46 protein-coding genes (1 of these 46 running past the window's edge) are annotated in these 57,671 nt (G+C 40.5%); 38 read left to right on the top strand and 8 right to left on the bottom strand.

Annotation, left to right across the window (positions count from 1 at the left end):
* Positions 1-665 carry the end of a hypothetical protein gene (locus G585_RS18980; protein ID WP_051142986.1) on the top strand. The gene continues 1,645 nt to the left of window position 1, outside the view, so only the last 665 of its 2,310 coding nucleotides appear in the window; its start codon lies off the left edge, out of view; the stop codon is at positions 663-665.
* A 66-nt stretch (positions 666-731) separates the two neighbouring features.
* Here the strand turns inward: G585_RS18980 and trxA are convergent, their stop codons facing one another.
* Complete coding sequence (trxA, locus tag G585_RS0110665) at positions 732-1,049, bottom strand: thioredoxin (protein ID WP_022774915.1); 318 nt, start codon at positions 1,047-1,049, stop codon at positions 732-734.
* Positions 1,050-1,271: 222 nt separating this feature from the next.
* On the opposite strand from trxA, the gene G585_RS0110660 reads away from it, so the two are divergent.
* From G585_RS0110660 to G585_RS17845, 9 genes are all read left to right on the top strand, one after another.
* Complete coding sequence (locus G585_RS0110660; RefSeq protein ID WP_022774913.1) at positions 1,272-1,520, top strand: GlsB/YeaQ/YmgE family stress response membrane protein; 249 nt, start codon at positions 1,272-1,274, stop codon at positions 1,518-1,520.
* A gap of 63 nt (positions 1,521-1,583) precedes the next feature.
* Positions 1,584-2,141 carry a chromate transporter gene (locus G585_RS0110655; protein WP_022774912.1) on the top strand — a complete coding sequence of 186 codons (558 nt, stop codon included), beginning with the start codon at positions 1,584-1,586 and terminating at the stop codon, positions 2,139-2,141.
* On the top strand, positions 2,138-2,704 hold the full coding sequence (locus G585_RS0110650; RefSeq protein ID WP_022774911.1) for a chromate transporter: 567 nt from the start codon (positions 2,138-2,140) through the stop codon (positions 2,702-2,704). Before G585_RS0110655 ends, G585_RS0110650 begins: the two co-directional genes overlap by 4 nt.
* A 124-nt stretch (positions 2,705-2,828) precedes the next feature.
* The gene (locus G585_RS0110645; protein WP_026663931.1) at positions 2,829-4,544 is read left to right on the top strand and encodes an MATE family efflux transporter; all 1,716 of its coding nucleotides are present in this window, start codon (positions 2,829-2,831) and stop codon (positions 4,542-4,544) included.
* A 25-nt stretch (positions 4,545-4,569) separates the two neighbouring features.
* Positions 4,570-7,527: an AMP-binding protein gene (locus tag G585_RS17850; protein ID WP_022774909.1), complete on the top strand. Its 2,958-nt coding sequence runs from the start codon at positions 4,570-4,572 to the stop codon at positions 7,525-7,527.
* Positions 7,528-7,549: 22 nt separating this feature from the next.
* Positions 7,550-7,897 (top strand): DUF1622 domain-containing protein, encoded by a 348-nt coding sequence (locus tag G585_RS0110635; RefSeq protein WP_022774908.1) that lies wholly within the window; start codon positions 7,550-7,552, stop codon positions 7,895-7,897.
* A gap of 226 nt (positions 7,898-8,123) precedes the next feature.
* A complete protein-coding gene (locus tag G585_RS0110630) occupies positions 8,124-10,901 on the top strand; it encodes an FAD-dependent oxidoreductase (protein WP_051142987.1) in 2,778 nt (925 codons plus the stop codon).
* A 22-nt stretch (positions 10,902-10,923) separates the two neighbouring features.
* Positions 10,924-11,913 (top strand): helix-turn-helix transcriptional regulator, encoded by a 990-nt coding sequence (locus G585_RS0110625; RefSeq protein ID WP_022774905.1) that lies wholly within the window; start codon positions 10,924-10,926, stop codon positions 11,911-11,913.
* Between the two features lie 41 nt (positions 11,914-11,954).
* The gene (locus tag G585_RS17845; protein ID WP_022774904.1) at positions 11,955-13,682 is read left to right on the top strand and encodes a GGDEF and EAL domain-containing protein; all 1,728 of its coding nucleotides are present in this window, start codon (positions 11,955-11,957) and stop codon (positions 13,680-13,682) included.
* A gap of 41 nt (positions 13,683-13,723) precedes the next feature.
* Here the strand turns inward: G585_RS17845 and aroA are convergent, their stop codons facing one another.
* Together aroA and G585_RS0110610 are read right to left on the bottom strand one after the other, a co-directional pair.
* Entirely contained in the window at positions 13,724-15,055 is a 1,332-nt protein-coding gene (gene aroA / locus G585_RS0110615; RefSeq protein WP_022774902.1) for a 3-phosphoshikimate 1-carboxyvinyltransferase, read from the bottom strand.
* Positions 15,056-15,072: 17 nt separating this feature from the next.
* On the bottom strand, positions 15,073-16,170 hold the full coding sequence (locus G585_RS0110610) for a prephenate dehydrogenase (protein WP_022774901.1): 1,098 nt from the start codon (positions 16,168-16,170) through the stop codon (positions 15,073-15,075).
* A 284-nt stretch (positions 16,171-16,454) separates the two neighbouring features.
* On the opposite strand from G585_RS0110610, the gene G585_RS0110605 reads away from it, so the two are divergent.
* On the top strand, positions 16,455-18,545 hold the full coding sequence (locus tag G585_RS0110605; RefSeq protein ID WP_022774900.1) for an elongation factor G: 2,091 nt from the start codon (positions 16,455-16,457) through the stop codon (positions 18,543-18,545).
* A gap of 51 nt (positions 18,546-18,596) precedes the next feature.
* Here G585_RS0110605 and G585_RS0110600 read toward each other — a convergent pair whose 3' ends face one another.
* Positions 18,597-19,889, bottom strand: coding sequence for a response regulator transcription factor (locus G585_RS0110600; protein WP_022774898.1), 1,293 nt, complete (start codon positions 19,887-19,889; stop codon positions 18,597-18,599).
* An 18-nt stretch (positions 19,890-19,907) separates the two neighbouring features.
* Positions 19,908-21,638 carry a sensor histidine kinase gene (locus G585_RS0110595; RefSeq protein ID WP_022774897.1) on the bottom strand — a complete coding sequence of 577 codons (1,731 nt, stop codon included), beginning with the start codon at positions 21,636-21,638 and terminating at the stop codon, positions 19,908-19,910.
* A gap of 178 nt (positions 21,639-21,816) precedes the next feature.
* Between G585_RS0110595 and G585_RS0110590 the strand changes: the two genes are divergently transcribed.
* From G585_RS0110590 to G585_RS0110550, 9 genes are all read left to right on the top strand, one after another.
* Positions 21,817-23,190 carry an ABC transporter substrate-binding protein gene (locus tag G585_RS0110590; protein ID WP_022774896.1) on the top strand — a complete coding sequence of 458 codons (1,374 nt, stop codon included), beginning with the start codon at positions 21,817-21,819 and terminating at the stop codon, positions 23,188-23,190.
* A gap of 79 nt (positions 23,191-23,269) precedes the next feature.
* Positions 23,270-24,193: a carbohydrate ABC transporter permease gene (locus tag G585_RS0110585; RefSeq protein WP_022774894.1), complete on the top strand. Its 924-nt coding sequence runs from the start codon at positions 23,270-23,272 to the stop codon at positions 24,191-24,193.
* Between the two features lie 17 nt (positions 24,194-24,210).
* Entirely contained in the window at positions 24,211-25,047 is an 837-nt protein-coding gene (locus G585_RS0110580) for a carbohydrate ABC transporter permease (protein ID WP_022774893.1), read from the top strand.
* Positions 25,048-25,095: 48 nt separating this feature from the next.
* Complete coding sequence (locus G585_RS0110575; protein ID WP_022774891.1) at positions 25,096-27,042, top strand: EAL domain-containing protein; 1,947 nt, start codon at positions 25,096-25,098, stop codon at positions 27,040-27,042.
* Between the two features lie 93 nt (positions 27,043-27,135).
* On the top strand, positions 27,136-28,569 hold the full coding sequence (locus G585_RS0110570; protein WP_022774890.1) for a 2-isopropylmalate synthase: 1,434 nt from the start codon (positions 27,136-27,138) through the stop codon (positions 28,567-28,569).
* 14 nt (positions 28,570-28,583) lie between these two features.
* A complete protein-coding gene (locus G585_RS0110565) occupies positions 28,584-29,267 on the top strand; it encodes a GntR family transcriptional regulator (protein ID WP_022774889.1) in 684 nt (227 codons plus the stop codon).
* 29 nt (positions 29,268-29,296) lie between these two features.
* A complete protein-coding gene (locus G585_RS0110560; RefSeq protein WP_022774887.1) occupies positions 29,297-30,502 on the top strand; it encodes an NADP-dependent isocitrate dehydrogenase in 1,206 nt (401 codons plus the stop codon).
* A gap of 152 nt (positions 30,503-30,654) precedes the next feature.
* On the top strand, positions 30,655-30,939 hold the full coding sequence (locus G585_RS0110555) for a hypothetical protein (protein ID WP_022774886.1): 285 nt from the start codon (positions 30,655-30,657) through the stop codon (positions 30,937-30,939).
* 90 nt (positions 30,940-31,029) lie between these two features.
* Positions 31,030-31,581: a flavin reductase family protein gene (locus G585_RS0110550; protein WP_022774885.1), complete on the top strand. Its 552-nt coding sequence runs from the start codon at positions 31,030-31,032 to the stop codon at positions 31,579-31,581.
* Positions 31,582-31,668: 87 nt separating this feature from the next.
* Here the strand turns inward: G585_RS0110550 and abc-f are convergent, their stop codons facing one another.
* A complete protein-coding gene (abc-f, locus tag G585_RS0110545; protein WP_022774883.1) occupies positions 31,669-33,687 on the bottom strand; it encodes a ribosomal protection-like ABC-F family protein in 2,019 nt (672 codons plus the stop codon).
* Positions 33,688-33,842: 155 nt separating this feature from the next.
* On the opposite strand from abc-f, the gene G585_RS0110540 reads away from it, so the two are divergent.
* The 5 genes from G585_RS0110540 (at position 33,843) to rho (ending at position 39,646) form a co-directional block, all read left to right on the top strand.
* A complete protein-coding gene (locus tag G585_RS0110540; RefSeq protein ID WP_022774882.1) occupies positions 33,843-34,475 on the top strand; it encodes a CPBP family intramembrane glutamic endopeptidase in 633 nt (210 codons plus the stop codon).
* Positions 34,476-34,534: 59 nt separating this feature from the next.
* Complete coding sequence (locus G585_RS0110535; RefSeq protein WP_026663928.1) at positions 34,535-35,881, top strand: NCS2 family permease; 1,347 nt, start codon at positions 34,535-34,537, stop codon at positions 35,879-35,881.
* A gap of 101 nt (positions 35,882-35,982) precedes the next feature.
* Positions 35,983-36,915 (top strand): FtsH protease activity modulator HflK, encoded by a 933-nt coding sequence (gene hflK / locus G585_RS0110530; protein ID WP_022774879.1) that lies wholly within the window; start codon positions 35,983-35,985, stop codon positions 36,913-36,915.
* Positions 36,916-36,929: 14 nt separating this feature from the next.
* A complete protein-coding gene (hflC, locus tag G585_RS0110525; protein ID WP_022774878.1) occupies positions 36,930-37,811 on the top strand; it encodes a protease modulator HflC in 882 nt (293 codons plus the stop codon).
* Between the two features lie 317 nt (positions 37,812-38,128).
* Positions 38,129-39,646 (top strand): transcription termination factor Rho, encoded by a 1,518-nt coding sequence (gene rho / locus G585_RS0110520; RefSeq protein WP_022774876.1) that lies wholly within the window; start codon positions 38,129-38,131, stop codon positions 39,644-39,646.
* Between the two features lie 70 nt (positions 39,647-39,716).
* Here rho and G585_RS0110515 read toward each other — a convergent pair whose 3' ends face one another.
* On the bottom strand, positions 39,717-40,598 hold the full coding sequence (locus tag G585_RS0110515) for a PilZ domain-containing protein (protein ID WP_022774875.1): 882 nt from the start codon (positions 40,596-40,598) through the stop codon (positions 39,717-39,719).
* Positions 40,599-40,722: 124 nt separating this feature from the next.
* On the opposite strand from G585_RS0110515, the gene G585_RS0110510 reads away from it, so the two are divergent.
* The 8 genes from G585_RS0110510 (at position 40,723) to G585_RS17830 (ending at position 50,704) form a co-directional block, all read left to right on the top strand.
* Positions 40,723-41,421 carry a YggS family pyridoxal phosphate-dependent enzyme gene (locus G585_RS0110510; RefSeq protein WP_022774873.1) on the top strand — a complete coding sequence of 233 codons (699 nt, stop codon included), beginning with the start codon at positions 40,723-40,725 and terminating at the stop codon, positions 41,419-41,421.
* 104 nt (positions 41,422-41,525) lie between these two features.
* Positions 41,526-41,798: a hypothetical protein gene (locus G585_RS0110505; RefSeq protein WP_022774872.1), complete on the top strand. Its 273-nt coding sequence runs from the start codon at positions 41,526-41,528 to the stop codon at positions 41,796-41,798.
* 105 nt (positions 41,799-41,903) lie between these two features.
* Positions 41,904-43,049 carry a GGDEF domain-containing protein gene (locus G585_RS0110500; protein ID WP_022774871.1) on the top strand — a complete coding sequence of 382 codons (1,146 nt, stop codon included), beginning with the start codon at positions 41,904-41,906 and terminating at the stop codon, positions 43,047-43,049.
* 299 nt (positions 43,050-43,348) lie between these two features.
* The gene (locus G585_RS17840; protein WP_022774868.1) at positions 43,349-46,003 is read left to right on the top strand and encodes a right-handed parallel beta-helix repeat-containing protein; all 2,655 of its coding nucleotides are present in this window, start codon (positions 43,349-43,351) and stop codon (positions 46,001-46,003) included.
* Between the two features lie 27 nt (positions 46,004-46,030).
* Positions 46,031-47,302 (top strand): hypothetical protein, encoded by a 1,272-nt coding sequence (locus G585_RS0110485; protein ID WP_022774867.1) that lies wholly within the window; start codon positions 46,031-46,033, stop codon positions 47,300-47,302.
* Complete coding sequence (locus G585_RS0110480; RefSeq protein ID WP_022774865.1) at positions 47,302-47,967, top strand: DUF6320 domain-containing protein; 666 nt, start codon at positions 47,302-47,304, stop codon at positions 47,965-47,967. The genes G585_RS0110485 and G585_RS0110480 overlap by 1 nt, the downstream gene beginning before the upstream one ends.
* 80 nt (positions 47,968-48,047) lie before the next feature.
* Positions 48,048-49,280: a pectin acetylesterase-family hydrolase gene (locus tag G585_RS19540; protein ID WP_022774864.1), complete on the top strand. Its 1,233-nt coding sequence runs from the start codon at positions 48,048-48,050 to the stop codon at positions 49,278-49,280.
* Complete coding sequence (locus G585_RS17830; RefSeq protein WP_022774862.1) at positions 49,277-50,704, top strand: alpha-L-fucosidase; 1,428 nt, start codon at positions 49,277-49,279, stop codon at positions 50,702-50,704. Before G585_RS19540 ends, G585_RS17830 begins: the two co-directional genes overlap by 4 nt.
* Before the next feature lie 25 nt (positions 50,705-50,729).
* On the opposite strand, the gene G585_RS19535 is transcribed toward G585_RS17830, so the two are convergent.
* On the bottom strand, positions 50,730-50,900 hold the full coding sequence (locus G585_RS19535) for a hypothetical protein (RefSeq protein ID WP_022774861.1): 171 nt from the start codon (positions 50,898-50,900) through the stop codon (positions 50,730-50,732).
* Between the two features lie 142 nt (positions 50,901-51,042).
* Between G585_RS19535 and G585_RS0110460 the strand changes: the two genes are divergently transcribed.
* The 5 genes from G585_RS0110460 (at position 51,043) to G585_RS0110440 (ending at position 57,040) form a co-directional block, all read left to right on the top strand.
* Positions 51,043-52,221, top strand: coding sequence for a hypothetical protein (locus tag G585_RS0110460; protein ID WP_022774860.1), 1,179 nt, complete (start codon positions 51,043-51,045; stop codon positions 52,219-52,221).
* Between the two features lie 174 nt (positions 52,222-52,395).
* Positions 52,396-53,895, top strand: a complete 1,500-nt coding sequence (glpK, locus tag G585_RS0110455; RefSeq protein ID WP_022774858.1) for a glycerol kinase GlpK — start codon at positions 52,396-52,398, stop codon at positions 53,893-53,895.
* Positions 53,896-53,912: 17 nt separating this feature from the next.
* Positions 53,913-55,361, top strand: a complete 1,449-nt coding sequence (locus tag G585_RS0110450; RefSeq protein WP_022774857.1) for an NAD(P)/FAD-dependent oxidoreductase — start codon at positions 53,913-53,915, stop codon at positions 55,359-55,361.
* Positions 55,358-56,626, top strand: a complete 1,269-nt coding sequence (locus G585_RS0110445; RefSeq protein ID WP_022774856.1) for an NAD(P)/FAD-dependent oxidoreductase — start codon at positions 55,358-55,360, stop codon at positions 56,624-56,626. The genes G585_RS0110450 and G585_RS0110445 overlap by 4 nt, the downstream gene beginning before the upstream one ends.
* 48 nt (positions 56,627-56,674) lie before the next feature.
* Positions 56,675-57,040, top strand: a complete 366-nt coding sequence (locus tag G585_RS0110440) for a DUF1667 domain-containing protein (protein ID WP_022774854.1) — start codon at positions 56,675-56,677, stop codon at positions 57,038-57,040.
* The last annotated feature ends 631 nt before the right edge of the window (positions 57,041-57,671 follow it).

Raw genomic sequence — 57,671 nt, 5'->3', positions numbered from 1 at the left:
ATTCCTCCAACTATGCAACTTACGAGGAAATGCTTGCAGCTTATCAGAGTGATGTTGAGGAAGTATATTCCGGCGACAAGTATGGAAATGTTATAGTGGAGCTTTATAATCCGCTTAATTATATTGGTGACACAGATGGCTCAGATCCTACCTGGATAAGAATGGTCTGCGGAGCATCTGAGGGTGATATATCAATGTTTAACTCACTTAACCTGCAGCTTGCATTCCTTTCATCAGGAGTGGATGCAACTATTGAGTGGCAGTGGGATGGTGGACATGTTCCATCTGAAGTACTCGGCGAATCACTTGCCCTTACTGTTGATACAATGTATGGCGAATACGTTGACGGAGCTGTAAAGATCACAAAACAGGCAGCAGAAAAGCAGACAACTAACGGAGATGCAACAGAAGCTACAGGAACTGACATTAGTAGCTGGGTAAACTATGACGATACAACAAATGTTTCATTTACACTTGCTGATGCAGTAAGTTACAGAACAAAGGGAGCAAGTAAATCAACTCCTGGATTTGATGTTATAGATTATGGCCAGGAAGATTATGTCTTTGGCGATTCTGAAACTGATGCAAGACACTGGAGTAAATGGGTACTGAAGGTTCTTGAAGAACATAAAGATGAGTTGGAAGCTCTTTTTAACAAAGGCTAAAGAATGATAAACTAAAACGCTCCATCCTGTATTATGCAGGACGGAGCGCTTTAATTAGAGGAAAAATTATAATAAAGAATCAAGTTTGCTAGCCAAAATATCTGCTGGCATAGCACCGGTAAGTGTATCAACAAGCTCGCCGTTTTTGAACAAAAGGAAACTTGGAATTGACATTATGTTATATTTAGCTGCAAGCTGGTTTTCTTCGTCGGAATTAACCTTACCAACCTTGATCTTTCCATCATATTTCTCTGCCATCTTATCTACGATTGGCATCATCATTTTGCAAGGACCGCACCAGTCTGCGTAGAAATCTACGAGAACAGGGATGTCACTTTTTATTACTTCTTCTTCAAAATTTGCTCTTGTAAATTTATATTCCATAGTATATTACCTCCGCTTAATCAATTATTTGTTTTCGATAAATTAAATTTAACACAATTTAATTTGATTGTCAACAATTAAAATGTTAAAGAAAAATAAACGTCGGTAAAGTGCGATAATATGCGATTATTTCAAGCTTTTTTGGTAAAAAAGAAATATGTATATTGGGAAGTATATGTTATACTAGGTTTTGAAAAAAAGTAATTGAAAGGGGATATTGATATGATCAATGGAATGGGACTTATCACAGGTCTTATTATTGGTGCTATTGCAGGATGGATTGCAGGAAGATTTATGAAAAATGAAGGCAGCCTTTTAAGAAACATCATTCTTGGTGTTGTAGGTGGCTTCGTAGGAAATCTTGTTCTTGGACTTGTTGGTATCCATGGAAGCGGCATCATTGGTAACCTGATCGTCGGTGTTATCGGTTCCTGCATCGTTATCTATGCAGGTAAAAAGCTTTTAAAGTAATTTTGGAAAGCTCCGAAAGAAAAGCTCTTTCGGAGTTTTTTCTTGATATTTGGAGGTCTTGTTTTGAAAGACAAGTTAAAGACACTTTTTTTATCAACCTTATATCTTAGTGCATTTACCTTTGGAGGCGGTTATGTGATCATAACTCTTCTGAAAAATATATTTGTAGATGAACTGAAATGGATAAGTGAAGAGGAAATGCTGGACTTTGTTGCCATTGCCCAGTCATCACCGGGCCCTATTGCAGTAAATGGAGCAATAGTAATAGGCTATAAAATATGTGGATTCCCGGGGATACTGGTTGCAGTGTTGGGAGCCATAATTCCTCCTTTCGTCATCCTTACGGTTATATCTGCTTTCTATGCGGCTTTTAAGACCAATCCATATATACAGTCGCTTTTGTCTGGTATGAAGTCAGGAGTAAGCGCAGTTATTGTTTCAGTAGTATGGGATATGGCCTTTGGAATTGTAAAAAAGAAAGATGTGTTCCTTATAGTTATCATGGTTGCAGCATTTATTCTCAATTACTATCTTAAGGTGAATGTGATACTCATTATAGTTGCTACGCTTATAATAGGTATTTTCAGGTCACTTATAAAAGCAAGAGGTGAAAGAGTATGAGTATATATTTAGAATTATTTTTTGCCTTCTTGCAGGTGGGAGCATTTAGCTTTGGAGGCGGCTATGCAGCAATGCCACTTATCAGTTCGCAGGTAGTTGAAAAATATGGTTGGCTAAGTGCAGGTGACTTTGCAGACCTTGTAACTATAGCAGAGATGACACCGGGACCAATAGCTGTAAATGCGGCAACTTTTGTAGGCAACCAGACAGCAGGAATCCCAGGAGCAATAGTGGCAACATTAGGAGTTGTTCTTCCTTCATGCATCTTTGTGACTATTCTGGCGCTCCTTTATACAAAATACAAAGAGCTGCCGGTGTTAAAAGATGCGCTTTTATCCCTTCGACCTGCAGTTGTATCCATGATATTTGCAGCTGGCCTTATGATCTTGATCCCGACTATATTTAAATCAGGAAGTGTTGAATTTACAGATGGGAATTTTTCTGTAAGACCTTTTATCTTGTTTGTCCTTTCTATCTTTGCTTTGAGAAAATGGAAATTAAATCCCATCCATGTGATGGTTCTATGCGGAGTTGTTGAAGTCATAGCTTCGCTGGTATTTTAAATAATTGATCCTTATTATTAATGCTTACGCGCCTGGCGTAAGCATTTTTTTAATACATGAAATAGCGGCATAAATAATATGATATAATGATATTAAATAGGGAGCTTTAGGAGTAAAATGCGATATGTTGACAAAAAAGACCTTTATCTCATCTAAATTTTATTCCATGCTTGCGGGTGGAATAGTAACATCTTTTCTTCTTACTTTTACAGTTATGGCAGATGCTTTTATTGCGGGTATCGTTCTTGGTGAGGATGCGGTAATCGGAGTTAATCTGGTCCTTCCGGTATACTCGTTTGCAAGTTTTTTTGCCCTTTTGTTCTCTATAGGCGTTCCTATCCTTTATTCTAAGGAAATTGGAGCTTTCGATAGAAAAGAAGCTGACCGCACTTTTGGCGTGGGTGTTCTTGGAACGACTATCGCAGGGAGCGTGCTATTTGTTTTGTTATCTGTTTGTGGGAATATGTATCTTGACTGGTTCGGTGCGGGGAGCTCAGGGCTTTTAGCAGCGCGGAACTATTTGTTTTGGATAAAATATGTTGCTTTGATCACACCGTTTGAAGCACTTCTTTCAGGCATGGTCTTTGCTGATGGCGATGAATTATTGAGTACCTTGGCAAATATGATAGCAGCTGTTGGTAATATAATTCTTTCAATTATTCTTGCGGGGGTGATGGGAACTAGTGGTTTGGGCTTAGCTTCATTTTTGAGTCTTGTAGGATCGGTAGCCGTATCCTTTATTCATTTTATTAAGAAAGGAAATTCACTTCATCTCAATTTCTATTTTTCAGCCGCAAAGCTAAGAAATATTGTCAGATATAGTATCGTTGATTCCAGTACATATTTGTTTCTTATGATATTCCTTGCCATTATGAATAGGTATGTTGTAAAGAATTTTGGTAGCGGAATGCTGATTCTGATTGTTATAGTGTCATTTGTTAAAGAAGTGCAGTTTGTATTCGATGGGGTAGGGGATGCCCTAACACCGATAATAAGCGTGTATCTTGGTGAGAAAACATATCAGGGAGTGAACGAGGTGTGGAAATTGGCCAGGAAGACAGCTGTGATCGAGAGTATTATCGTTACGGCTGTAATAATTATTGGCGCGCCCGTTATCGTTGGTTTTCTTGGAATTGAGGATCTGCAAAAGGCACAGATTGCTATGTGGGGATTACGCATTATGTCTCTTACACTAATATTTACAAGCAGGATGTATCTTGACTCCTCTTATTTTATTCTTATAGATAAAATTCCTTTGGGTGTTTTTATATGTGCATTAAGAGATCTGGTTATCGCTGCTCCGCTTGCTGTTTTTGGAGGCTGGCTTTGGGGCATATATGGAATGTTCATAGGACTGATGATTGCTCCGGCATTGGGCTATCTTTTATCATACATATATATTTGCCTAAGATATGATAAGGACAGTTACGTCTTGTTTATTCCTCCAATGGAGAAAGAACGCCACATATGGATGTATGAGTTTGAAGTCAGGCCTGATCTGATTGTTGCAACAAGAGATCAGATAGGCAAGACACTTAAGGATAACGGTCAGAGCAGTAGTACCGTAAACAGAGTTATGGTGCTTTTCGAAGAACTATTTATGCTCGTATATGATCTTAATCGTGGAAAGACTGTGCTTGCGGAGTGTATCGTTGAAGTTGGAAACAATGTACATATCATAACCAAGGATAACGGCGTGTACTATGATCTCACGGATACAGATCATAAGGTGGATTCTTTTAGAACATTTGTTGTTTCAGGGCTCACTGAGAAGCTTGTTTATAAGAAGATCAATTTTGCGTCACTTAGCTTTAACCGTAATGCATTTGAGATAGAATAATGTGACATGGAGACTACAGGCAGTTATGGAATTTATTGAAAGACTAAAAAGAATAGCCAGGCAGCATCCGGATCGCATAGCTGTCGTGGATCATGATGGAGCGCGCAGTACATCATATAGGGAGCTCTTTTGTTATGCAATGAGAGTCAATCGGTATCTTCAGAATAGAGGTATCGGTAAAGAGGATACAGTCGGTATATATTATCCTAAGGGAATGGAGTATATTGCCACACGTATTGGGGTTATGATGGCTGGTGCTGCCTGGGTTGCGCTTGAGGACCTTATGGGGAAGGAACGCATAGACTATGTTGTAAATGATTGTAGCTGCGTTCTGGTGATGAGTGGCAAGGAATGGGAAGAAGCTATGGAGCTTTCTGAGTGTCCGGATTTTAGAAAGGCAGATCCGCATGATCTTGCCTTTTATATTTATACTTCAGGAAGCATTGGCAGGCCTAAGGGTGCTATACAGGAATATGGGATATATGACCTTATGTGGGCTGGATTGGGTAAAGGTTTTCTGTATGAGTATGTTTATCCTGAGGGAGATGAAAAAAGAGAAGAATTATTGAAATTTGCAAATGTCATTCCTGAATCCTTTGTTGGCGGGGTGTATATGACCGTAGGGCTTCTTGGATTTGGATGTACGCTTCACGTCCTTTCGTGGGAGACAGCTAAGGATCCCGTAAAGCTCGGGGCATATTTTAACAAACACATGATTGATTCTACATTTATGACTCCAACTTTTCTTAAAGTGCTACAGCAGCTTAACATAGCATCTATGCGCGTCGGATATACCGGTGGTGAAATCGTATCCGGTGTTGAAAGAAAAGGATTTGATGTCGTAAATATTTATGGTCCGAGTGAGTTTGGATATCCGACATGCCACTTTAAGCTTGACAGATCATACGACAATACTCCCATTGGATATCCTACAGAAGGCAGTGAGATAGTGCTCCTTGATGAAAATGGCAATTTTTCAGATGAAGGAGAGTTGTGTATATATCTTCCATTCTTTCGCGGATACAATAAGCTTCCAGGTGAAAATGAAAGAGCATTTGTTATGATACAGGGAAGGCGTTTCTTAAGAACGTCTGATTATGCTTCTGTGGATAAAAATGGCAGATATACTATCCTTGGCCGAATCGATGAAATGGTCAAGATAAACGGAAATCGTGTGGAATTAGCGGAAGTGGAAAGTGCCGTTAAAAAAGCTCTTAACATAGAGTTTTGTTCCGTAAAGGCGTTTAAGAAAAAGAATGGTACACCACTTCTTTGCGCATATTATAAGGCTGAGAGTGAGCTTTCATCTGAAAACATTTCCAGAATTTTGACTTCCTACCTTCCGGGCTATATGATACCACAGCGCTTTGTAAGAATACTGGAAATACCTCTTAATCAAAACGGAAAGGTTGATAAATTAAGACTTCCGAATCCTGATGATTCTGATATATGCGACACGTATGAGGAACCGGAGAATGATATACAAAGGACAATATGTGAAGCATTTGAGACAGTTCTTGAGAGTAATAAAAAAATCGGTATAAATGATGATTTTTTTGAGCTTGGCGGAGATTCTGTAAAGGCCATGCTTGTAATTATTAAGTGCAGTCTTAAGGACTTATGTGTTCAGAATATATATGAAGGAAGAACCGCAAAAAGAATAGATGAGCTCATAAAAACTTCAGTTAAAAAAGATGTGGCTTTATCTGATACAGAGGCTCCTTTTGTGCGGGTTAATGCGTCGCAGGACTATTTGCTCCGTGTTCAGGCCCAAAATCCTGAATCCTCAGTATTAAACCTTCCGGTAAGATTTGTTTTTGACCCTTTAGTTGATCTTGCCAGGATGGCGAATGCTATAGAAAAGGCGATTCTTTTGCATCCGTCGCTTTATAGTACCATAGAGGAAACAGCAGATGGTTTCATACAGAAATTTGATAAGACCATCATTCCAAAGATTGTTCCGGAAAAGATGAGCGAAAGCGAGCTTGAGCTTACGGTGAATGACTTTGTAAGGCCCTTTAGATTTGACAATACCCCAATGTTTCACTGCAGGCTCATAGAAACGCAGAAGTCAAAGATAGGTTTGCTTGATATTTGTCACGCAATATGTGACGGAAGTTCATATCATAAGCTTTTAGAGGATGTTGGAAATATTTACAGAAATGAGCCGGTTGCAAGGGATGATTACATAGTTATTCGTAATGAGGAAAACAGCTTCAGAGACTCAGATGCGTACAGCAAAACGATGGACTACTTCAGAGAACGCTATGACAGGGCAGGCTGTGTCACGCTTCCTGCGACAGATCATAGTAGCCGGGAAAATGTGGATGATAAGTTTGTTTTTGATTTCCAATTCACCAGAGAAGAAGTGGAGAAAATCAGTGATATATATGGATTTGGCAGAGTCGGGTTTTACGTTGCAGCTGCAGCTCTTGCCCTTTCGGGTAATCGTAACAACAAGAATGTAGCCTTCGAATGGACCTGGAACGGCAGGTATGATATAAGAAGAGTGGATTCAATCGGCTGTTTCATAATTGATCTGCCGGTGACTTTTGCTCTAGAAGAAAGTTTGTCCGTTGAGGAATTTTTGAAGGAAGTTGCTGATCAGATTAAAGACGGAATTGCCAACGGAAGGTTGTCATATTGGGAAGAAATAGGATCCTATTCAGGAGAGGATTTGCTTTGCCTTATTTTTCAGGGCGATATATATGATTATGGGAATAGTGATGATATAGTGAGGAGTATATCCGAACTGCCATCGCAAAATAAGGCATGTGACAATAAAATGGATTTGGAAATTCTTGACAGCCGCGACGAATTTGGAGTTTTGGTAGATTATGATGCCGGAGTCTATGAAAGAAGCACGGCAGAGGCATTTGCTGATACGTTCTGTAAAGCCTGCTGTGAGCTATTAAAAGTTAAAGACAATTCCGCATCTGTCTCAGTTATGGAAGTTATAGAAGAGATTAAGAAGACTACTTAAAAAATGAGTAAAGGGGGCACTTATGGAAAATGTATATCTTGCTTCAGAAAACATCCTAAGATATATCGTAGAGTTTTCAACTCTTATTCTGGAAATGTTTGGCATATGTATCCTGGTTTTCACTGCTGTAAGGAGCTTCGTATTCTGGATTAAAAAAGATGATTCCATCAGGCTTCAACTTGCACAGGGCATTGCACTTGCACTGGAATTTAAACTCGGCGGCGAGGTTCTTCGAACAGTCGTAGTCAGAGAGTGGGCAGAACTCGGAATCCTTGGCGCCATCATTGCCCTAAGAGCCGCCCTGACCTTCCTCATCCACTGGGAAATCAAAAACGAAGAAAAAGCCCTTGAACCCAAGAAAAGCGACTAAGCAGTCTTAAAAACTCCTCCAACCGGGGCGCCGCCCCCGGTTGAGGGAGTTTTTTAGCTTCAAAGAGCATTTCAGACAAAAAATAGCGTGAATATTTATGGAAAATCTCGTCTAGTCATGCAGTTTCCTTTATTGTACAATGTTAAAAGGAGATTAATTTTTTGTTAGAAGGGGATATCTTATGGCTAAAGTAAAGACTATGGCTGATTGGAAGATCGGCGATCCAATGATCAATGAAAATGATTATTGGCAGGATCCAAATTATAAGGCAGAGGATCCGGAAAAAGAGAAACTGGTTCTTGAGCTTGCTAAGCTCATTACTGACCGTTATGTAAAAAAACTCACAAATAAGATCAACAACAGAGATCCGGAGTATTGGATGCTTGATCTTATTCTTAATAAGGAGCAGGTGAAGTTTCTTTTGAACTTTAAGAAGACACGTGTTCCATATTCTATTGAAGAACTCGCAACCATGAACAATATGAGCGTGGAAGATACCAAGAAGATGGTAGAGCGTCTTAGATGGATCGGTATCATAGAGCAGAATCGTGCTAAGACAGCTGATAAACATCTTCAGTATGAGCTCCCTATCTTTGTTCCGGGATCTGCAGAGTTCATGATGATGCAGGAAAAGCTCACTGATGAATTCCCACAGCTTGCTACATTCTTTAACCTTATGACACAGCTTCCGCTTGCCGGCATCACACAGATGGTTCCACCCGGAGGAGCCGGAATAGGAATGCATGTTATTCCTGTTGAGAAGGCTATTTCACTTGAGAATCAGTCAGTTCCTGTTGAGCATCTTTCAAGATGGATCGACATGTACGATAAATACGGTATTTCAGAGTGCTCATGCCGTAAACAGCAGGCTATGCGTGGTGAAGGAAGCGGAGAGATCCGTGGAGATTACTGCATAGGTATGGGCGACATGGCTGAGTATATGGATGATCGTGGAATCGGTCACTATATCTCCAAGGAAGAAGTTTATGAGATCCTTGAGAGAGCAGAGAGACATGGCTATGTTCACCAGATTACCAATATCGACGGTGAAGGCAAGATTGTTGCTATTTGTAACTGTGCTCCCGGCGTATGTAATGCTCTTAGAACATCACAGCTCTTTAACACACCTAATATGTCAGCTTCTGCATACAGAGCACATGTTGAAAAAGATAAGTGTGTTGCCTGCGGTAAGTGCGTAGAGGTTTGTCCTGTTGGTGCTGCCAAGCTTGGTCAGAAGCTTTGCAAAAAAGACGGATCAGAAGTTAAGTATCCTAAGACAGAGCTTCCTAACGCTAAAAAGTGGGGACCTGAAAAGTGGAACTACAACTACAGAGATGATGCCAAGATTAACTGCTATGACACAGGTACAGCTCCATGTAAGACAGCGTGTCCTGTACACCTTTCAGTTCAGGGCTATATCAAGATGGCTGCAGAGGGCAGATATGAGGACGCTCTTAAGCTTATCAAGCAGGATAACCCATTCCCATATATCTGTGGTGCTGTATGTAACAGACGCTGTGAGGATGCCTGCACAAGAGGAACTATCGATCAGCCACTTGCTATCGATGAGATCAAGAAGTTCATTGCTTCTTTGGACCTTAAGAGTGATAAAAAGTACATTCCACTTTGCGAGAAGCATGATGGCGGAATGTGGTCTGATGATTATAAGGTTGCTGTTATTGGAGGAGGACCTGCAGGTCTTGCTGCAGCTTACTTCCTTAGAAGAGACGGCTATCCTGTTACAGTTTTTGAAAAAGAGAAGAGACCTGGCGGAATGCTTATGAATGGTATTCCAAGCTATCGTCTTGAAAAAGACATTATCGATGCTGAAATTGATGTTATCCGCCAGATGGGCGTTGAGTTCAAGTGTGGAGTTGAGGTAGGAAAAGACATTACTATACAGAAACTCCGTGAGGAAGGCTACAAGGCATTCTTTATCGCTATTGGTATGCAGGGCGGAAGAAAAGCCGGAGTTCCTGGCGAGGATGCTGAGGGCGTTCAGACAGGTGTTGATTTCCTTAGAAACATAAATCAGGATCATTCCATTAAGTTAAATGGCGACACTGTTGTTATCGGCGGCGGAAATGTTGCTATAGACGTAGCCAGAACAGCTGTGAGAGCAGGAGCATCCAAAGTTACAATGCTTTGCCTTGAGGGTGAAAAAGAGATGCCTGCAGCAGCTGATGAAGTTGCAGAAGCAAAAGAAGAAGGAATTGAAGTTAAGAATGGATGGGGACCAAAGGAAGTTGTTACTGAAAATGGTCATGTTAAGTCCGTTATCTTTAAGAGATGCGTGAGCGTATTCGATTCAGAGCATCGCTTCAGTCCTAAGTACAATGAGGAAGAGACAATAGAAATCCCTTGTGAGAATCTTCTTTTGTCAATTGGTCAGTCAGTTCAGTGGGGCGGCCTTCTTGAGGGCACAAAGGTTGAACTTAACAGAAATGGCACAGCAGTTGCTGATAAGCTCACAAGACAGACAGCAGAACCTGATATCTTCGTTGGCGGTGATGTATTTACAGGTGCAAGATTTGCTATTGATGCTATTGCCGGTGGTAGAGAAGGAAGCGTTTCCATTAACCGTTTCGTACATAAAGGAAATCGTCTTGACCTTGCTCGTGATAGAAGAGAATTTATTGAGCTTGATAAGGACGATATAAAGGTTGAAGGCTTCGACGATGCCAAGAGACAGATTCCAGGTAAAAAAGCCGGTGTTGCAAGCAAGACCTTTGATGATCTTCGACTTGTATTTACTGAAGATCAGGTTAAGGCCGAAGCAAACAGATGCCTTGGCTGCGGAGCTACAACTGTAGATGAGAACCGTTGTATCGGATGCGGACTTTGCACAACAAAGTGTGAATTTGATGCTATCCATCTTACAAGAGATATGCCTGCAGCAAGCACTATGGTCAGATCTGAGGACAAACTTAAAAAGGTTGGACCATATGCAGCAAAGAGAGCAGGAAAGATTCTTATCAACAAGATTGTTGGTGACAAAAACTAATAAGCTTCAGGGGTAAGTCAAAATGCCAAAGGGTGCCAATCAAAAATTAAAACTGTATTATCTCGCTAAAATAATGGTCAAGATGACTGACGATGAGCATTTTCTAACAATGCCTCAGATAAAGGAACGGTTAGAAGAGTGTGGGATAACTGCGGACAGGAAGAGTCTCTACGATGATATGGAGGCTCTCCGCACCCTGGGCATTGACGTTATTCTGGAACAGGTTGGAAGAAATTATTACTACCACGTTGGCAGCAAGCATTTTGAAATAGCAGAGCTTAAGCTTTTGGTGGATGCGATACAGTCTTCCAAATTCATTACAGAGAAAAAATCCAATGAGCTTATCAAAAAGCTCACAGCTCTTGTCAGTGAATATGAGGCAATGCAGCTTAAAAGGCAGGTGGAGGTTCAGGGCAGAATAAAGACCATGAACGAGAGTATCTACTACATTGTAGATGAGATACATACTGCCATATCCACTAACAGACGCATACAATTTGAGTACCTTAAATGGAATCTGAATAAAGAACTTGTTCCGAGAAAAGAAGGCTTATATGAAGTGAGTCCATGGGCACTTACCTGGGATGATGAGAATTATTACCTCATTGCATTTGATGCTGAGGCTGATAAGATAAAACATTACCGTGTTGATAAAATGAGAAACATCCGTATCATGGATGACAGGAGACTTGGAAAAGAGCATTTTAAAGCTTTTGATATGGCTGCTTATTCCAAGATGAATTTTGGAATGTTCGGGGGAACAGAAACCAAAGTAAAACTGAAATTCAAAAACGACTTAGTTGGAGTTTTGATAGACAGGTTTGGCAAAGACATAAGTATCAGAAAGTCAGATGAAGAGGGATGGTCAGAGACAAGCGTTGATGTTGCGATAAGCGATCAGTTCTTTGGATGGCTCTTTGCCCTGTCGGATGGGGTTATCATAGCTTCTCCGGAAGACGTGAAAGACAGATACAGACAGGAACTTCTTAAGATAACAGAGAGGTATTCTTAAGCGGCTTAAATAGTATTTGCTTTGCTTTGAGGGGTATGTAAATGAGAGAAGAGTTCTATGATACCGGTATGTGTGGTATTGTTCCCAATAATCTTCCCGGTGGATTCTTTATCTATGAGGCCGAGGGAGATGAAAAGATACTTTTTGCGGAGAACAATATCGTTGAAATCTTCGGATGCAGGTCATTCGAAGAGTTTAAGGAATATACCGGCGGTACTTTTTCGGGAATGGTCCATCCCGATGACATCCAAAAAGTTCAGACCCAGATAAAAGCACAGACTATTTTTGGTGAAAAACGCCATGATTATGTGCGTTACAGGATAATCACCAAAAAAGGTGATGTCAAGTATATTGAGGATTTTGGTCATCTTCTTCACTCCGAGGGGGGAAGAAGCTATTTCTATGTATTTATAGTAGATGTGGATCAAAATGAGTATTTCAATAATAGCCGGAACTCTTTTGCTGAGGCGGAGCTATTGTCAAGAATCAAGGAAACAGATCAGCTTACTGGTCTTTTTACCATGTCTTTTTTCTATCATATCGTTCAAAATATGCTGAATTCTCCTGAGTTTTGGAGAAAAGAAGTAGCATTTATCCATTTTGATATTCCAAATTTTAAACTTTATAATGAGCGCTTTGGCTTTAAAATGGGAGACGAGCTCTTGGTGAGCCTTGCAAAGATAATAAGAGAGGTCTTTTCGGGAGCAACAATTTCCCGTTTTTCAGACGATCACTTTGTTGTGTGTGTATCAGCATCGAGAGAGAAAGTAATCAGCAAAGTTGAGACCGTTTTTAAGCAGATGCTCTTGTCTGAGGATGTGAACAAAAAGGTAAGAGTTAAGGCCGGCATATATATACTTGATGATGCCAGAGCCGAGATAGGCCTTGCCTGCGATCATGCAAGACTTGCCTGCAATAGCATAAAAGGCAGGCACGATGTAAATTATTGTATTTACGATGACATGCTCAGGAAAAAGATGATACGACAGCAGTACGTCGTTGATAATATTGATGAAGCGGTAGAAAAAGAGTATATAAAGGTCTTTTACCAGCCTGTCATAAGAGTAAAAACAGGTGAAATATGTGGCTATGAAGCGCTTGTTCGATGGGTTGATCCGGAAATAGGAATGATAAATCCGGGAGATTTCATTGAGACATTAGAGCAGTTCCATCTCATACATCTGGTTGATATTTTTGTTATCAGAAAAGTCTGCGAAGATTATGCAAGACTTAGAGACAAGGGAGAAGCGCTTGTTCCTGTTTCAGTAAATATTTCGCGACTTGATTTTGAAATCTGTGATGTTTTCGAAACGCTGGAGAAATGGCGGAAGATGTATGATATGCCCAGCAATTTGATCGATGTTGAGATCACAGAGAGTGCATTTAATGACAACTCCGGTCTTATCAAGCAGGAGTGCAAAAAGATAAGGGATGCAGGTTATCAGATCTGGATCGATGATTTTGGGAGTGGCTATTCATCACTTAATACCATTGCGGACTATGAGTTTGATGTGTTAAAGCTTGATATGGTCTTTTTAAGAAGCCTTGATAATAACCCAAAAACAGCTGATCTCATGCGCTTTATTATAAATGGAGCAAGGGTGCTTGGAATCTATCCTCTTTCAGAAGGAGTGGAGACTCAGGAACACTTTGATTTTCTAAAGAGAGCAGGCTGTGAAAAAGCGCAAGGGTATTTCTTTGGAAAACCGATGCCCATGGAAGAGAGCAGGGCATTTACCAGGGAAAAAGGACTTAAGTGGGAAACATAAAAATAAGAGGGAAGAACCGTCCCTCTTTCTTCCCTCTGTTTTCAGTTAATTATTGTCTGAAAATCTTTGAAAAATGATGGATAGGAGATTCCTACACAGCCATCATCGAGGATTCTTGTGGTTCCTGTTGCAGCAAGTGAAGCTACAGCAAATGACATAGCAAGACGATGGTCATCATGTGAATGAATGTCAGCGCCGTGGAGAGGTTTTCCTCCATGGATGATCATGCCGTCATCTGTTGCTTCTATGTCGCATCCCATAGCCTTTAAGTTATCAACTACAGTAGCTATTCTGTCAGACTCTTTTGCCTTGAGCTCTGCTGCATCTTTTATTATGGTATCAAAGTTACCTGTGGCAGCAACAACGGCAACGACAGGAAGTTCATCTATCATAGTCGGTATGTCTTTTCCGCCAATTTCAAAAATGCCGTTTTCATTTCCGTGGAGCTCGCTGTATTTAACAAGTATGTCGGCTCTTGGCTCGCTGTCATTGGTTTCGTTAAGAAGAGTGATATCAGCTCCCATCTGCCTGAGTACAGTAATGATACCGGTTCTGGTCTGGTTGATACCTACATTTCTGATAAGAAGCTCAGAATCAGGAACCATGAGAGCAGCAGCCATGAAATAAGCAGCAGAAGAGATGTCTCCAGGGACATTTATCTTAATGCCATGAAGTGGCATGCCGGGATGCAGTATTGCTGCGGCACTTCCATCTCTTGCAAGTTCATTGTGAATGTCAGCTCCGAACATTGTGAGCATAGTCTCTGTGTGATTTCGTGACAGTGCAGGCTCATAAACTACAGTGTCGCCGTCAGCATAGAGACCTGCCAGTACAATAGCAGATTTTACCTGAGCTGAAGCGATTGGATTTCTATAGGTTATGCCTCTAAGGCGCTTACCTCCTTTAATAACGAGTGGAGCGCAGCCATTATCCATGAGAGATGAAATATCAGCTCCCATCTGCGAAAGAGGCTTTATAATGCGGTTCATGGGGCGCTTTTCTATGGACATATCACCTGTGATATTGGAATCAAAAGGCTGTGCCACAAGAATACCTGACATGAGTCTTGTAGTAGTACCGCTGTTTCCTGTGTATAAAGTTTCAGATGGGGCCTTTAAGCCCTGAAGACCATTGCCATGCACCGTGATGGTTGGAACGCCGTTCGTAGGGCGTATTGTGTGATCTATATTGATGCCAAGTTTTCTGAAACAGTCGATGGTTGAAAGGCAGTCAGCACTGTTAAGAAAGCCTGTGATCTCTGTTGTTCCTTTAGCGAGAGCGCCAAACATGATACTTCTGTGAGATATGGACTTGTCGCCTGGAACAAAAACGTCACCTTTTAATGGGTGTTTTGCTTTTTCTAACGCTATCATGTTGCTTCTCCTTTGAATTAGCTGTTTCTGATGGGATATCCGTTTTCGTTAAGTATTTTTAATGCAGCATCTTTTCCGGTCTGGTCATGCAGCTCTATACGAAGAGTTCCTCGTTCATACTCCCTGTTATGGACTATGCCGATATTTTTGATATTGATATCATTGTCTGATAAAAGAGTTGCCACCCTTGCGAGATTACCGGGCTTATCAGCGATGTCGACGTGGATAGTAAAGGTCTGCATAATAGGACCGCTGCTGGTCTCTATGAAGGATTCTCTGTACTCTCTGGCTGAGCTAAAAAAGTCAAAGAGCTTATCGTTGTCGTGCTCATCAATTGCGAGCTTGATATCGATAAGTGAATCAATGTACTTTGAAAGCAAATCTGAAATGTTATATGAGTTTGTAGTGCAGATCTGTTGCCACATAACAGGAGAAGAGGAGGATATTCTTGTGATATCCTTAAATCCACCTGCGGCGATGAGTTTCATCAGCTGGTCCTCGGAATCATTGTTCCTGACAAGATTCACAAGGCTTGCAGAGACTACATGTGGAACGTGGCTTATGGCTGCAGTGATGTAATCATGCTGCATGTAAGGAATCACCAGAGGAATGGCACCTATTTCTTTTACCAGTTCATAGTAATACTGTAGTTTCTCTTCATTTGTATTCTCTGTTTTTGTGAGAATATAGTAGGCATTTTCAAAAAGAGATGCCTTGGAATTGCCAAAACCTATGCGTTCTGTACCAGCCATTGGATGACCGCCGATAAACTGCTTTTCAAGGCCAAGCTCTTTTACCTTCTCATGAATACCGGTCTTAACGCTGCCGATATCAGTGAGTAATGTATTCTCATTTAAAAATGGAACAAGTTTTTCAAGATTATCGTTGTTTATTTCTACCGGAGCACATAAAAAGATGATATCGCATTCAGAAAAATCTTTTCCTATCTCATATACAGGCATATCTACAATGCCTTCGTCATGAGCCTTGTCTACGGTTTCTTTGTGTGGTGTATAAGCTACTATAAAAGAATCAGGATGATTTTTTTTGATGGCTCTTGCAATAGAACCACCAATAAGACCAAGTCCTAAAAATCCAAATTTATTAAATGACATTAGTTAAATTCCCCCGAAGAAAGCGTCTTTCATTTCACTATATCACTTTAACGTGTGAAAAACAATACTATTCATGCATGATTCTTACCGTTTTTTGCCTTGAAGATATAAGACCCACATTATAATGAGATATTTGTGCAAAAATAACACAAATACTTGTTATGGTGCATTATTTTTAGTAAAATATCCTTATAAATCTTTTGGGGGAATTCAATACTTTTTCACATTTACAAATTAATAGTGCTTTGGGATTTCCTCAAAATAATGCGACTGGAGGACAAGATATGAACGTTTACACAACTGACAAGATTAGAAACGTAGTACTGCTTGGACATGGTGGCGCTGGCAAAACAACTTTAGCAGAGGCTATGGGATATCTTGCCGGACTTACATCAAGGATGGGGAAGGTAGAAGATGGAAACACTTTAAGTGATTTCGATAAGGAAGAACAGAAGCGTCACTTCTCAATCAGTACTTCAACTATCCCTCTCGAGTGGGATGGTCACAAGATCAATATTCTGGATACTCCGGGATTCTTTGATTTTGTAGGTGAAGTTGAGGAAGCTATCAGTGTTGCTGATGCAGCGATCATCGTTGTTTCAGGTAAGGCTGGTATCGAAGTTGGAACAGAGAAGGCTTGGGAAATGTGCGAAAAGTACAAGATTCCACGTATGTTCTTTGTAGCTGACATGGATATCGATGATGTTTCTTATAGACAGGTAGTTCAGGATCTTACTGACAAATACGGTAAGAAAATGGCTCCATTTAACCTGCCAATCCGTGAGAATGAAAAGTTTGTTGGATATGTAAACGTTATTCAGGAAAAGGGCTTTAGATGGGAAGGAAAAGAGGTTGTAGAGTGTCCGGTTCCGGAATACAACCAGGCGAACCTTAAGCTCTTTAGAGATACACTTCTTGAATCTGTTGCTGAGACTTCAGAAGAGTTCATGGAGAGATACTTTAATGGTGATACATTCTCAGAAGCTGAGATAAGAGCGGCTGTAAGAGGTAATGTATGTGATGGAAGTATAGTTCCTATTGAAATGGGTTCAAGTACTCTCTGCCAGGGTATCTACACACTTCTTGATGATATCGTTAAGTACATGCCAAGTCCTGAGAATCGCAAGATGGCTGGCATCAATACAAGTACTAATGAGATTTTCGAAGCAGATTTCGACTTCTCAAAGCCAAAGACAGCTTTTGTATTTAAGACAATGATCGATCCTTTTATTGGTAAGTACTCACTTATCAAGGTTCGTTCAGGTGTCATTAAACCTGATGATCTTATGTATGTAGCCAATAAGGATGTTGAAGTTAAGATTGGTAAGCTCTATATTCTTCAGGGCAATAAGACCACTGAAGTTCCTGAGCTTCACGCAGGAGATCTTGGCGCACTCCAGAAGCTTGAGATTGCAACAGGAGATACCCTTTCAACAAAGGCTAATCCTATTCAGTACGCTAAGATGGATATTTCAACTCCATATACAGCAATGAGATATCATGCTCAGAACAAGGCAGATATTGATAAGATTTCTCAGTCTCTTGCTAAGCTTGCAGCTGAGGATCAGACACTTAAGGTAGTTAACGATGCAGAAAACCGCCAGACACTTCTTTATGGTATCGGTGATATGCATCTTGAGGTTATCCAGAGTAAGCTTCAGAATGTGTATAAGGTTGCAATCGATCTCACAAAGCCAAAGGTTGCATTCAGAGAGACGATCAGAAAGAAATCTGATGTTGAGTACAAGTATAAAAAACAGACAGGTGGCCATGGCCAGTATGGACATGTAAAGATGCGCTTTGAGCCTTCAGGAGATCCAACTACTCCATATGTATTTGAGCAGGAAGTTGTTGGTGGAGCAGTTCCAAAGAACTACTTCCCGGCAGTTGAAAAGGGACTTGCTGAGTCAGTATTGAGAGGACCTCTTGCAGCTTATCCTGTAGTAGGCGTTAAGGCAGTTCTTTACGATGGATCTTATCATCCGGTTGACTCTTCAGAAATGGCATTCAAAGTAGCTGCATCAGGCGCATTCAAGAAAGGTTTCATGGATGCTTCTCCTGTACTCCTTGAGCCTATTGTTTCTCTTAAGGTTACAGTTCCGGATTCATATACCGGTGATGTAATGGGAGACCTCAATAAGAGAAGAGGAAGAGTGCTCGGCATGAATCCTTCTCTTACAGGCAAGCAGGTTATTGAAGCAGAAGTTCCTATGATGGAGCTCTTTGGATATAACACTCAGCTTCGCTCAATGACAGGTGGAAGCGGTGAATATGAGTATGAGTTTAACAGATATGAGCAGGCACCATCAGATGTTCAGGCAAAAGAAGTTGCCGACAGAGCAGATAAGGTTGCAGCAGCAAACTCAGAAGAATAATAAGGACTAATAAAAAGAGGATGAAGAGCTTTTCTTCATCCTCTTTTTTATTCAGAAAGACTGACCTTCGCTTTTATTTTGGATATATTCCCTTGGTGAGTGGCCATCAACTTTTTTAAAGACCTTGGAAAAATAGTAGGCCGACTCAAATCCAAGGGCATCTGCAACTTCATATATTTTCATATCGCCTGATAAGAGCATTTCTTTTGCCTTATCTATTTTTTTGGTGTAAACATATTCGGAGAAACCGGTATCTGTTGTCTTCTTAAAAAGAACTGACAGATAAGCGGGAGATAGTCCGAATACTTCAGCTACTTCATTTAACTGGAGTTTGCCGTTTAAGTTGCTGTCTATATACTGCTGTATGGTAAAGATCAGTTTGTCTTTTCCTGAGCGCCTGTTGCTGCCAACGATGTGGCTAAAGAGTCTTATTGGTGCGGCAGAATCAGACTGGGACTGGGCTGTTTTTGCTTCGTCAAAAGAAACAGCTATGTCAAGCGGTGTTGATACAGCGCTTCCTATACCAAAGGTAAGTGTTGTCTTAAAGTAGCTTGTGATCATGGTTCTGGCGTTTTCAAGTGCCTCAGTGATCAGATCCATTATTGAAGCAATAGGTTTTTCTTCATTAAAAAGGAAGATGATAGCAAAGTGCGTAGGGTCTATGGATACTATCTGGCAAGGCGCGTGGCGGGATATTATCTCTTTTGCCATACCTATACTTGATGAATATATTCCAATAGCATCACTTGATGAGTCAGAGAGTGCAGGAGAGGGCGTCTTGATTTCGCCATACACTACAATATACCTGTTGTAATCAAGCTTGAGATCCAGAGCCTTTGTTTCTTTTGTAAGATCACTTTCAGAGGTGATCAGGTGGTTGAACAATTTTATCAAAAACTTCTGCCTGAGGTCTTCGAGAGAACTTTCGCTTGGAATAGAAGCTTTTCTTACAGGATTTGATTCATCAACTCTTTGGATTGCTTTATTTAGAGCAAAGGTCAAAGTTTCGGAGTTTAGCTCTATTTTTACAAGGTAATCAACTGCCTCACATACAAGAGCCTGTCTTACCATTTCAAATTCTTCATAGGCTGTGAGCATGATAAAAGCCGGAGTATTTCCGTATTTTTTGTGGCACTTATCAAGCAGTTCAAGTCCGGTCATTACGGGCATTCTAATATCTGCAATGACAATGTCCGGAGTATCATTACAGATCATATCCCAGGCTTCCTGCCCATTTGAAGCAGTTCCAATTATTTCACAGTTGTCGGAATGATCCTTGGCAATCATGGTCTTAAGCCCAATCTGCACCAAGGGCTCATCATCTACTATTAGTATTCGGTACATAAAAACTCCTGATCTCTTTTACATATATTTAAGTGGAAGAATAAGTGTGGTAGTTGTGAAGAATCCAACTTCGCTTGTTATGTGCATTCCATATTCTTCGCCGAAAGTATATTTGATTCTTTCATTTACGTTGCTGACACCAATCTGTCTAAAGAATTCGTTGGATGACTTGGCTTTGCCGCTAAGGACATTATCAATAGTTTCTTTAGTCATGCCGACTCCGTTGTCAGTGACATCAATGAAAAGCTTATCATCATTTTTATAGGTGTGGACTACAATCTTTCCAGCGCTTCCCTTTGGCTCGATTCCGTGGAATATGGAATTCTCTATGATCGGCTGGAGAGAGAAGCGGTTTATTTTACATTGTAAAAGAGCTTCATCCTCAGTTTCGTATTCCAGCTCAATAGTCCCGCCATACCTGTATTTCATAATGGTAAAATAGTCATCTAATAGGGCAAACTCATCCTTCAGAGAAATAGCACTCTCAGTTCCCTTTGCGATATTCTTCATAAGACGGGAGAGGGCAGTTGACATGTCTGCGATGCCTTCTGAGCCCTGAATCGTTGCCATCCACTTTATTGTATTTAAAGTGTTGTACAAAAAGTGAGGGTTTATCTGGGACTGCAGAACCTGGTATTCCAGGTCGTGTTTTGTCTTTTCATCTAAAATTCTTTTTTCCATAAGATCGGAGACGTTCTGTGAGAGGCTGTTGATTCCTATTCCAATCTCACCAAGCTCGTTGGGCCATTCTATGGATGAATCTCTTGAAAAATCGCCAAGTCCGATCTGATCAAGTCTGTCAATTAGCTTGGATACTGGCTTTGTAATGATCCTGTGCAGGGAAAGAGAAAGAATTATTCCTGCAAAAAGAATGACCGTAAATATAAGTATGATCAGTGCCAGATACAGCTTCATTCGGGCTTTGAGGACGCTTTCTGATGGCAGATATGAGAGCTTCCATCCGGTTTCCGGCAAAGTGTAGGTTACAAGATCGGCAGGAAGTGAGTCTTTCACAAAAGACCTGCCATCATATCGGTAGGATACGCCTTCGGAAAATGTAAGATATAGAGCATCATCATTTTCAAAGACAAAGCTTTTTAGAGAATCTATTATCACAGATACAGGGATGTCCATATAGACCCAGCCCAGAACTTCAGAGGAATCAGCCTTGTAAATTGCTCTGATAATTGGAATGATAGGAGGGTTGCCACTTTTGGACATTGGATTTTTACATATTCCATACCAGCTAAAGGACGGAGATGAAATTAGAGGCTCATAAAAACTTGAAGCCATAATCATCTGAGGAGTGCTTGAACTGCTTGATGCACCGCCCCCTGCGATGTCCTGCAGGAAATTTTTGCCATCAATAGTGGATATTACTACGCGGTCAACGTAATTTCTGACTCCGACTATATTGAATTCATTGTTTAAGTGATTCCAGGTCATCATGGAAAGCTTTCTGCCAAGAATCTTGTCCTCGGTATAGGTCTCAGCTACAGACTGGACGTAGTTATTGATAGTACTGTCCAGGCATATCCAGTTAGAAAAAGTCATAACTGTATTGATGTTGGAATCTATGTTGTTTCCAAGGACATGGATGTTGGTCAGGGCTGATTGATGCTGATTTTCTTTTAAATAGCGCATGGAGAGAATGTAACTTGTTGTAGCTATAAATAAGGCAAGAACAAGAGACAGACCCACTGCCCATATGACAATTTTTAATCTGATTGAATGACTATTTTTACGCATAGATATATATTAGAGCAGAGGAAAAATAAAGAAAATACAATTTTATATAAAAAAATTGCATTTTTTTACCAATAAATGTTAAAGAATGTACATTCTTGGAAATAAGAGGCTTTGCTACAATTTCTATAGAAACAAAAAACTGCCAATGGGGTAGCAATTATTAAAAGGGAGGCAAAAAATGAAAAAGAGAATTATCAGTTCTTTACTTGCAGTTTCAATGATCGCAGCAAGCATCGTTGGATGCGGAAGTGCTTCACAGGCACCTGAAGCTGAGGCACCTGCAAAGGAAGAAACACCGGCAGCAACAGAGGCACCTGCTGCGGAAGCAACTACAGAAACAGCAGAGGCTACATCTGATGAGCCTGTAACACTTAAGTGGGCACTTTGGGATGTATCAAGCACAGTTTACTATCAGCCACTTATCGATGCTTTCACAGCTGAGCATCCAAATGTAACAGTTGAGATGGTAGACCTTGGATCTACAGATTACAGCACAGTTCTTGGAACACAGCTTTCAGGTGCTGGTTCGGATTTTGACGTAGTAACAGTTAAGGATGTTCCAGGTTACGTATCACTTGTTAACAAGGGCGTTCTTGAGCCTTTAGGAGATCTTATCTCAAAGGATGGCGTTGACCTTTCACTTTACAACGGCGTTACAGATCAGGTAACAATCGACGGAAATCTTTATGAACTTCCTTTCCGTTCAGATATCTGGGTTCTTTACTACAACAAGGATATCTTTGATAAAGCAGGCGTTGCATATCCTACAAACGATATGACTTGGGAAGAGTATGACAAGCTTGCAAGAAGCGTAACAGATACAACTCCTGGCGCTGAGGTTTATGGTTCTCACTACCACACATGGAGATCAACAATCCAGCTTGATGGTATTCTTGATGGAAAGAACACAATCGTTGATGGCAACTATGAGTTCACAAAGCCTTACTACGAGATGGTTCTTGCACAGCAGAAAGATGGTGTCTGCATGGATTATGCAACACTTAAGACACAGGGACTTCACTATTCAGCAGCATTTGCTCAGGGTAACGTAGCAACAATGAACATGGGTACATGGTTCATCGCAACACTTATCCAGAAGATCAAAGATGGTGAGTACACAGATTGCACTAACTGGGGTATGGTTAAGTATCCTCACGCAGAAGGTGTAGAGCCTGGCTCAACTCTTTCAACAATCACAGCTCTTGCAATTCCTACATCAGCTCCTAACAAGGATATGGCTTGGGAATTCGTTAAGTTCGTAAGTGGTGAGAAGGGTGCAGAAGTTATGGCTTCAACAGGTAACATCCCAGCTATGACAAACGACAAGATCGTTGATCTTATCGCTTCAATGGATGGTTTCCCAACAGATGAAGCTTCAAAGGAAGCTCTTGTACCAAGCCACACATATCTTGAGATGCCTGCAAATGACAAGTCTTCTGAGATTGAGACAGTTCTTAATGAACAGCATGATCTTATCATGAATGAAGAAGTAAGCGTAGATGATGCTATCGCAGCTATGAACGAAGGCGTTTCTGCAATCATCGGAAAGTAATTATTAGCTAGATAAAAATAACCGGCACTTGAATTTCAAGGCAGCTTGAGTTCAAGTGCCTTTTTAAGAGGAAAAAGACATGGCAGCACAGCTATCCGCTATGGAAAAAAATATGAAAAAAAGACAGCGCAGAAGGAATCTTGTAGCATATTCCTTCATCGCTCCAAACTTTCTAGGTTTTGCAATATTTACATTGGGACCAATAGTACTTGCACTTCTCATGTCATTTGCTGAATGGGATGGAAGTAATGAGATGAAATTCATAGGTCTTTCGAATTTCGTAGAGATCTTTAAGGATGACAGATTCATTGCATCACTAAAAAATACAATTATCTACAGCCTGTTTACTGTGCCGATCACTCTTGTGATAGCACTTGGACTTGCGATTTTATTGAATCAGAAAATAAAAGGAAGAAATTTCTTTAGAACAGTTACATTCTTCCCTTATGTAGCATCACTGGTTGCAGTAGCAGCAGTATGGAATATGCTCTTTACACCAGCAAAAGGTGGAATTGTTAACCAGTTCCTTATGAATGTACTTCATGTTGCACCTTCAAAATGGGCAGCATCTTCAAGTACTGTAATGTTGACTATTATCATGTTCTCCGTATGGAAAAACATGGGATATTATATGGTAATCTATCTTGCCGGATTACAGGGCATCAGTGAGGATCTCTATGAGGCAGCTTCACTTGACGGAGCCAATGCCTGGCAGAAATTCAGACATATCACTGTTCCTCAGCTTAAACCAACAACATTCTTTGTGACTATCATGCTGACGATCAACTGCTTTAAGGTTTATGACATCGTATACATGTTGGCTGGTGGTTCTAACGGTGTAGTAAATAAGAGCGCAATGGTACTTGTTTACTATATCTACGAAGAGGCTTTCAGAAACTGGAAGCTTGGAAAAGCATCGGCATCAGCACTGGTTCTTTTTGCAATAGTTCTCGTTGTTACCCTTATCCAGTTTAAGGGTGAAAAGAACTATGCTAATGACTGATCGGGAGGATAGAAAAAGTGAAAAGCAAAAGAAGAAACAGAATTATCGGACAGACAATTGTCTATGTGCTGCTAATCCTCCTGGCACTTTTAATGTTAGTGCCTTTCGTATGGATGTTATCAGCATCACTTAAGTTTAACAAAGACGTTTTTGTAATACCTTTTGAGTGGATTCCAAAGGAGCCAAGATGGCAGAACTACCTTGATATCTGGACAAAGATACCTCTTGCAAAGTTTACGCTTAACACAGCAAAGCTGACGCTAATAGTTACTTTCCTTCAGCTTCTTACCTCAAGCTTTGCAGCATATGCTTTTGCAAAACTTGAGTTCAAGGGCCGCAACGTGCTGTTCCTTGCATATGTAGCTACAATCGCTGTGCCTTGGCAGGTATACATGGTTCCTCAGTTCATGTTCATGAGAAGCCTTGGACTTGCGGATACCCACCTTGCAATTATCATACTTCAGGCCTTTTCTGCATTTGGAGTATTTATGATGAGACAGTTCTATGAGGGAATCCCTGATTCTCTTTGCGAAGCAGCCAGGATCGATGGAATGACAGAGTATGGCATATACGCCAAAATCATGCTTCCTCTTTCAAAGCCTGCACTTTCAACACTTATCATTTTTACTTTTGTTAATACCTGGAATGACTTCCTTGGACCTCTCATTTATTTGACAACTGAGTCCAAGAAAACACTTCAGATCGGACTGAAAATGTTTATTTCACAGTACTCAGCTGAGTATGGACTAATCATGGCAGCTTCAGTTCTTTCGCTTATACCTGTATTTATTGTGTTCATTTCGCTTCAGAAATACTTTGTTGCCGGAATCACTACAGGTTCAGTTAAAGGATAATTTAATTATTTTTTACCAATATCCTTTAGTTTGTGTTACTATTAATATATGTATATTGAATCATTTGTAGAGTATAACTACATAGGTGAAATAGCAGGACTCCTTCTTTCAGGGCTCCTGCTATTTGTGATGTTATATGTAAGACCTAAAAAGACTCTTCTTTTTAAGTATATTTTTAATGGCACCATTCTTTCGATAGTTGCCATTCTTTTTCAGATTTCTATTCTCAAAGTAGCCAATCATCCCGATCAGTACTACAACAAAAACCTATTCGGAATACAGCTGATTTCTTTTTTACTGGTTTATAATGGAATTCTTTACTGCATTTTTTCCTACGTAAATATGATGTCGGTGGTGAGACGCAATCAGCGAAAAGAGTTTATTTTGATGTACGCTGTTCTGTCAATTATCTACGTCATTGGAATTATTATTGAGATAGCTGCCAGTGGCCTCTACACATTTACATTAGACGGCATTGATATCAGACATTTCACCAGATACTACATTTCAGCGGGTATTGTCTGCGCTGTTGTATGTTTTATAGCCAGTGCCCTGAACAGGCGAGAGATAAGCAGGATCACATGGCATGCAGTATGTCTTTTTGTTCCCGCAAGCCTTGTTGTCCTGATCGGTCAGATGATATATGTAGTTAAGGCCCATTATATTTTTTCAGCCACCACTTATGTTCCTATTTTCATGATTGGATTCTTGCTGTTCCATAATGTCCCGTATGATGAGCTTTCAGGAACTCAGAGTATCTATGCGCTTGATGCTTATCTTATGAAGAATATGGGCAAAAAGAAAATCTGGGTAGTGTACGTTATCCTTAAGACTTTGGATATTGAGAACTTTATAAAAAAAGATATTGATTCTTTGTACTATGGTATCAGCATTTGCAGAAATCTTGAGAATTTAAGTCCTTCTTTAAGGCTTTATAAAATGTCTGATAATAAATTTGTCAATACTCTTGAGGAGAATGATCCGGAGAAAGCCAAGCAGATCATTCAGGAGATAAGAGGTATCTTTGACAAGAGCAGAGTTGATCTTGATGTTCCATTTAATTACACGATCATTGCAGGAGAACTTAGGCCGGAGACAGACACTATTTTGAAGGTGCGTCAGTTCTTTGAATTCATAAGCAAAAGATTAGTAGACCAAAATAGCAGTCAGTTCTATATTACAAAGGAAAGCGATTATAAAGGCTTTAGCGAGCACTATGAGATATCTTCTGTTATCAGGGATATAAGGCTAAGAGAGAACCTTGATGATGAGAGAGTCGTGGTATATGCGCAGCCTATCTACAGCGTGGAAACCGGCAGCTTTAAATCAGCAGAAGCGCTCATGAGACTTAAAGTCGGTGATAAGCTTATTTCTCCGGAGGTATTTATACCTATCGCTGAAAGCAGCGGCTCAATACACATGCTCACCTGCATAATCCTTAATAAGGTCTGCAGAGCCATAAGTTCTTTTGACGAATACTATGATTTCGATGCCATATCCATTAACTGCTCGGCAAAAGAGCTTTCTATGGAAAATCTCAACAGAGATTTTATGGAGATCATCGAGAAATATGACATTGACGCATCCAAGATCAGACTTGAAGTGACTGAAACAGCTATGTTTGAAAACTATGACAGCGCCAATAAAAACATGGAAGTTCTTTCTGCGGAGGGAATACAGTTTTATCTGGATGACTTTGGCACTGGATATTCATCACTTGAAAGGGTTATGAATTGTCCTTTCAAGACCATTAAATTTGATAAGACACTTCTTTATAAATCTCTTCACGATGACAGGATGAACGACATCCTCAGCTACATGATAGAAGTTTTCAAAAAGAACGGCTTTATAACACTTATCGAAGGAGTAGAGGATGAATCCCAGAAACAGTACAGTGTAGACCGTGGATTTGACTATATTCAGGGATATCTTTATGCCAAGCCGACTCCTATAGAAGAAATAAAGAAGTTTTTTAACAGAAAGAGCAGTTTTTAAGAAAGAACCTTGCCTTGACAGCAATGTATAAAGGATAGTATGATTGTATACAATTATACGAGAGATACATTGCAAGAAGGTGAGGTTATTTTTATGAGTGATACATCAGCGTTCCAAAGTAGACCCGTAACAATGAATGACAAGAATAATCTGCTCAAGATTGAAGAGCATATTTATATTCTTGACGATGTAAAAAAACCAAACGTCTTCAGAAACATGTTTCCTTACGAGGAAATTCCTAAGATTCCTTTTAACGACAGGATTGTTCCCCACAACATGCCAAAAGAAATATGGATAACTGATACAACTTTTAGAGATGGTCAGCAATCCAGAGCACCATATACTACAGAACAGATTGTAAAGATATATGATATGCTCCATGAACTTGGCGGTCCAAACGGACTTATCAGACAGAGTGAGTTCTTTTTATATAGTAAGAGCGACAGAGATGCAGCCCTTAAATGTATGGAAAGGGGCTACAGATTCCCGGAGGTAACAAGCTGGATAAGGGCAAGCGAAGAGGATTTTAAGCTTGTAAAAGAAATTGGTATGAAGGAAACTGGTATCCTTGTTTCTTGTTCTGATTATCATATTTTCCTTAAACTTAAAATGACCAGAAAGCAGGCTCTTGAGCATTACTTAAGTGTTATACGTTCCTGCCTGGAGGCAGGTATCAGCCCGAGATGCCATTTGGAAGACATTACCCGTGCGGATATTTATGGTTTTGTTGTTCCGTTCTGTATTGAACTTATGAAGCTTAAGGAAGAATACGGCATACCGGTTAAAATTCGTGCTTGCGATACTATGGGATATGGAGTAAACTTCTCAGGTGCCGTTATTCCCAGAAGTGTTCAGGGAATCATCTACGCGATCAATACAAACGCCAGTGTTCCCAGCGAACTCATCGAATGGCACGGACATAACGATTTTTATAAAGCAGTTACAAACTCTACAACTGCATGGCTTTATGGCTGTTCATCTGTTAATACATCACTGTTTGGAATTGGTGAGAGAACAGGTAACACACCACTAGAGGCCATGGTATTTGAATATGCCCAGCTTAAGGGCACTTTGGATGGTATGAATACAACAGTGATCACTGATCTTGCTGAGTACTATGAGAAAGAGATTGGATTTACTGTTCCTGCCAACACTCCATTTGTCGGTAAGAACTTTAATGTTACAAGGGCAGGTATTCATGCTGACGGACTTCTCAAGAATGAAGAGATCTATAATATTTTTGATACTGAGAAATTCTTGAAGAGACCTCCTGTAAGCGCTGTTTCCAATACTTCAGGGCTTGCAGGCATTGCTCATTGGATAAATATCCATTACAAATTAAGACAGGAGCATGCCCTCTCAAAGACATCACCGCTTGTAACCAAAATTAAAGAGTGGGTTGATAACGAGTATGCAAACGGACGAGTTACGGTTATGACTGATAACGAGCTTGTTCGTGAGATAGATAAAGTTTCAAAAGAACTAGGTATCGTAGTTAAAGAGGGAGAGATAGTAGGGGCTGTATAAACTAAAGGAGAGACATGGAAAATCAAGACTTAAAACAGGAAGTGACAGACAAGTATTCTCTTAGAGGACGTGTTTTTCACCGAATAAGAGAAGATATACTAAACGGCAAATACAAAGACCATGAGGAACTTAAAGAAGTTGCGATCGGTCAGGAACTTGGAGTAAGCAGGACACCTGTAAGAGAGGCTTTCAGACAGCTTGAGCTTGAAGGGCTTATTCAGATCATCCCTAACAGAGGAGCTTATGTTACCGGAATTAAGGTAAAGGATATTCAGGATATCTATATGATAAGATCCAAACTTGAGGGATTATGTGCCAGATGGGCATGTGAGAATATCACAAAAGAGCAGCTTGAAGAGATGGAAGAGAATATCTATCTCGCAGAGTTCCATGCTGCAAGAGGCCACATGGAGCAGATGGCTGAGCTTGATAACAGATTCCACAATATTTTATATGAGTCATGTAATTCCAAGATGCTTGAGCATCTTTTAAAAGACTACCATCAGTACGTTTGGAGAGTAAGACAGCAGACTCTTTCAAGCAGCAGAGGTGCTGTTTCAAACGTCGAGCACAAATTTATTATGGAAGCCATTAAAGAGAATAACCCTGATAAGGCAGAAGAGCTTGCTAATCAGCATATGATCAATGCCTATGAAAATATGCTTGATAAGGGGCTTTTGGAGCTTTATGAACAGTAAATAATAATGACTTGAAGGAGAAATGGGATATGAGCAAAATTGTAATGACAACTCCTATCGTTGAGATGGATGGGGATGAGATGACAAGAGTTTTATGGCAGATGATCAAAGATAAGCTGATCTTGCCATATATTGACCTTAAAAGTGAGTATTACGATCTTGGACTTAAGCACAGAGATGAAACTGATGATCAGGTCACAGTTGACAGTGCCAATGCCACTCTTAAGTACGGAGTTGCCGTAAAGTGCGCAACCATTACTCCTAACAACGAGCGTGTTAAGGAATATAATCTTAAGAAAATGTGGAAGAGCCCTAACGGAACAATCAGGGCAATCCTTGATGGAACAGTTTTCCGTACACCTATCATGGTAAAGGGCATCGAGCCCAACGTAAGAAGCTGGGTAGAGCCGATCACTCTTGCCCGTCACGCATATGGCGATGTTTATAAGAATGTTGAAATAAGAGTTCCAGGTCCTGGAAAGGCTGAGCTTGTATTTACAGGAGCTGACGGGAAAGAAGTAAGAGAAACTATTCATGAGTTTGATGAGCCCGGTATCATTCAGGGAATCCACAATAAGGATTCATCAATCAAGAGCTTTGCAAGAGCATGTTTTAAATATGCACTTTCTGAGAAGAAGGAACTCTGGCTTGGAACAAAGGATACTATCAGTAAGACTTACGACAGAAGATTCAGAGAAATCTTCGATGAAGTCTATGAAAATGAGTTCAAAGCTGAATTTGAAAAGGCAGGAATCACATACTTCTATACGCTTATAGATGATGCTGTAGCCCGCGTTATGAAGTCAAAGGGCGGATTCATATGGGCATGCAAGAACTATGATGGCGATGTAATGAGCGATATGGTTTCATCAGCATTCGGTTCACTTGCCATGATGACATCAGTTCTTGTATCACCAACAGGTGTTTATGAGTATGAGGCGGCTCACGGAACAGTGCAGCGTCACTACTACAAGTACCTCAAGGGTGAACCTACATCAACAAACCCTGTAGCAACGATCTTTGCCTGGACAGGAGCTCTCAGAAAGAGAGGAGAGCTTGATGGAATCAAAGCTCTTTGCGATTGGGCTGACAAGATGGAAAGAGCAACTCTTTCAGTTATCGAGTCAGGCCGCATGACAGGTGACCTTGCACTTATCACATCACTTCCAAACCCAGTAAAACTCGGAAGCGAAGAATTCCTTGATGCAATTGCGGAGGAATTTGAGAGGGCTTGATAATTGAATATCATGATAATAGAGAGGCTTTCGCACTGATTATTTGGTGCGAAAGCTTTTTTATAACATAGGAAATTTCTTCCTAATTTGATATGCTATATTAAATATAACCAGATATACGCAGAACTAAGTATAAGAAAGAAACGTGAGCTATGAAGAATATAATCATATGCCTGATGGGCGAAGAAGATGAGATCCTTGCAAAGCAGGTTTCTATGCTTAAGGAAAGGCATAACGCTACTGTAAAAAGGGTAACTTTCGATGAGGCTGAAAGCATAATATCAGCGGGTGAAGAGGATGCATTATTCATAAGTGACGACGAAGGCTTGGCTAATAAAGCAAGAGAGAAAGGCATGAGTGTAAATAGCCCACAGAAGATGAAAGAATCCTATGAGAAAGCAATGGAAATGCTAAAAACACTTGGAAGTATAAAATGATGTTTTATGCATTGATGAGTTATGTTTGACCAGAATACTTCCTATAACAAAATGGAAGATTAATATGAGGTATATCAAAGGAGGAATCAAATGAGCAGAGTAAATTTTGGCGCAAAACCACTTATGTATCCGCAGCCGGTTCTTATCATTGCAACTTATGATGAGAACGGAGTACCAAATGCCATGAATGCAGCTTGGGGCATTACGACGGATTTTAAGGAAATTACGATCAGTCTGTCTGAACATAAGACTACTGACAATTTGGCTAATAGAGGCGCTTTCACAGTAAGTCTTGCTACTGAAGATCAGGTGATTGCCTGTGATTATGTAGGAATTGAATCAGGAAGAAAGGTTCCTGATAAGTTTGAGAAAGCTGGATTCCATGCAACCAAGAGTGATTTTGTAGATGCACCTCTTATAGATGAACTTCCTGTTGCTCTTGAATGTAAGGTAAAGAGCTTTAATGACGGCATCCTTATCGGAGAGATTGTAAATGTTTCTGCAGATGAGAGCGTAGTTACTGATGGAGCTGTTGATGTTAAAAAGGTAAAACCAATCAGCTTTGATCCATTTGCAAATGCTTATTATGGCATTGGTGAAAAAGTTGGAAATGCATTCAAAGACGGGGCGCAGCTTAAGTGAAAATGCAATTTTGATAAAAATGGCGCATTTGTGATTTGACCCATAAAAATAGCACTGATTTCCTATAGGGGATCAGTGCTATTTTTCTCATTCTGATAATGTTTCCCATTCATCATAGAGAGCAGCAAGTTTATCCTGAATTTCAGTCTGCTCGTCTGAGAGCTTTCTGAGTTTGGCAAGGTCTGTTCCAATAGATGGATCAGCGAGAAGTTCGTTTATTTCACCATCGCGGGCTTCTAACTTGGCAATTTCTTCCTCACATTTTTTGAGTGCAGCTTCCTGTTTACGCTTTTGAGCCTGAGCCTCTTTCTGGGCTTTCCAGTCCATAGCGCCATTTGAGGAACTTTGAGTTGAAGCGGTAGAGCTGCCATTTAATGAAGATGCAGAAGCTGATGCGTTTGAAGAAACACCATCTGGCTGGGAAGAAGAATATTTAAAGCTTCCGGAGCCAAGACTGCTTCCGTCATTTGCAGATGTTTCTCCAAAGAGCCTTGAATTCTGTTCATCCGCATGTTCCATGTAATAATCATAGTTGCCTATGTAATTGACTACCTGACCATGGGTAAGGTCAAGAATCCTGGTGGCTGTTTTATTGATAAAATATCTGTCGTGGCTTACATAGAGGACAGTTCCTTCATAGCCTGATATCGCACTTTCAAGGATTTCCTTACTTGTTATATCAAGGTGGTTTGTAGGCTCATCGAGGATAAGGAAGTTTGCGTCAGAAAGCATTAGCTTTGCTAGAGAAACTCTGCCCTTTTCACCACCTGAAAGATCGCCGATCCTCTTAAATACGTCATCTCCTGTAAAAAGAAAAGCAGCGAGAGTGTTACGTATCTCTGTATTGTTCAAAGCAGGATAAGCATCTGATATCTCTTCAAATAAAGTCTTTTCATCGTGAAGAACGTGATGCTCCTGATCGTAGTATCCAATCTTTACTTTTACACCAAGTTCAATTTTACCGTTATCAAGGGATTCTATGCCATTTATCATCTTGAGCATGGTTGTCTTACCGGTGCCGTTGTCTCCGATGATAGCAACATGTTCGCCCTTTTTGATCTCAAAGCTTATGTTGGAAAAGAGTTGTTCACTGCCAAATGACTTGGAAATACCTGTAACTGTAAGAACGTCCTTGGCACTTTCACTGGACGGCTTAAGTGAAATCTTCATTTTGTCATCGATGGTAGTTGGCTTATCGAGTACCTCAATCTTATCAAGCATCTTTTCACGGCTTTCAGCACGTTTAATGGATTTTTCTCTGTTGAAGCTCTTTAATTTGGTGATGACTTCTTCCTGATGCTTGATTTCCTGCTGCTGTTTGACATATGCTGCAAGCTCAGCGGCGCGCACCTGTTCTTTCTTTACTGCATAGGTGCTGTAGTTTCCGGTAAAAGAACTAACTTTTGTATTTTCAACTTCGATGATCTTACCTGCGATCTTATCGAGAAAGTATCTGTCGTGGGAGACGATAAGTACTGCACCCTTGTAGTTTAAGAGATAGTTTTCAAGCCATCTGATAGAGTTCATATCAAGATGGTTGGTAGGCTCATCCAGGATGATGAGGTCAGGCTTTTGTAAAAGAAGCTTTCCAAGAGCGACTCTTGTTTTCTGACCGCCGGAGAGGGTAGATATCTTTTTATCGAACTCTTCCTGAATAAAGCCAAGGCCCTTGGCAACACCGAGAACTTCACTTCGCCATGCATAGCCTGACTCTCTCTGGAATTTCTCATGCATCTGAGTGTACTTTTCCATGAGCTTTGTAAGGTCATCGCCTGTAGTGTGCTTCATTGCCTCTTCAGCATCTCTGATTTCCTGCTCAAGGTTTATGATATCTCTTTTTACCTCTGTGAGTTCGTCTAGGATGGTGTTTTCTGAAGTGATATTCTGGTTCTGGGCAAGGTAACCCCACGTTGTATCTTTGGAAAAAGTAACTTCGCCATCGTCGGGAGAGAGCTGACCGATTATCATTTTGATAAGTGTGGTCTTGCCTGCACCGTTTATTCCTACAATAGCAGCTTTTTCATTATTCTCTATATGAAAAGACGCACCGCTTAATATATCTTTTCCGTCAAAGGATTTGCATAAATTATGTACTGATAAAATCATTGTTCTTACTCCATGTTAAAATGCTATGCCAACACATTTTAGCATGATAAGTAAAAACTTACAAAACTAATAATAATTGGATAAATAGATTGACCTTGCAAAGAGCTATATATATAATATGAATTGATTTTTTTGATTGTTTAAAGGAGTTTGCCTTGAAACGAATATATATACCTATTGCATGGGAAATTGTTTTTGTAGTTGCTACAATAATCTGGCCCAAGCAGGCTTTTCATTTATTCTTTGCATTCTATTTTGGATTACTTACATACTTTTATTTTATATACAAACAGTTTTCTTTTAGAAAACTTTATAAAAACTTTGGCAGAGTATTAGGATTCTGGGTTCCGGTTGCGTTTACCTTTATTGGTCTTTTACTTGCAGGAAAGCTTAGAATGCTGATATCTTCGCAGTTTTCTTTTCACATTGATGAAGGTGCTGTAAGTATAATAGTTCACAATGATCTGGTTCCAACTTTCTTTTATGCGCTTATGATGATCGTTATCAAGCCTGTGGCAGAGGAACTTTTCTTTAGAAAGGCTCTTATCAGATTTGATAATAAAAAGCAGACTATCATTTTTGCTGTACTTAGTTTAGTCCTTTGTGCTCTTACAAGAGCTCATGGACCTTTGGGGATTTTGGAATGGGCTATCATGGCTCTTCCGGTTACAATTGCATATATCGCTACTAAGAACATTTATATATCTGTAATGGCTCACGTATTATTCGAGTTTTACGACAATATATATGAGGTTCTTTACACTGTTGGCAGAATCTTAAAAAGATAATGTCCGGTGTTTAATAAACAAATTTATAAATGTTTTTCAAAGGAGAGGAAAAAAGTATGTTGGAGAAGTGTTTCAAACTCAATGAGCATGGCACTACCGTAAAGAGGGAGGTGCTTGCCGGCTTAACTACATTCCTTACTATGGCATATATTCTTGCCGTAAACCCTAACATTTTGGGCACAGTAATGAATGCAAACGGCGTATTCGTTGCAACTGCGCTTGCTTCTGCAATTGCAACATTTGTAATGGCTTTCTTTGCCAATTATCCAATCGGTCTTTCAGCAGGACTTGGTCTTAATGCTTACTTTGCATATACAGTTTGTCTTGGTGAACTTGCCGGAGAGGAGAATCCTTTCACAATTGCTCTTACAGCAGTATTCTGTGAAGGTATTATCTTCATTGTTCTTTCATTCTTTAAATTCCGTGAGCAGATCATCAACAGCATCCCACAGAATCTTAAGTTTGGTATTTCAGCAGGTATCGGTCTTTTTGTAGCATTCATCGGTATGCAGAATGCACACATTATTGTTGCTAATGATGCAACAGTAGTAGGACTTGGAAGCTTCTCTGATCTTGATATGGTTCTTGCACTTGTAGGACTCATCATTATCGCAGCACTTGTACACTACAATGTAACAGGCGGTGTTCTTATCGGAATCATTGTTACATGGATCATCGGTATGATTCTTCAGGCAGCCGGTGTTTACACAGCAGCTAATCTCTTCCCAGATTTCTCACAGGGACTTCAGCTTGGCGCTATTTCGGAGACAGCATTTAAGCTTAACTTTGGTTGGGCTGCAAAACACCTTATTCAGTTCATTGCTATCACATTCAGCTTCCTCTATGTTGATCTTTTCGACACAGTTGGAACAGTAGTAGGTGTTGCTGATAAGGCAGGTCTTCTTGATAAGGATGGTAACCTTCCAAGAGTTGGTCAGGTATTCATGGCTGACGCTGTAGGTACAACATGTGGTGCATTACTTGGTACATCAACAGTAACAAGTTTCGTTGAGTCAAGTGCAGGTGTAGCAGCAGGTGGTAGAACTGGTCTCACAGCTTTTACAACTGGTGTAATGTTCCTTGTTTCAATCGTTCTTAGCCCACTGTTCCTTGCTATTCCTTCATTTGCAACAGCTCCGGCACTTATCTATGTTGGTATGCTTATGCTTATGTCAATTGCAAAGGTTAAGTTTGATGGCGACATCGCTGATTCAGTAGGTGCTTACCTTGCAGTAGTTATGATGCCTCTTGCATATTCAATCGCTACAGGTATCATGTTTGCAGTTCTTGCATGGGTTATTCTTAAGGTTGTTACTAAGAAGGCAAAGGATATCAGCCCAATCATGTGGGTAGTATTTGTTCTCTTTGCTCTTAGAATCGTAGCCCTTGTAGCAAACTTCCAGTAATTAAATGAAATATTGAATATATGAAAAATGGCTGGCGTGCTTGCGTGTATGCCAGCCGTTTTTCATTAGTTGTTTTTTTGAGGATTTGGAGAAAAGTATTAATGGGAAAAAATAAAAATGGCTTTGTAAAAAAGAAGATCAGCCTTAAAGTAGTCCTCATAGTAATCGTGGCTCTTTTTGCGCTGACAATAGTAAATGGCAGTTTCTACTCTGTAAAAGAGCAGGAGCAGGCAATCCTTACTATGTTTGGTAAGGTTGTGCGCGTTGATACTGCCGGTTTGTATTTTAAGATTCCTTATATTCAGCAGGTACATTTGGTAGATATGACTACTCATGGTATTGGTATCGGATATGTTCTTAAGGATGGACAGAACATAACTGTTGATGATGAAGGCGTTATGATAACTTCAGATTTTAACTTTGTAGATATCGATTTCTATTTGGAATATAAAGTAAGCGACCCTGTAGCTGCATATTACAACAGCGAAGATCCAGAGATGATCATGAAGAACATGGCGCTTGCAAGCATCAGAAATACTGTTGTCAATTACCCTGTAGATGACGTTATCACAACTGCAAAGGGACAGATCCAGGCAGAGGTAAAAGAGAGACTTACAACAGAGCTTGCTGAAAAGAATATTGGTATGTCTGTTGTTAATATCTCTGTTCAGGACGCTGAGCCTCCGACAGAGGAAATCGTTCAGGCATTTAAGTCTGTTGAAACAGCTAAGCAGGGAAAAGAGACAGCTGTAAACAATGCTAAAAAGTATCAGAGCGAGGAGCTTCCTAAGGCAGAAGCAGCTGCTGATAAGATACTTCAGGACGCAGAAGCTGCCAAGCAGGCAAGAATAGCAGAAGCTGAAGGTCAGGTTGCCAGATTCAATGAGATGTATGAACAGTATAAGCTTCAGCCATACATTACAAAGAAAAGACTTTTCTACGAGACAATGGAAGAACTTCTTCCTGATCTGAAGGTTATCATCACAGATGGAAACACTCAGCAGATGCTTCCGCTAGACAGTTTTAATGGTTAAGGAGGATTGAGACAATGAACGAGAAAAAAGGTATTTTAGGTTATGTGATCATTGTTGTTGTTCTCCTTGCAGCGGTTCTTGTGGGATCATCAACATACGTAGTACATCAGAATGAATATGTTACAGTAAGAAGATTTGGAAAGATCATCGCTATAGCGCAGGATCCCGGTCTTCATTTCAAGACACCTTTTATTGACAGCACCCAGTCAATTTCAGCAAAGGTTATTTTATATGATATTCCTCAGTCAGATGTTATCACAAAGGACAAAAAGTCAATGATAACAGACACATATGTACTGTGGAAGGTTGCAGAACCTCTTAAGTTTGTTCAGACACTTAATGCTATTGAGACAAGAGCAGAGGAACGAATTGAGGCTTCTGTATATAACGCAACAAAGAATGCAATTTCATCCATGACACAGGATGAGGTTATTGAGGCAAGAGGTGAGATGCTTACACAGCTCATTACATCAGAAGCCAATTCTGATATGGCCGGTTATGGAATTTCAATTGTTCAGGCTCAGATTAAGGCCTTGGACCTTCCTGATGATAACAAGCAGGCTGTATATGATAGAATGATCTCTGAGAGAAACAATATAGCAGCTTCTTACACAGCTCAGGGTAATGCTGAAGCCCAGAAGATCCAGAATGAAACTGATAAGCAGGTTGCCATCATAAAGGCTCAGGCTGAAAAAGATGCAGCGGTTCTTGAGGCAGAAGGAGAGGCAGCATATATGGAGACCCTCTCTAAAGCCTATGACACAGAGGATAAAGCAGAGTTCTACAGCTATATAAGAGGTCTTGATGCTCTTAAGGGATCACTTACAGGAGACAAGACACTGGTACTTGATAAAAACTCAGAACTTGCAAAGATTCTTTACGGAAATTTTAATTAAAACAACTTTTCTAGCTCTCTGTACATTTTTGTACAGGGAGCTTTTTTAGGTTTCTACTGATCTTAGAGAATAATATAGATTGTAAAAAATAATATTTTATAATTTTAAATGACAAAAATTATAAAAACTAGTTGATTTTCTTTTTAGTATGTTGTAATGTATTTGTGACGTAACGATAGCTTACAGTATAAGTTATTTCTAATTGGACATAATTCGTCTATTCGACGTACATCGTTCGAAGATCCCACGTTAACAATTGTTGTTTATAGGATATAGGTATTGTTTGAATAGTGCATTGTGCACGGAATGGAGTTAATTTGAGAGAAAAATACGAAACTTTAAAACTTAGTGATCTAAGGGAAATTGCGAAGACCAGAGGTATTAAAGGCGCGTCATCCATGAAAAAGGCAGAAATCATTGATCTTATGTGCGAGATGGATGAAAAAGAATCAGATAAGAAGTCTGAACACAAGGAAGAAAAACCTGTAAAGGCCGCAAAGCCTGCAAAAGTAGAGAAGACTGAAAAAACTGAAAAAACAGAAAGGTCTGATGCCCCTGCAGAGAAGGCTCAGAACCATGAGAAAAGCGGAATTCACAAGAAAAACATTGTGGTTAAGACAGTAAAAAAAGATGAGCAGAATGAGAGTGCTAAATCTGAGCCTAAAAAGGAAGATACAGCTGCAACAGCACCTGCAGAGGCTCCTGTTGCGGATGGAGATCCTGCAGATGGAATCCTTGAAGTTATGCAGGATGGCTATGGTTTCATCAGATGTGAGAATTATCTGCCCGGTGAGAATGATGTATATGTTGCACCAAGCGTGATCAGAAAGTTTAATCTGAAAACCGGAGACATCCTTAAGGGCAGATGCAGAGAGAAAAAAGAATCTGATAAGTTTGCAGCACTTGCAGTTCTTGATTCTGTAAACGGATACAAGCCTGAAGTTGCAATGGGAAGATGGAACTTTGAGAATATGACACCTATTTTCCCTAATTCAAGAATTAAGCTTGAGCAGCCAGGTTCATCTGTTGCCATGAGAATCATGGACCTTATAAGCCCAATCGGTAAGGGACAGAGAGGTATGATCGTATCACCTCCTAAGGCTGGTAAAACAACACTTCTTAAAGATGTTGCAAAATCAATCTTAAAGAATAGCCCTGATATGCACCTTCTTATCCTTCTTATTGATGAGCGTCCTGAGGAAGTTACAGATATTAAGGAGTCAATTGAGGGTTCAAATGTAGAAGTTATCTATTCAACATTTGACGAGCTTCCTGAGCATCATAAGAGAGTTGCAGAAATGGTTATGGAGAGGGCAAAGCGTCTTGTTGAGCACGGTAAGGATGTTGTAATCCTCCTTGATTCCATCACTCGTCTTACAAGAGCGTATAACATCGTAGTTCCGCCATCAGGAAGAACTCTTTCAGGTGGTCTTGATCCGGCAGCTCTTCATATGCCTAAAAAGTTCTTTGGTGCTGCCAGAAATATGAGAGAGGGCGGAAGCCTTACAATCCTTGCAACAGCTCTTATTGAGACAGGTTCCAAGATGGATGATGTTATCTACGAGGAATTCAAGGGAACAGGTAACATGGAAATGGTTCTCGACAGAAAGCTTCAGGAAAAGAGAATCTTCCCTGCTATCAATATTCCAAAGTCAAGCACCAGAAGAGAAGACCTCCTTCTTTCAAAGGAGGAGCTTGCAGCTATCAACAGCCTGAGAAAGGGATTCAATGGTATGAAGGCAGACGATGCAGTTGACCAGTGTATCAACCTCTTCTCAAAGACAAGGAACAATGTGGAATTTGTTCGCATGGTTGAAAAGCAGATCCGTTATTAAAAATATTAAGCCCATGTCATACGACATGGGCTTTTCTTAGATATTTCTATGATGATATTTTCTGATCAGCTCAGATATCGCGCAGATCGAGGAGATTCGCAATATCCCTTGCCTGCTGTGCCATTTTTTCTTCCTTCTTCTTTTGACGAAGAGATTTATCGGTTATGTGTTCTAAGTTGGCAGGATCCAAAGGATTGGTTCCGTTTGAAGTAATATTGAGAGATTTTTTCTCTGATGGCGATATATCTTTTGCAAGGTCTTCTTCAACTTCCTGGATCTGCTGAGCCTGTGATATCTCAGGATTAAGATTGATCTCCTGTGACTCTGCAGATGCGCTGTGTTTCTCATTTCTCTTTTCAGATAGAAGACCAATAAGATCAACATTCAAATTGGATATGCTGCATCCTACAGCTTTTTTTCCCTGAATTTCAAAGTTTCTTACTACCACAGTGCTTACCTCATAGTTATGCAGTGTAGCACCATATCTGAACATGACATTTAAGTGATCTCCGGGCTTTAGGCTGGTGTTTTTATCAAGAACAAGGGAAAGGCCTCTGAGCGAAATGTCATGAACGAGACAGTTCTTTAAATCGAGGTTATTTCCATTTATGGACATAAGGCCGAGTTTTTCAATGTAGAACCTTTCAGCTTTTCTGGAGTTCTCAGGCTCGAGCTTTGAAGATGCTCTTATAAGGTGAAAATATCCATATCTTGTTTTAACAGGAGTGATAGTTGTGGACATGAATCTGTAGATACGGCCATCGCGCTTGTTGAGAACCTGGACCTGCGATGGTTCAAGGAACTGCATGTATTTGCCAAAGTACTCCATTGGCTTTACAAGGAGACCAGCGGATACTCCGAATATTGCCTCTGTCATAAGGACAATACTATGACCGCCGATCGCTGCATAGATCTTTATTTCAGAACCATTAGCAATGTCGTTGACATTCATTTTGGTAACCCCTCATGTTACGTTTCATATAGTATATGTATTCGTATCCCCTAGAATTATGATATAATAAGCCCCAGAAAAAATAAAGCGGAAAAACGTTCGATTATTAAATGGGGATATGATCATGATCAAGGATAATCTTGAATTTGTAGAGAAAAAAATCTGTGAGGCATGCGAAAAAGCCGGGAGAGACAGAAGCGAAGTTACTCTTATTGCAGTCAGCAAGACAAAACCTGTAAGCGATATCAGACAGGCCATGGACTGCGGGATAAGAGTTTTTGGTGAGAATAAAGTCCAGGAAATCAGGGATAAGCACGAAGTGATAACAGAGGATGTGGACTGGCATATGATAGGCCATCTTCAGGCCAATAAGGTTAAATATCTGCCCGGCATAGTTAAGATGATCCATTCTGTGGACAATGAAAAGCTGGCACTTGAGATAGAGAAGCAGTTTGCAAAAGCAGGTATTGTGGCAGATGTACTTATAGAGGTGAATATGGCCGGTGAGGACACCAAGTTTGGACTTGCACCGGATGAGGCGTTGGACTTTGTTAAGACAATCAGTAGTCTTGAACATCTAAAGATAAGAGGGCTTATGACCATTGCTCCTTATACAGATGATCCGGAGAGCAACAGAGTCTTTTTCAAAGGACTTAGAGAGTTGAAAGATGAGATAAATGCAGCAAATATACAGGGTGTTAAAATGGACACTTTATCTATGGGAATGACGGGTGATTACCAGGTCGCTATCGAGGAAGGCGCAACATTTGTACGTGTGGGAACCGGCATTTTTGGAGAAAGAGATTATTCAAATATTAAATAAATATAAACGAATTTACACTAAAAGAGCCAGATAGTATAATGATTTTATACTATTTGACTCTTTCTTTTTTGAGGGAGCAATTCGATTTTTGAAGGGCGAGATATATGCTAAAAACTACTCCATTAAATAAGAATTACACAATAGATCAGATCAATCATCTGATTGAAACGGGGCATGTTTTTGTTACTCCTTTTGGGCTTAACAGAACAGCATATATTGTTGTTAATCATAAGCCATTCATGGTCATTGCTACCGATATTTCTATCAAAGGTGTTCAGCTTAGCGGAGCATGGTACTCATGGGAAGATCTGGAGGCCATGGGAGGCGTCTACGAGTCTGAATTTGATGCGCTTAAGGCTATTGCCGGAGGAGCGTGAACCCCAAATTATAAACAAAGTATTAAATCGAATGAATTTTGGTTACAAGCAAAAAAAATCGTGATAAAATTCATTCAATTGCACAAGTATGGCGGAGGTTTTACTTTGGGGTACGAATTTTACTACATTGAGGCCTATTTGGCTTGTTTTTTCTTACTTGGAATAATTCTTTTTAAAATTGTTAGAGGCGTTAATAAAGACCTTTCAACAGTTTACCTTGGCGATATAGTCTTTGTTACAATGCTTTATTTTATAGCAGAGATATTCTGGGCACTTGTTGATAGCGGTATCATCAGCAACTCTAAGCCTTTCCTTTATTTATCCAACATATTTACATATTTGCTTATAAGTGTAGATGCATATCTTTGGTTCATTTTGTCTGAAACTCTGCAAAAAGGAAAAATGGTAGAGAATGACATAGCAAGACTTCTGATAAGTATACCTGTCTGGGTTTCTGCGATTTTATGTGTATCAGCCTACAGAACAGGGTTGGTATTTTATGTGGATGAGAATAATGTCCTTGTGGGTGGAAACCTCTATCTGGTACTTATTATAGTTCCTTTCGGATATCTTCTTGCATCTTCAGCAAAGGCGTTTTACAGGGCTCTTGATAAGGACAGATATGCTGATAGGGGCATGTACTTTATGATAGGCGTATTTCCATGTATGCCGATCATTCTTGGTATTTTACAGGCAGTATACTGGAGAATACCGTTTTTGTGCTATGGAATTGTAGCCGCAGTTTTTTATGCATATATTACTCAGACAGAGAGTCTGATTTCTTTGGATCCGCTTACTCAGTTAAATAACAAGAATCAGATGTTCAGATATCTTGCCAGAAAGATGAGAGAAGAAGAGCCTGGGATGTCTCTTTTTATACTTCTTATTGATATTGATCATTTCAGAACTGTTAATGAAACATATGGACATCTTGAAGGAGATAACGCTCTTATCAGAATTTCAGACGCCATCAAGGAAGCATGTCAGGGCCCTAGAAGCAGGTTCTTTGTATCAAGGTATGGCGGAGATGAGTTCGTGGTAGTTGCAGAGATGTCCTACAGGGCAGAAGCTACGTGGCTTGCAGATCAGATAAAGAACAATGTAAAACGCATTACTGAAAACTATAATACCAACTATGATCTGTCAGTAAGCGTAGGAATCGCCCAGTACGACTTCGAGTCACCAATATCGCTCCAGTCCTTCATCGCAAGAGCGGATTCAGATCTTTATAAGCAAAAGAAAATAAATTGAAATAATAAGCATGCATTTAACCTGTTAAGGTTATATCGCATGCTTTTTTATTCTCAAAATAAAGAACTAACCAAATTGATAATCAATCCCCCTATAATAAGTGCTGCAATAATCGCAATCGCATATATAAACTTCATTCGTGCCATATATTTTATTCTCCCGTGTAAAGTTTTGTTTGCTTTCTATTTTTTGAATTATCAGTAAGTATAGCATACACTTTTAGTGATATACTAGTATTGTAGCTATATTTGTGTCTGTAAATAAAGAATTCTGAACACAGTTTTATGAGGAGGGGGAATATGCAGATATACGTAGCGGGCAATGTGCTTAGGAGCGGTGACGGAAGCGTTAATCATCCTTTTAAGACTATTCAGGAAGCAGCTGATATAGCAGTGGCTGGTGACACTGTCCTGGTTGCTCCCGGTATATACAGAGAGTGGGTAAGACCTAAAAACTCAGGCACCGTAAAAGAGAGAATCGTCTATAAGAGTACATCCAGGGGCGAAGCTGTGATCACAGGCTCCGAAGAACTAAAGGGCTTTGAAGCCTTTGAAAATGTCTGGAGGATCAGGATTCCAAACAGCTTTTTCGGAGATTACAATCCATATATTTCTGAAGTTGCAGGCGACTGGTTCAAGACTTCAGATAAAAATCCCCACACAGGTGAATTATATCTAAATGGAAGATCAATGACTGAAGTTTTTGATCTGTCTTTTTGTATGCATCCAAATAAGGATAAGCGTTCCTGGAACCCTGATTTTTCAGAATATGTCTGGTTTACAGCCCAGGAAGACAACAATACGGTCATCTATGCCAACTTCCAGGGAAAAGACCCGAATCAGGAGGATGTAGAGATCTCTGTCAGAAGGGCCTGCTTTTTCCCGGAGAAAAAAGGCTTGGATTATATTACTGTAAGTGGTTTTATGATCAGGAATGCTGCGACTCAGTGGGCGCCGCCTACAGCAATGCAGGAAGGTATGGTAGGGCCAAACTGGTCAAAGGGATGGATCATAGAAGAGTGCGAGATAGCTGAGTCAAAATGTGTTGGAATAAGCCTTGGAAAGTATTATCAGCAGGGCAATAACAACAAGTGGACTTCCTATTGGTTAAAAGATGGCACGCAGACCCAGAGAGATGCAGTGTGCCAGGCAGTTAATGATGGCTGGGATAAAGAAACAGTTGGATCTCACATTGTCAGAAGATGTGATATACATGACTGCGGTCAGGCAGGAATTGTAGGCCATATGGGATGTGCTTTCTCAATCATCGAGGACAACCACATCCATCATATAAACAATAAGCACAACCTTGAAGGCGCGGAGATTGGCGGTATCAAGTTCCACGCTGCAATAGATACGCAGATCAGAAGGAACCATATCGACCACTGCACAAGAGGAATATGGCTTGACTGGGAGGCACAGGGAACAAGGGTTACCCAGAACTTCCTTCACGATAATGTTCCGCCAAAGGGAACTATCATAGAAAGCGGGCTCTCCCTTGGAGAAGATATATTTATCGAGGTATCCCATGGCCCGACAATTGTTGATCACAATCTGCTTTTGTCTGATATTGCAGCAAGGATCAGTGCTCAGGGAATTGCCTTTGTGCACAATCTTATAGCCGGCTCTTTTACCTATGTTGGAAATGGAACAGACAATGGCGGGAAAAAGTTTGCTACAAACAGATATACTCCATATCATGTGCCGCATTCAACGAAGATTGCAGGCTTTATGACAATACTTCACGGTGACGCGAGATTTTATAACAACATTTTTGTTCAAAAGCCAATAAGACAGGATCTTTTGGACTACTGTGTTTCAAAAGAAGCTGATACCATAGACCGCAACAACTTTATATGTGGAACTGTTCCTTACAACACATATCCAAGTCCTTCTGAATATTTTGGCAAATTTGGCAGGAACGCAAAAAAGACTTTAGGCTCTAATGATCTGTACTATGATCATCTGCCGGTTTATTTCGGAGGCAACGCCTATTTTAATGGCGCAAGGAGCTGTGATTTTGAGACCTCTGCTCATATGGATCAGGGTCACAAAATAAGCCTGTATGTGGATGAAGAAGAGGGACGGTATACACTTCATACCAATCTTTATGAGTATCTTCCAAGGAGCTTTACAGTTCCTGTTAATTCCGATTCTTTAGGACTTGCTTTTGAACCGGAGGAGAGATTTGAGAACCCTGATGGAAGCTCAATTCTGTTTGATACAGACTATTTTGGCAGAAAAAGAGGGCGCTTCCCTGTTGCAGGGCCTTTCGAGGAATGCGGCAGTGACAGGTTTACAGTCCAGACTCCTTTGTTCTATTCCTATAAGATAAAGCATGATGAGAATGCGAGAATAGAAGAAAAGAAAGAAAAAGAGGAAGAAGATATCAGGTATGAGTCAGAGCCTGAGATGGTTGCAGATACCACAGGCTTTGAGACTGACCTTGGCGACTATGTTGCAGAAGTTAATGCGAATGTTCTTTTGACCGGGTGCTCAAATGTAGGAATAAAGTTCCCATTTGAGGGCGAACTCTTTATAGTCAGCGACATGTTCGTTAAGGGGAACGAAGTGTGGCTCTATGATTCCACCAATGAAAAGCTTGTAGAGCTTGACTGTGAGTACGGAATATATCATAGTTTAAAGAAGTGGTCTGTAGGAGCGCTGCAATCACTTGACGTAAGTGATGACCCCAACGCTGAGGGACTTGTAAGGACAGCGGGAACGCTTCTTTGCATTTTAAATAAGAGCCTGGCGCACGACCCTGTTGATACCTGCAGTACCATTGAAGAGAAGGTCAACAGCGGAATAGAGCCAAAGGGCATAAAGATGAGATTTAAACCCAAATATCTCAAATTTATAAGAGGGAAAAAGTTCATTTCACTGGAGGATGTTATCTATAGGATAAGCAGAGCATCTATGGATATAGTGACCGAAAGAATTGAGCATTTATAAAACTATAGATAAGGATTAAAAGTTTTGATGGAGAGAAAAAATTGGTACAAACTGGATAATGCCGCTAAGATTGTTCCTTCTACGGCCAGAGGAGCAAACACAAGGGTATTCAGACTTACATGCGAGTTAAAAGAAAAAGTTGAAAAGGATATGCTTCAGATAGCTCTTGATGAGACTATCGATGAATTTCCGTTTTTTAACTGTGTCCTTCACAGGGGAATTTTCTGGTATTACCTTGAGGACAGTGATCTAAGGCCTGTTGTTGAACTTGAGCACACACCGGCCTGCATGCCGCTTTATATTCCGGGGCATAAAAATCTTTTATACAGAGTTAACTATTTTGATAAAAGAATAAATCTTGAAATGTTCCACGTTCTTGCGGATGGAACCGGAGCCTTCATGTTCTTTAAGACTCTTATTATCCGTTACCTTCAGCTGAAACACTCACTTAGCGAGGATATCAAGCCTGTTGATGAGTTTTCTGTGGAAGAAAAGAATGTTGATGCATTCATTGATAACTACAGCAAGCAAAAGGGACTCAAGCAGCTTAAGGAGATGTCAGCTGTTAAGGCATATCAGGTAAGCGGTGAGCTTGATGAAAACCTCCTTCCGCATCTTCTTGAAGGAACGGTATCAAGCAGTAAATTCCTGGAACTTGCACATCAGCATAACACAACAGTTGGCGTTTTATGCGTTGCAATCTATATTAAGGCTGCCATACTCAGCATGAACCGTGGTCAAAAGAAAAGGCATGTTGTGGTAAGTGTTCCTGTAAATTTGAGACAGTTCTATCACAGTGGAACAGCCAGGAATTTCTTTGGCGTTATCAATATCGATTATGATCCTGCTAATTATGACGGCAATCTGAATACGATAATAGAGCCTGTTGACAAAGCCTTTAAGGAAAAACTCTCAGCTGAGAATATTGAAAAGACCATGAATTCTTATTCTGCTCTTGAGCACAATCTGGCCGTTAAAGTGGTTCCACTTCCTATAAAGGATTTTACGATCGGAAGATTTGATGCTGCTGCCAAAAAGGGTGTAACAACTTCCATGTCAAACATTGGAAGGATCAAAATGCCCAAAGAGGTTGAGGAATATATAGACAGATTCAGTGCCTTTATGACCGCTGCATCACAGCAGGTAACAGTATGCTCTTTTGGCGATAAGATGACTTTTGGCGAAGCCTCACCATTTAAGACCCACAGGGTAATGCTTAATTTCTTTAGATGCCTGTCAGAGCAGGGAATAGAAGTTGAGCTTGGGTCAAATGACTATGATGAGGAGGTAAGTGACTGATGCAGATATGCCCAAAGTGTAAAGTTAATATACGAGGAAATAAGAGCTGTTGCCCATTATGCCAGGGGAAACTTAAAAATGTAGAAGGCGAAGCAAGTCCTTCTTTTCCAACAATAAGAAGAAAAAAGATCAGTAATATCACGTTTTTGAAGGTATGTACCTTCCTGTTTGTGGCTTCAGAAATAGTTTTTGCAACCATCAATATCATGACTGAGAATAAGTTCTCATTTATCAGTCCCGTTATGCTGGGAATTCTGGCAGGATGGATCACGATAATAACCACCATGTATCTTAGAAACAACCTGATAAAGGTAATAACATGGGAAGTAATAGTCGCTATTGTTGTAGATATTTATGTTGATCTTCATACAGGTTTTTATGGGTGGAGTTTTGCGTGGATGATACCGCTGACGCTTATAGGGCTCGCCATTGCAACAATTATTACAGCCCTTGTGTTAAAGCTAAGACTTGATGAGTACATTCTTTACCTTGTACTTGACCTTGTGATGGTACTTCTTCAGATTTTATTTATCAAAAATGGCATGAATAAGGTTCCGTGGCCTGCAGTCACCAGCGTGATGATATACCTGATCCTCTTTGCAGGAGTTATCATCTTCAGGTTCGGCGACCTTAAGAATGCTTCAGAAAAAATGTTTAACATGTGATGATGTAGCGAAGCGGAGCAATCCGTATATCATCACAAAGTATCACACAAAGTATCATCACAAAGTGTAATAGGTGTTTCATGAGTTTAAAGAACAGACTTAACAAAAGCAATTTCAAACGAGGAATCGTCTTTGCAAACAGAGTGGGAGACTTCGTGGAGAACTCCATTGGAAAGGTAATGGAGGACCGCAACAAACTGGCGGATGAACTTCCTGATGATCCCAAGGATATGACCTGGTACAGAGTCTCTCTGGACAGGGGGCTTTCGGGAGATGGTTCTGAGTATTATATCTATGTTAAAAAAGCTGATCCGGATAAGCTGTGCGTCTTTTTATCAGGAGGCGGAGTAGCATGGAATGAGTACACTGCAGCAAGACCTGTTACAGGGGGCAAAGTCGCGGCAGGACTTCCAAACTATTATTGGAATAATTTAAGACCTTTTACCCAGCTTATGAATATAAACGTTGGTATAACCGACATAGCATCGGATAAAAATCCTTTTAAGGACTGGAGCTTTGTGGTAATAACTTATGCCACAGGAGATTTCCATATCGGAAACAACGATTATCCATATAAATCAGAGGAGGGTAAGGATGAAGTCCTTCATTTCCATGGATACGTAAATTTCCGCGAGAGTATGAAAGTGGCTAAAAAGCTCTTTCCATCACCATCAAAGCTTTTGATTGCCGGTAATTCAGCAGGTGCCTTCGCGGTTCCCGCCCTGGCTGGAGAGATTGTTGATGACTATTATCCAAACGCCAGGAATATCACGGTTTTTTCTGACAGCGGACAGCTCCTTTACAAAAACTGGAGAAAGACAGCTAAAAATATCTGGATGACAAAGGAAAGTCTTTGGAAGCCGATAGTCAGCGATAACATAACCCTTGACTGGTATAAAGCTCTTTATGCCAAGTATGGGGACAGGTTTAAATTTTTATATTCAAGTTCCACCAGAGATTATCTATTAAGTGCTTATTACAACGATATTATCCGCAGAAAGTATGAGACGGATTCTGAAGTGCAGGATGAGTACTATCACCAGCTTATTCAGATGGTAAAAGAGCTAAAGAGTATAACTCCATCTTTTGGCATTTTCATAAATGATTGGAAATTACCGCTTATTACCATGGGAGGAACAGTTCACACCAGTGTGAGAGAGCTCCATTTCACCGCATTTACCCAAAATGGCATATCTATGGCCAACTGGCTTATTGATGCCGTTGAAGGTAAGGTTTATGATGTTGGAATGGATCTTTTACGAGAAGATAAAGAAAATAATAAAAAGGGGAAAGCAAGGACTAGAAAGAAATGACTTACACAGCAGATTGGGATTCACTATCAAATTACAGAGTGCCGCAGTGGTACTCAGATGCACGATTTGGAATATTCATCCATTTTGGAATCTATTCCGTTCCTGCATATGCCAATGAATGGTACTCAAGAAATATGTATATTCAGGGCACAAGAGAGTTTGAACATCATGTTAAGACCTACGGCCCTCATAAGGATTTTGGATATAAAGATTTTATTCCTATGTTCAAGGCTGAGAAATTTAATGCCGATGAATGGGCAGATCTTTTCCAGAAGGCGGGAGCAAAATATGTAGTTCCTGTAGCAGAACACCACGACGGATTTCAGATGTACAAGAGCAAGATATCAAAATGGAATGCCTATGAGATGGGACCAAAGATTGATTATCTTGGAGAGCTTAAAAAGAGCGTTGAGAAAAAGGGCATGAGACTTGGCGCTTCTTCACACAGAATAGAGCACTGGTTCTTTATGAGCCACGGCAGAAATTTTGAGAGTGATATAAACGACTCTATTACAAAGGATAGCCTCTACTGGCCTGCAATGAAAGAGCCTGAGGATCATTACGACCTCTATGCTGAGCCTACTCCAACAAAAGAGTTTATGGAGGACTGGCTTTTAAGGACAAAAGAGATCATTGATAACTATCATCCTGAAGTTCTTTATTTTGACTGGTGGATACAGGAAGCTTGTTTAAAGCCATACCTTAGAGAGATGGCAGCTTACTATTACAACGAAATGGAGAAGATCGGAAAGGTTGGTGTCATCAACTACAAGCACGATGCATTCCCATTTGGAGTTGCAGTTCCTGATGTGGAGAGGGGACAGATGGCTCTGGCACAGCCATTTATCTGGCAGACTGATACGGCGATAGGAAGACGCTCCTGGTGTTACACTATCGACAATGAGTACAAGGATTCTGAGGAAATAGTATGCAACCTTATCGACGCAGTGGCCAAGAACGGAAATATGCTTTTAAATGTCGGACCAAAGCCTGACGGGACAATTTCTGATGAGGATAAAAAGACATTACTTGGAATAGGTAAGTGGCTCTCAGAAAACGGCGAAGCTATCTATAATTCAAAGCCATACAGAGTAGCAGAAGAAGGACCAACCAAGATGGGCGGCGGACAGTTTACCGATAAGCAGAAGATAAACTATACGCCTGAAGATATCAGATTCACAGTGGCACATGGCAATATCTATGTGCATGTTCTTAAATGCGCTGATAATGGTGAATACATAGTAAAGAGCCTTGGTACACAAAAAGATGCCGCCAGTTCTACCGGTTTTTCAGGTATAATCAGAGGCATCAAAGTGCTGGCAAACGATAGCCCTGTAACTTTTGAAAGAAAAGACGATGGTCTTCATTTAAAAACAGATTACAAGAGCGATATGCCAGTCGTATTTAAGATTGAAATGTTATAACGGATGATCCGGGTAGAAGCTTGCTTCAATCAACAAAGCAGGCTTCTATCTGAGCTTCATATTCATCACGAAGATCCTCGGGAATATCATACTCATCCAGTGCTTCGGCAACTGACCAGTGTTCATTGGCCATAGAACGAAGAATGCTACGTATTATCAGCTGGTCTGAAGCCTCCAAAGTAGCAACACTATTCATAATCACACCCTCCTCAAAAAACGAAAATTCATACACTTTCTAACTACAATATATTGTAGTATAAAAAAATATAGATACAAGTATTGACATTTATTTGAGAATAACTTTTGTGTAATATGCACATAAAATGAGGGGTAATTTCATGCAATTGCTTGTAATTACAATTTTATTATCTGTACTTGGTCTTCTGTCATCTTTTGTTTTGGTCGGAATATTTCCATCAATTATAGCTCTTTGTCTGAGTATTTATTGTTATTTACAGAAAAAATCAATAAATATAGTCAGAGCTCTTTGCATGTCTTTTGTAGGAGTTCTTGTTCCAATAATCATGTATTTAAATTGCTACGGTATTTCGTTACCTTTTGATAAAGGGATGGGGATGCCTTTTTGGAAACAGATAATATATGAGAATTATTCCAACATGGGATTCGATATGTCTTTTCTCAAAGGGAAAAAGAATCTGGATCTTAATGTTGAACACATAGAAACAGCCCAAAATGAAACCGAGGGGACTGAAAAAGAAAGTGAAGACCTCTACTACGTAAGTGACGGTGTGATTCAGGATAAACCTGGATATGTAAGCGGGACAGCTGCAAGTAGTGCAGGGACTTCAGAGGAAAAAGCGGATTCACTTGATTACAGGGACTATCCTCAAAACATCTTTGAGAAATTTGAAGATATAGAAAAAGACTATGATACAAAACCTGTAAGCGGATTCGTGGGTGCTTCTGATGATGATATGCCATCTTATGGCGGACTTCCTCTTGGGACGATCATAGTTGCCCAGTATTTCAGAGAGGACGATCACAACTGTAATCCTGTTATTGTGCTCCAGAATAAGACAGGAGAAACATTCAGATATGAGTGTATGTTCACAGCAAGAGACAGCGAGGGGAATGAGCTGGCAGTTTCTGAGAGAACATCGGAGGTGGTGCCTGATGAGGCCAAGTTTGTGATTGAGGGGCGTTTTGATAAGAGCGACTTAAATGGTATGATCCCATCAATGTATGAATTTACCATTACCAAAAGAACTCCCTACGAAAAGGACATGACTGATCAGGTTCTCGTCTACACGAAGGTGGATGGCAACTCGGTTATTTTAGCGGCCGACAATACTTCAGACATAAAGGTCAAGGTTGATGCCTACATTCTTTTCTTTGACGGAGATGAGCTTGTGGACTGTATCTGGCTTATTCCGCACAACATTGATGAAGTCTGTATAAATCCGGGGAGTCTTGCCACAATAAAGGGCGATGCCTATTACAAATTTGACAGGATAGAAACTTACTATACTGCTTACGAAGCAATCGAAGCTGATTGATAGCACAAGAAAACTGAAAAAGATATATTGGTTTCCAACAAAAACTAATATATCTTTTTGTTAAAATGCTACAAAAATAGAGCTAGAATATTGTGAATGTATTGCAAATAGCACAATATGGACTTATCATAATAGCATGATTTAAGATTTTTTGGGGAAGGGTAGGAGTAATAAATGGCTAAATATGTAATGGCTTTGGACTCTGGAACAACAAGTAACAGATGTATCCTTTTTAATCAAAAGGGAGAGATCTGTTCCTGTGCTCAAAAGGAATTCACACAGTTCTTTCCGGAGCCAGGCTGGGTTGAGCATGATGCCAGCGAAATTTGGCAGACACAGTTGTCTGTAGCAAGAGAGGCAATGAATAAGATTGACGCCAAATTTGAAGATATAGCATCAATCGGAATAACAAATCAGCGTGAGACTGTTATCGTTTGGGACAGAAAGACAGGACAGCCAATCACACACGCCATTGTATGGCAGTGCCGCAGAACTGCTGATTTTGCAGAAAAAATGAAAGCTGAAAGACCCGGAATCGTTGAGGAATTCCAGTGCAAGACAGGTCTTAAGTTCGATCCTTATTTTTCAGGAACCAAGATCAGATGGATCCTCGATAATGTGGATGGAGCAAGACAGAGAGCAGAAAATGGCGAGCTTTGTTTTGGAACAGTTGATTCCTGGCTTATTTACAAGCTTACAAAGGGAAAGGTTCACGTAACCGATTATTCTAACGCTTCAAGAACACTTCTTTTTAACATCAATACATTGGAATGGGATAAAGAGCTTTGCGAAATTCTTGATATTCCTATGAGCATGCTTCCTGAGGTTAAGCCTTCAAGCTGTGTCTATGGCGAGACAGATCCTGAGTTCTTTGGAGGACCTATTAGGATCGCAGGAGCTGCAGGTGACCAGCAGGCGGCGCTTTTTGGACAGACATGTTTCAACAAGGGCGATGCCAAGAACACTTATGGAACCGGCTGCTTTATGCTCATGAATACAGGAGATAAGCCTGTTTATTCCAAGAATGATCTTTTGACAACAATTGCATGGGGCATCGATGGAAAAGTCACATACGCGCTGGAAGGTTCAGTCTATGTTGCAGGAGCAGCAATTCAGTGGCTTAGGGACGAGCTCAGAGCAATTGATTCTGCACCTGATTCAGAGTATTTTGCAACAAGAGTTAAAGATACAAACGGATGCTACGTGGTTCCTGCATTTACAGGACTTGGTGCTCCATATTGGGACCCTTACGCAAGAGGCGCGATCGTAGGACTTACACGAGGCGTAAATAAGTACCACATTATAAGGGCGACAGTTGAGTCTTTGGCTTTCCAGACTGCAGATGTACTTGCAGCCATGGAGCTTGATACAGGAAATAAGCTCACAAGTCTTCGAGTTGATGGCGGAGCTTCCAAGAACAATTTCCTGCTTCAGTTCCAGTCAGACATTATAGATACAGATGTTGTAAGACCAAGCTGTGTTGAAACTACAGCTATGGGAGCAGCATATCTTGCAGGTCTTGCGGTTGGATACTGGAAAAATAAAGAGGATGTTTTAAATAACTGGTCTGTAGACAAAGAGTTCAAGAGCTCAATGGATAAGGAAAAGAGAGAAAAAGAGCTTGCGGGCTGGAAACAGGCTGTTGCTTCAACACGCGGTTGGGCAAAAAACTAATTTAGGAGATGGTAAATATGTACGATTGTCTAATAATAGGCGCAGGGGTTTCAGGAAGCGCCATTGCCAGAGAAGTATCAAAATACAAGGCTAACGTATGTGTGCTTGAAAAATGCGAAGATGTATGCGAAGGCACATCAAAGGCTAATTCTGCCATAGTTCATGCCGGATTTGACGCTGAAGAGGGCTCGCTTATGGCCAGACTCAACGTGGAAGGAAATGAGATGATGGATCAGCTTTCAAAGGATCTTGATATCCCATTTAAGAGAAACGGTTCCATGGTTGTTTGTGTTCACAAAGAGGAGCTTGACGGCCTTAAGACTCTCTATGAGAGAGGCGTAAAAAATGGAGTTAAGGGTCTTAAGATCCTTTCAAAAGAGGAAGCTCTTAAGATGGAGCCTAATCTTTCAGATAACGTAGAGGGTGCTTTATTTGCCCCTACAGGCGGAATCATCTGCCCGTTTGAGCTTACGATAGCTATGGCTGAAAACGCCAATGTAAACGGAGTTGAGTTTAGATTCAACACTGAAGTTGAAGATATCAAAAGAGGTGAGGATGGCCTTTGGCATTTAAGAACAAACAATGGTGAATATGTGACCCGTATGGTTATAAATGCTGCAGGCGTTCATGCCGATGAGATCCACAACATGGTCAGCAGCGATAAGATGCACATTATTGAGAGACGCGGAGATTACTGCCTTCTTGATAAGCAGGTTGGAGGATATGTGTCACACACTATTTTCCCTCAGCCTACTAGGTATGGTAAGGGCGTACTCGTTACACCTACTGTTCACGGCAACCTCCTTGTGGGCCCTACAGCAATCGACCTTGAGAATAAAGAGGGCAACAATACAACAGCACAGGGGCTTGATGAAGTTGTTTCAAAGGCAAGTGAAAACGTAAAGAATCTTCCTATGAGGAATGTCATTACTTCTTTTGCAGGACTTCGAGCTCATCTTGAGAGACATGAGTTCGTGATTGAGGAAGTCAAGGATGCACCTGGCTTTATCGATGTAGCCGGAATCGAGTCTCCTGGACTTTCAGCTTCTCCTGCTATTGGAAAGATGGTTGGAGAAATGGTAAAAGAAAAGCTCTCTTTAACTGAAAAAGAAAACTGGATCGGAACAAGAAAAGGAATCACGAAGACAGAGGGACTTTCTGTTGAAGAGATGAATGAGCTCATTAAAAAGAATCCTGCTTATGGAACAATCGTATGCAGATGTGAATCCATAACAGAAGGAGAAATCCTTGAGGCTATCCACAGACCTCTCGGCGCACGCTCACTTGATGGAGTAAAGCGCAGAACAAGGGCAGGAATGGGAAGATGTCAGGCAGGCTTCTGCAGTCCAAGAACAATGGAAATAATCAATAGAGAACTGGGACTCCCTTACGAGAAGATAACCAAGAGTGGTGGCAAATCGTACATTGTCCTTGAAAGAACAAAAGGGGAGGCAAGTTTATCATGAAGACAGTAGACATAGTAATTGTAGGCGGCGGTCCTGCAGGACTTGCAGCCGCAGTAGCAGCAAAAGAGGCAGGGAATGACAGCATCCTTATCCTTGAGAGAGACCATGAACTTGGTGGAATCTTAAATCAGTGCATCCACAATGGTTTTGGCCTTCATACTTTCAAGGAAGAGCTCACAGGCCCTGAATATGCTTATAGATTTATCAAAAAGGCTTTGGATCTTGGCATTGAGTATAAGCTTAATACCATGGTTATGGATATTTCAGCAGATAAGGTTGTAACTGCAATAAATAAAGATGACGGATGCTTCCAGATAGCAGCCAAGGCAGTTATCCTTGCCATGGGATGCAGAGAAAGGCCAAGAGGTGCCCTCAATATTCCGGGTTACAGACCGGCAGGTATCTTTTCTGCAGGAACAGCTCAGAGACTTGTAAATATTGAAGGATATATGCCAGGAAGAGAGGTTGTTATCCTTGGATCTGGAGACATCGGACTTATTATGGCCCGAAGAATGACACTTGAAGGTGCAAAGGTAAAGGTTGTAGCTGAGCTTATGCCTTACTCAGGCGGACTTAAGAGAAATATAGTTCAGTGTCTTGATGACTATGGAATTCCTCTTAAGCTCTCACATACTGTAGTTGACATCGAGGGAAAAGACCATGTGACAGCCGTAACTATCGCAGAAGTTGGCCCGGATAGAAAGCCAATCAAGGGTACAGAAGAGAGATACACTTGCGATACACTTCTTTTATCCTGCGGACTTATCCCTGAGAATGAGCTTTCAAGATCAGCAGGCGTAAAGATGAGCCCTGTTACTTCAGGCCCTGTTGTAAATGAGTCCCTTGAGACAAATATCCCGGGCGTATTTGCCTGCGGCAATGTTCTTCACGTTCATGACCTTGTTGACTATGTTTCTGAAGAAGCAAAAAGAGCAGGTCAGAACGCTGTTAAGTACATAAATGATGGCTGCAAGGATGAAAGCGGTGCAGAAACAATTGAGATCACTGCGACAGATGGCGCGAGATATACAGTTCCAAGTTCAATCAATCCTGAACGTATGGATGATCTTTTGACAGTAAGATTCAGAGTCGGTGATGTTTACAAGAACTCTTTTGTCAGTGTTTACTTTGATGATGAACGCATCATGCATAACCAGAAGAGGATTATGGCTCCCGGTGAAATGGAACAAATCATTTTGAGAAAGAGCCAGATTCAGGAACATAGCGGACTTAAGAAGATAACGGTTAAGATTGAAAATGAGTAAGCCTATGAAAGCTTATTTAATAAGATCAGGGAAATAGAGGTATTGGAGATGGAAAAAAGAGAACTTACCTGTATAGGATGTCCTATGGGCTGCCAGCTGACTGTATCTATGGAAAACGGAGAGGTTTTGGAAGTCGCAGGTAATACCTGCCCAAAGGGCGATATATATGCTAGAAAAGAAGTTGTTAATCCCACCAGGATTGTCACAAGCACTATTAGAATAACCGGTGGAGATAAAGAGAGAGTATCAGTAAAAACTGCAAGCGATATTCCAAAGGACAAGATCTTTGAAGTCATGAAAGATATAGACGCAGCTGTTGTCAGTGCTCCTGCTCATATTGGAGATGTACTTATAGAAGATGTTGCAGGAACTGGAGTAAGCGTGATCGCTACAAGAGAGATAGCTGCGGTTTGATATAAGACTGTAGATTAGTGAGATGATTCTGATGTTTGCAATTAGCATACATCAGAATCATCTTCCTTTGTATATGCGTAAGTAGCTGGCTCCATGCGCCACCATTGACTGAACCTGAGGAAAACGCCCTGCAGGCTCTGCCGACGGTGAGGATGATGGGAACAGTAGTTAGATTCATGCACCGTCGGATTCAGCATTGTAGCGTTTTCCCCAGAACCCGTCAATGGCAAGCACCTTCGGTGTGGCTAGGTATAAGGGCCTCTGACTCTGATTCCGAGAACAGTAGGGGCGTTTGAAATTGAATCAGCTCGAGACTTGGGATATTGAAAACATAAAGATTTACCTGGCTATAGCATGCTGCGAGAGTTTTTTTTCGATTTTCATGCCTTGTGCAGAGGCTTCTGACATGATTTGGAGATTTTTTGCAAGTATCACATGCTTTGTATAGTGGTTCAGACATGTTGTTAGTGATTTTGACTCAGATACCATGTCTTTGCTTAGTAATTCGACATGCTGTGTCAGATTTTTTCTCATAATTCATGCCTTGAATAGAATCGTTTGGCATGAGATCTGGCATTTATTCTATTATTCATGTCTTGTACATCTTTTTCGACATGACGCGAGCATCTTT

It is taken from the genome of Butyrivibrio sp. AE2015 (assembly GCF_000420825.1).
GTDB lineage: Bacteria > Bacillota > Clostridia > Lachnospirales > Lachnospiraceae > Butyrivibrio.
Note: the sequence above shows the minus strand (reverse complement) of the source record. Positions and strands in the feature narration are given on the sequence as shown.

What these genes read in the sequence shown, in the direction of transcription:
- trxA (WP_022774915.1), bottom strand. Translation starts at nt 1,049, where the DNA reads ATGGAATATAAATTTACAAGAGCAAATTTTGAAGAAGAAGTAATAAAA.
- G585_RS0110660 (WP_022774913.1), top strand. Translation starts at nt 1,272, where the DNA reads ATGATCAATGGAATGGGACTTATCACAGGTCTTATTATTGGTGCTATT.
- G585_RS0110650 (WP_022774911.1), top strand. Translation starts at nt 2,138, where the DNA reads ATGAGTATATATTTAGAATTATTTTTTGCCTTCTTGCAGGTGGGAGCA.
- G585_RS0110645 (WP_026663931.1), top strand. Translation starts at nt 2,829, where the DNA reads ATGTTGACAAAAAAGACCTTTATCTCATCTAAATTTTATTCCATGCTT.
- G585_RS17850 (WP_022774909.1), top strand. Translation starts at nt 4,570, where the DNA reads ATGGAATTTATTGAAAGACTAAAAAGAATAGCCAGGCAGCATCCGGAT.
- G585_RS0110635 (WP_022774908.1), top strand. Translation starts at nt 7,550, where the DNA reads ATGGAAAATGTATATCTTGCTTCAGAAAACATCCTAAGATATATCGTA.
- G585_RS0110630 (WP_051142987.1), top strand. Translation starts at nt 8,124, where the DNA reads ATGATCAATGAAAATGATTATTGGCAGGATCCAAATTATAAGGCAGAG.
- G585_RS0110625 (WP_022774905.1), top strand. Translation starts at nt 10,924, where the DNA reads ATGCCAAAGGGTGCCAATCAAAAATTAAAACTGTATTATCTCGCTAAA.
- G585_RS17845 (WP_022774904.1), top strand. Translation starts at nt 11,955, where the DNA reads ATGAGAGAAGAGTTCTATGATACCGGTATGTGTGGTATTGTTCCCAAT.
- aroA (WP_022774902.1), bottom strand. Translation starts at nt 15,055, where the DNA reads ATGATAGCGTTAGAAAAAGCAAAACACCCATTAAAAGGTGACGTTTTT.
- G585_RS0110610 (WP_022774901.1), bottom strand. Translation starts at nt 16,170, where the DNA reads ATGTCATTTAATAAATTTGGATTTTTAGGACTTGGTCTTATTGGTGGT.
- G585_RS0110605 (WP_022774900.1), top strand. Translation starts at nt 16,455, where the DNA reads ATGAACGTTTACACAACTGACAAGATTAGAAACGTAGTACTGCTTGGA.
- G585_RS0110600 (WP_022774898.1), bottom strand. Translation starts at nt 19,889, where the DNA reads ATGTACCGAATACTAATAGTAGATGATGAGCCCTTGGTGCAGATTGGG.
- G585_RS0110595 (WP_022774897.1), bottom strand. Translation starts at nt 21,638, where the DNA reads ATGCGTAAAAATAGTCATTCAATCAGATTAAAAATTGTCATATGGGCA.
- G585_RS0110590 (WP_022774896.1), top strand. Translation starts at nt 21,817, where the DNA reads ATGAAAAAGAGAATTATCAGTTCTTTACTTGCAGTTTCAATGATCGCA.
- G585_RS0110585 (WP_022774894.1), top strand. Translation starts at nt 23,270, where the DNA reads ATGGCAGCACAGCTATCCGCTATGGAAAAAAATATGAAAAAAAGACAG.
- G585_RS0110575 (WP_022774891.1), top strand. Translation starts at nt 25,096, where the DNA reads ATGTATATTGAATCATTTGTAGAGTATAACTACATAGGTGAAATAGCA.
- G585_RS0110570 (WP_022774890.1), top strand. Translation starts at nt 27,136, where the DNA reads ATGAGTGATACATCAGCGTTCCAAAGTAGACCCGTAACAATGAATGAC.
- G585_RS0110565 (WP_022774889.1), top strand. Translation starts at nt 28,584, where the DNA reads ATGGAAAATCAAGACTTAAAACAGGAAGTGACAGACAAGTATTCTCTT.
- G585_RS0110560 (WP_022774887.1), top strand. Translation starts at nt 29,297, where the DNA reads ATGAGCAAAATTGTAATGACAACTCCTATCGTTGAGATGGATGGGGAT.
- G585_RS0110555 (WP_022774886.1), top strand. Translation starts at nt 30,655, where the DNA reads ATGAAGAATATAATCATATGCCTGATGGGCGAAGAAGATGAGATCCTT.
- G585_RS0110550 (WP_022774885.1), top strand. Translation starts at nt 31,030, where the DNA reads ATGAGCAGAGTAAATTTTGGCGCAAAACCACTTATGTATCCGCAGCCG.
- abc-f (WP_022774883.1), bottom strand. Translation starts at nt 33,687, where the DNA reads ATGATTTTATCAGTACATAATTTATGCAAATCCTTTGACGGAAAAGAT.
- hflK (WP_022774879.1), top strand. Translation starts at nt 35,983, where the DNA reads ATGGGAAAAAATAAAAATGGCTTTGTAAAAAAGAAGATCAGCCTTAAA.
- hflC (WP_022774878.1), top strand. Translation starts at nt 36,930, where the DNA reads ATGAACGAGAAAAAAGGTATTTTAGGTTATGTGATCATTGTTGTTGTT.
- G585_RS0110515 (WP_022774875.1), bottom strand. Translation starts at nt 40,598, where the DNA reads ATGAATGTCAACGACATTGCTAATGGTTCTGAAATAAAGATCTATGCA.
- G585_RS0110510 (WP_022774873.1), top strand. Translation starts at nt 40,723, where the DNA reads ATGATCAAGGATAATCTTGAATTTGTAGAGAAAAAAATCTGTGAGGCA.
- G585_RS0110505 (WP_022774872.1), top strand. Translation starts at nt 41,526, where the DNA reads ATGCTAAAAACTACTCCATTAAATAAGAATTACACAATAGATCAGATC.
- G585_RS17840 (WP_022774868.1), top strand. Translation starts at nt 43,349, where the DNA reads ATGCAGATATACGTAGCGGGCAATGTGCTTAGGAGCGGTGACGGAAGC.
- G585_RS0110485 (WP_022774867.1), top strand. Translation starts at nt 46,031, where the DNA reads ATGGAGAGAAAAAATTGGTACAAACTGGATAATGCCGCTAAGATTGTT.
- G585_RS0110480 (WP_022774865.1), top strand. Translation starts at nt 47,302, where the DNA reads ATGCAGATATGCCCAAAGTGTAAAGTTAATATACGAGGAAATAAGAGC.
- G585_RS19540 (WP_022774864.1), top strand. Translation starts at nt 48,048, where the DNA reads ATGAGTTTAAAGAACAGACTTAACAAAAGCAATTTCAAACGAGGAATC.
- G585_RS17830 (WP_022774862.1), top strand. Translation starts at nt 49,277, where the DNA reads ATGACTTACACAGCAGATTGGGATTCACTATCAAATTACAGAGTGCCG.
- G585_RS19535 (WP_022774861.1), bottom strand. Translation starts at nt 50,900, where the DNA reads ATGAATAGTGTTGCTACTTTGGAGGCTTCAGACCAGCTGATAATACGT.
- G585_RS0110460 (WP_022774860.1), top strand. Translation starts at nt 51,043, where the DNA reads ATGCAATTGCTTGTAATTACAATTTTATTATCTGTACTTGGTCTTCTG.
- glpK (WP_022774858.1), top strand. Translation starts at nt 52,396, where the DNA reads ATGGCTAAATATGTAATGGCTTTGGACTCTGGAACAACAAGTAACAGA.
- G585_RS0110450 (WP_022774857.1), top strand. Translation starts at nt 53,913, where the DNA reads ATGTACGATTGTCTAATAATAGGCGCAGGGGTTTCAGGAAGCGCCATT.
- G585_RS0110445 (WP_022774856.1), top strand. Translation starts at nt 55,358, where the DNA reads ATGAAGACAGTAGACATAGTAATTGTAGGCGGCGGTCCTGCAGGACTT.
- G585_RS0110440 (WP_022774854.1), top strand. Translation starts at nt 56,675, where the DNA reads ATGGAAAAAAGAGAACTTACCTGTATAGGATGTCCTATGGGCTGCCAG.